Source organism: Spirochaetota bacterium, assembly GCA_017999915.1.
Lineage (GTDB): Bacteria > Spirochaetota > UBA4802 > UBA4802 > UBA5550 > RBG-16-49-21.
On sequence record JAGNKX010000001.1, the window covers coordinates 634,387 to 692,057 of the forward strand.

Annotated in this window: 46 protein-coding genes and 1 riboswitch (2 of these 47 only partly in view); of the genes, 28 read left to right on the top strand and 18 right to left on the bottom strand. The window is 45.4% G+C overall.

What is annotated here, in order from left to right:
* The 6 genes from surE to KA369_02695 form a co-directional block, all read left to right on the top strand.
* Positions 1-286, top strand: partial view of a 5'/3'-nucleotidase SurE gene (gene surE / locus KA369_02670; GenBank protein ID MBP7734855.1) — the end only. 503 nt of this gene lie to the left of the window's left edge; 286 of the gene's 789 nt are visible here — the last part of the coding sequence; its start codon lies off the left edge, out of view; it ends in the stop codon at positions 284-286.
* On the top strand, positions 279-980 hold the full coding sequence (locus KA369_02675; GenBank protein ID MBP7734856.1) for a tetratricopeptide repeat protein: 702 nt from the start codon (positions 279-281) through the stop codon (positions 978-980). The genes surE and KA369_02675 overlap by 8 nt, the downstream gene beginning before the upstream one ends.
* A gap of 153 nt (positions 981-1,133) precedes the next feature.
* On the top strand, positions 1,134-1,481 hold the full coding sequence (locus tag KA369_02680; protein MBP7734857.1) for an STAS domain-containing protein: 348 nt from the start codon (positions 1,134-1,136) through the stop codon (positions 1,479-1,481).
* A gap of 105 nt (positions 1,482-1,586) precedes the next feature.
* The gene (locus KA369_02685; GenBank protein ID MBP7734858.1) at positions 1,587-3,170 is read left to right on the top strand and encodes an FGGY-family carbohydrate kinase; all 1,584 of its coding nucleotides are present in this window, start codon (positions 1,587-1,589) and stop codon (positions 3,168-3,170) included.
* A gap of 74 nt (positions 3,171-3,244) precedes the next feature.
* Positions 3,245-3,586 (top strand): STAS domain-containing protein, encoded by a 342-nt coding sequence (locus KA369_02690; GenBank protein ID MBP7734859.1) that lies wholly within the window; start codon positions 3,245-3,247, stop codon positions 3,584-3,586.
* A gap of 28 nt (positions 3,587-3,614) precedes the next feature.
* Complete coding sequence (locus KA369_02695) at positions 3,615-4,037, top strand: ATP-binding protein (protein MBP7734860.1); 423 nt, start codon at positions 3,615-3,617, stop codon at positions 4,035-4,037.
* A 23-nt stretch (positions 4,038-4,060) separates the two neighbouring features.
* On the opposite strand, the gene KA369_02700 is transcribed toward KA369_02695, so the two are convergent.
* The 4 genes from KA369_02700 to KA369_02715 all read right to left on the bottom strand — a co-directional run bounded on the left by KA369_02700 (position 4,061) and on the right by KA369_02715 (position 8,424).
* Positions 4,061-5,251, bottom strand: a complete 1,191-nt coding sequence (locus tag KA369_02700; GenBank protein MBP7734861.1) for a VWA containing CoxE family protein — start codon at positions 5,249-5,251, stop codon at positions 4,061-4,063.
* Positions 5,241-6,095, bottom strand: coding sequence for a MoxR family ATPase (locus KA369_02705; protein MBP7734862.1), 855 nt, complete (start codon positions 6,093-6,095; stop codon positions 5,241-5,243). Before KA369_02705 ends, KA369_02700 begins: the two co-directional genes overlap by 11 nt.
* A 636-nt stretch (positions 6,096-6,731) precedes the next feature.
* Entirely contained in the window at positions 6,732-7,241 is a 510-nt protein-coding gene (locus KA369_02710) for a peptidylprolyl isomerase (protein MBP7734863.1), read from the bottom strand.
* Positions 7,242-7,386: 145 nt separating this feature from the next.
* Positions 7,387-8,424 carry a hypothetical protein gene (locus KA369_02715; GenBank protein ID MBP7734864.1) on the bottom strand — a complete coding sequence of 346 codons (1,038 nt, stop codon included), beginning with the start codon at positions 8,422-8,424 and terminating at the stop codon, positions 7,387-7,389.
* 315 nt (positions 8,425-8,739) lie between these two features.
* Here KA369_02715 and KA369_02720 point away from each other — a divergent pair, with 315 nt between their 5' ends.
* Entirely contained in the window at positions 8,740-9,054 is a 315-nt protein-coding gene (locus KA369_02720; GenBank protein ID MBP7734865.1) for a DUF4234 domain-containing protein, read from the top strand.
* 18 nt (positions 9,055-9,072) lie between these two features.
* The gene (locus tag KA369_02725; GenBank protein ID MBP7734866.1) at positions 9,073-11,796 is read left to right on the top strand and encodes a zinc-ribbon domain-containing protein; all 2,724 of its coding nucleotides are present in this window, start codon (positions 9,073-9,075) and stop codon (positions 11,794-11,796) included.
* Here the strand turns inward: KA369_02725 and KA369_02730 are convergent.
* Positions 11,783-12,184: a secondary thiamine-phosphate synthase enzyme YjbQ gene (locus KA369_02730; protein ID MBP7734867.1), complete on the bottom strand. Its 402-nt coding sequence runs from the start codon at positions 12,182-12,184 to the stop codon at positions 11,783-11,785. The two genes, KA369_02725 and KA369_02730, sit on opposite strands and share 14 nt — an antisense overlap.
* The gene (locus KA369_02735; GenBank protein ID MBP7734868.1) at positions 12,177-13,136 is read right to left on the bottom strand and encodes a histone deacetylase; all 960 of its coding nucleotides are present in this window, start codon (positions 13,134-13,136) and stop codon (positions 12,177-12,179) included. The genes KA369_02730 and KA369_02735 overlap by 8 nt, the downstream gene beginning before the upstream one ends.
* A gap of 541 nt (positions 13,137-13,677) precedes the next feature.
* On the opposite strand from KA369_02735, the gene KA369_02740 reads away from it, so the two are divergent.
* From KA369_02740 to KA369_02755, 4 genes are all read left to right on the top strand, one after another.
* Complete coding sequence (locus KA369_02740; protein MBP7734869.1) at positions 13,678-15,573, top strand: propionyl-CoA synthetase; 1,896 nt, start codon at positions 13,678-13,680, stop codon at positions 15,571-15,573.
* Between the two features lie 316 nt (positions 15,574-15,889).
* A complete protein-coding gene (locus KA369_02745; GenBank protein ID MBP7734870.1) occupies positions 15,890-17,476 on the top strand; it encodes a serine/threonine-protein phosphatase in 1,587 nt (528 codons plus the stop codon).
* Positions 17,477-17,631: 155 nt separating this feature from the next.
* The gene (locus tag KA369_02750) at positions 17,632-19,533 is read left to right on the top strand and encodes a hypothetical protein (protein ID MBP7734871.1); all 1,902 of its coding nucleotides are present in this window, start codon (positions 17,632-17,634) and stop codon (positions 19,531-19,533) included.
* 37 nt (positions 19,534-19,570) lie between these two features.
* Positions 19,571-20,443 carry a patatin family protein gene (locus KA369_02755; GenBank protein ID MBP7734872.1) on the top strand — a complete coding sequence of 291 codons (873 nt, stop codon included), beginning with the start codon at positions 19,571-19,573 and terminating at the stop codon, positions 20,441-20,443.
* Here KA369_02755 and metW read toward each other — a convergent pair.
* Positions 20,430-21,062, bottom strand: a complete 633-nt coding sequence (gene metW, locus KA369_02760; protein ID MBP7734873.1) for a methionine biosynthesis protein MetW — start codon at positions 21,060-21,062, stop codon at positions 20,430-20,432. The two genes, KA369_02755 and metW, sit on opposite strands and share 14 nt — an antisense overlap.
* A complete protein-coding gene (locus KA369_02765; GenBank protein ID MBP7734874.1) occupies positions 21,062-22,207 on the bottom strand; it encodes a homoserine O-acetyltransferase in 1,146 nt (381 codons plus the stop codon). Before KA369_02765 ends, metW begins: the two co-directional genes overlap by 1 nt.
* Positions 22,208-22,317: 110 nt before the next feature.
* A riboswitch (SAM riboswitch) is annotated at positions 22,318-22,421 on the bottom strand.
* A gap of 356 nt (positions 22,422-22,777) precedes the next feature.
* On the opposite strand from KA369_02765, the gene KA369_02770 reads away from it, so the two are divergent.
* Both KA369_02770 and KA369_02775 read left to right on the top strand, forming a co-directional pair.
* Positions 22,778-24,811, top strand: coding sequence for a 4Fe-4S dicluster domain-containing protein (locus KA369_02770; protein MBP7734875.1), 2,034 nt, complete (start codon positions 22,778-22,780; stop codon positions 24,809-24,811).
* Positions 24,812-25,037: 226 nt separating this feature from the next.
* Complete coding sequence (locus KA369_02775) at positions 25,038-26,219, top strand: CoA transferase (GenBank protein ID MBP7734876.1); 1,182 nt, start codon at positions 25,038-25,040, stop codon at positions 26,217-26,219.
* Between the two features lie 64 nt (positions 26,220-26,283).
* Here KA369_02775 and KA369_02780 read toward each other — a convergent pair whose 3' ends face one another.
* The 3 genes from KA369_02780 to KA369_02790 form a co-directional block, all read right to left on the bottom strand.
* Positions 26,284-27,822 carry an NCS2 family permease gene (locus KA369_02780; protein MBP7734877.1) on the bottom strand — a complete coding sequence of 513 codons (1,539 nt, stop codon included), beginning with the start codon at positions 27,820-27,822 and terminating at the stop codon, positions 26,284-26,286.
* A gap of 69 nt (positions 27,823-27,891) precedes the next feature.
* Positions 27,892-28,743, bottom strand: coding sequence for a deoxyribonuclease IV (locus tag KA369_02785; GenBank protein ID MBP7734878.1), 852 nt, complete (start codon positions 28,741-28,743; stop codon positions 27,892-27,894).
* 41 nt (positions 28,744-28,784) lie between these two features.
* The gene (locus KA369_02790; GenBank protein MBP7734879.1) at positions 28,785-29,057 is read right to left on the bottom strand and encodes a YggU family protein; all 273 of its coding nucleotides are present in this window, start codon (positions 29,055-29,057) and stop codon (positions 28,785-28,787) included.
* 312 nt (positions 29,058-29,369) lie between these two features.
* Between KA369_02790 and KA369_02795 the strand changes: the two genes are divergently transcribed.
* From KA369_02795 to KA369_02805, 3 genes are read left to right on the top strand one after another with little or no spacing between them, the layout of a single operon-like run.
* The gene (locus KA369_02795) at positions 29,370-30,599 is read left to right on the top strand and encodes an aspartate aminotransferase family protein (GenBank protein MBP7734880.1); all 1,230 of its coding nucleotides are present in this window, start codon (positions 29,370-29,372) and stop codon (positions 30,597-30,599) included.
* Positions 30,600-30,602: 3 nt separating this feature from the next.
* On the top strand, positions 30,603-32,126 hold the full coding sequence (locus KA369_02800; protein MBP7734881.1) for a hypothetical protein: 1,524 nt from the start codon (positions 30,603-30,605) through the stop codon (positions 32,124-32,126).
* A 24-nt stretch (positions 32,127-32,150) separates the two neighbouring features.
* Entirely contained in the window at positions 32,151-33,548 is a 1,398-nt protein-coding gene (locus KA369_02805; protein ID MBP7734882.1) for a C69 family dipeptidase, read from the top strand.
* A gap of 69 nt (positions 33,549-33,617) precedes the next feature.
* On the opposite strand, the gene KA369_02810 is transcribed toward KA369_02805, so the two are convergent.
* Positions 33,618-33,950 (bottom strand): STAS domain-containing protein, encoded by a 333-nt coding sequence (locus KA369_02810; GenBank protein ID MBP7734883.1) that lies wholly within the window; start codon positions 33,948-33,950, stop codon positions 33,618-33,620.
* A 278-nt stretch (positions 33,951-34,228) separates the two neighbouring features.
* Between KA369_02810 and KA369_02815 the strand changes: the two genes are divergently transcribed.
* From KA369_02815 to KA369_02825, 3 genes are all read left to right on the top strand, one after another.
* On the top strand, positions 34,229-34,702 hold the full coding sequence (locus KA369_02815; protein MBP7734884.1) for a PTS sugar transporter subunit IIA: 474 nt from the start codon (positions 34,229-34,231) through the stop codon (positions 34,700-34,702).
* Between the two features lie 4 nt (positions 34,703-34,706).
* Positions 34,707-35,753: a Holliday junction branch migration DNA helicase RuvB gene (ruvB, locus tag KA369_02820; GenBank protein ID MBP7734885.1), complete on the top strand. Its 1,047-nt coding sequence runs from the start codon at positions 34,707-34,709 to the stop codon at positions 35,751-35,753.
* 127 nt (positions 35,754-35,880) lie between these two features.
* On the top strand, positions 35,881-36,555 hold the full coding sequence (locus tag KA369_02825) for a hypothetical protein (protein MBP7734886.1): 675 nt from the start codon (positions 35,881-35,883) through the stop codon (positions 36,553-36,555).
* Between the two features lie 93 nt (positions 36,556-36,648).
* Here the strand turns inward: KA369_02825 and KA369_02830 are convergent, their stop codons facing one another.
* From KA369_02830 to KA369_02840, 3 genes are read right to left on the bottom strand one after another with little or no spacing between them, the layout of a single operon-like run.
* Entirely contained in the window at positions 36,649-37,812 is a 1,164-nt protein-coding gene (locus KA369_02830) for a 3-phosphoglycerate dehydrogenase (protein MBP7734887.1), read from the bottom strand.
* Positions 37,813-37,819: 7 nt separating this feature from the next.
* On the bottom strand, positions 37,820-38,902 hold the full coding sequence (serC, locus tag KA369_02835; protein MBP7734888.1) for a 3-phosphoserine/phosphohydroxythreonine transaminase: 1,083 nt from the start codon (positions 38,900-38,902) through the stop codon (positions 37,820-37,822).
* Between the two features lie 19 nt (positions 38,903-38,921).
* Positions 38,922-39,584, bottom strand: a complete 663-nt coding sequence (locus KA369_02840) for a redox-sensing transcriptional repressor Rex (GenBank protein MBP7734889.1) — start codon at positions 39,582-39,584, stop codon at positions 38,922-38,924.
* A 162-nt stretch (positions 39,585-39,746) separates the two neighbouring features.
* On the opposite strand from KA369_02840, the gene KA369_02845 reads away from it, so the two are divergent.
* Positions 39,747-40,973 carry a DUF1015 domain-containing protein gene (locus KA369_02845; protein MBP7734890.1) on the top strand — a complete coding sequence of 409 codons (1,227 nt, stop codon included), beginning with the start codon at positions 39,747-39,749 and terminating at the stop codon, positions 40,971-40,973.
* Between the two features lie 1,166 nt (positions 40,974-42,139).
* On the top strand, positions 42,140-43,198 hold the full coding sequence (locus tag KA369_02850; GenBank protein ID MBP7734891.1) for a hypothetical protein: 1,059 nt from the start codon (positions 42,140-42,142) through the stop codon (positions 43,196-43,198).
* A gap of 4 nt (positions 43,199-43,202) precedes the next feature.
* Here the strand turns inward: KA369_02850 and KA369_02855 are convergent, their stop codons facing one another.
* The 3 genes from KA369_02855 to KA369_02865 form a co-directional block, all read right to left on the bottom strand.
* Positions 43,203-44,294: a hypothetical protein gene (locus KA369_02855; protein MBP7734892.1), complete on the bottom strand. Its 1,092-nt coding sequence runs from the start codon at positions 44,292-44,294 to the stop codon at positions 43,203-43,205.
* A 21-nt stretch (positions 44,295-44,315) separates the two neighbouring features.
* Complete coding sequence (locus tag KA369_02860) at positions 44,316-45,011, bottom strand: hypothetical protein (protein ID MBP7734893.1); 696 nt, start codon at positions 45,009-45,011, stop codon at positions 44,316-44,318.
* Positions 45,012-45,132: 121 nt separating this feature from the next.
* A complete protein-coding gene (locus tag KA369_02865) occupies positions 45,133-45,996 on the bottom strand; it encodes a PhnD/SsuA/transferrin family substrate-binding protein (GenBank protein ID MBP7734894.1) in 864 nt (287 codons plus the stop codon).
* 744 nt (positions 45,997-46,740) lie between these two features.
* Between KA369_02865 and KA369_02870 the strand changes: the two genes are divergently transcribed.
* From KA369_02870 to KA369_02895, 6 genes are all read left to right on the top strand, one after another.
* Positions 46,741-49,584 (top strand): MMPL family transporter, encoded by a 2,844-nt coding sequence (locus KA369_02870; protein MBP7734895.1) that lies wholly within the window; start codon positions 46,741-46,743, stop codon positions 49,582-49,584.
* Between the two features lie 229 nt (positions 49,585-49,813).
* Complete coding sequence (locus tag KA369_02875) at positions 49,814-51,616, top strand: DUF4139 domain-containing protein (GenBank protein ID MBP7734896.1); 1,803 nt, start codon at positions 49,814-49,816, stop codon at positions 51,614-51,616.
* 2 nt (positions 51,617-51,618) lie between these two features.
* The gene (gene pyk, locus KA369_02880; protein ID MBP7734897.1) at positions 51,619-53,382 is read left to right on the top strand and encodes a pyruvate kinase; all 1,764 of its coding nucleotides are present in this window, start codon (positions 51,619-51,621) and stop codon (positions 53,380-53,382) included.
* Between the two features lie 99 nt (positions 53,383-53,481).
* A complete protein-coding gene (locus KA369_02885) occupies positions 53,482-54,198 on the top strand; it encodes a VanW family protein (protein MBP7734898.1) in 717 nt (238 codons plus the stop codon).
* A gap of 267 nt (positions 54,199-54,465) precedes the next feature.
* Positions 54,466-54,849 carry an AMMECR1 domain-containing protein gene (locus tag KA369_02890; protein MBP7734899.1) on the top strand — a complete coding sequence of 128 codons (384 nt, stop codon included), beginning with the start codon at positions 54,466-54,468 and terminating at the stop codon, positions 54,847-54,849.
* A 72-nt stretch (positions 54,850-54,921) separates the two neighbouring features.
* Positions 54,922-57,671 carry the 5' portion of a carboxypeptidase regulatory-like domain-containing protein gene (locus KA369_02895; GenBank protein ID MBP7734900.1) on the top strand. The gene runs 2,626 nt beyond the window's last position, so the window shows 2,750 of its 5,376 coding nt (coding positions 1-2,750); its start codon is at positions 54,922-54,924; the stop codon falls past the right edge of the window.

Consider the following 57,671-nt stretch of genomic DNA (forward strand, 5'->3'; position numbering starts at 1 on the left):
TGGAAAACATTTTTTTAATATTAATTATCCCGATCTTCCCATTGAGAAAATTCAAGGGTGCAAAATGACCTATGTGGGAAGAAGAATCTACAGAGATTCCTTTACAACAACAGATTTCAATTCTGACGAAGCGGTGGTTCAGATGGGTGGATATATAGAATCGATCCGGGCCGATGGATCAGATACCACTGAGCTTGAAAAAGGCTTTATATCCATTACGCCATTGATGACGGATTGTACCGATTACGGTTCTTTGAAAAAAATATCAGGAAGAAGTCATGGCTGATATTACAATCCAGGATAAAATAGATGGTTTTCTCAATTCAGCCATGAAAAAGTTCGTAATCCGGGATTATGAAAAGGCAATCCGGGATCTGAAATCCGCTGAAATGCTGGACAGGGAGAACCCGGAAATACTTTACAATATTGGCGTGAGTTATTGCCGCATGGGTCTGGATAGGTCGGCCATAGAGTACTTTAAGAAGATATTGAAGCTCAAGCAAACCTTTATCGATTCCCTGGTTGTCAAGAAACTGCTTGCCTATGCCCTGATCCGATTGAAACAATATGACGAATCACTGGATCTCTTGCAACAGGTCATGCAGTTACTTCCGTCAGATGCGGCAGCATTAAACATGAAGGGATACTGCCTGGAGGCCCTGGGCAGACTTGATGATGCATTGCAGGTGTATACAACTATCATTGAGCATGAAAAAGGTAATTACAACGCCTATAATTCAATTGCTTATATACTGTCAAAATCCGGGGGGGATCTTGCGAAGGCATTGAAATACGCTCGTATCGCCTATGATGCAAATAATAATAATCCGGCATATCTTGACACTATGGGGTATGTGTATTTAAAAATGGGTAACATTGATCTTGCCAGGCAATATTTAGCCTTAGCATTGGAAAAAGCGCCCCTTTCAGATGAGATAAAAAATCATATTCTGGAATGTGAAAAAAAGGGTGCTTTATGATATATATGCGCTCATGGTGCAAATCAATTGTTTTGTCTTTAGAATCAGGTGCCGATAAATTTATATATATGTTTTATACCAAAATAACGAATTAATATCTTGACAATTCTGCTATTTTGAAAACTATTTGAATATAATAGAAAGGATTAGACGATGAAATATCAGCATAAAATAACATCGGATATGATCAGCAGCATCCCCGTAATAATTATCGAGGGAGATTTAACATCTGATGCGGATAGTGATGCAAAGGGTGTTTATTCTGATGTGAAGGAAAAATATTCTTCGCAAAAAATCATTGTTAATTTTGAAAATACCAAGTATATCAATTCTTCCGGTATTGCAACGCTGATCCACATCATACAGGATGTTAATGAAAAGGGCGGAACCATAGCCTTTGTTGGCATGTCGGACCATCTAAAGAAAGTAATGAACATAGTCGGTATATCAGATTTCGTCCAGATTTATAACTCAAACAATGATGCGATAAAAGCCATGTAATTTTCGGCATGCGGTCAATTCGTATTCCTTATTTCCATCATGCCGGATCATTCACAATAGGTTTTATTTTTTAAAATTTTAAAACTTGATCGTGGGCGGAATATCATGGCTGAAAAGACAAAAATAATTGAAGATTTAATTTTCGTTATAGATGCCGGCACCCAATCCATTCGAGCAGCACTGATTGACCTCCAGGGAACTATTCGCGATATCGTTAAGACACCCATAGAGCCGTATTTCTCCGAACAACCTGGCTGGGCTGAACAGGATCCGGAATACTACTGGAAAGTCCTTTGCCTCACCTGCAAAAAACTCATGAAAAAAAATTCCACCCGCGTCAGTGCAATTCGGGGCGTGACTATTACAACACAGCGGGGAACGGTCGTAAACCTTGACAAACTGGGGAATCCTCTCCGGCCGGCCATTACCTGGCTGGACCAGCGAAAGGCGGAAAAAAAGGAATGGCCGCCGCTCCATCTGGCTGCGGCGTTAAAAGCGGTAAAGATGTATGAATCGGCTGTGCATACATACCGTGAAACAGAATCGAATTGGATTCGGCAGTACCAGCCGAAGCTCTGGGAGCAAACTCACAAGTTTCTTCTTATTTCCGGTTTTTTCTCATACCGACTCACCGGAGAGTACGTCGATTCAATCGGCAGCACCGTGGGATATGTTCCCTTCGATTATAAGGCTCATACTTGGATGAAGAAGAGCGACATCAAGTGGGGCATTTTTGATTATGACCTCTCCCTTATGCCGTCACTGGTCAAACCGACAGAGATAATGGGTCAGATAACCAAAAAGGCTGCCCGTGAGACCGGCATCCCGGCTGGCCTGCCGGTCATTGCCGCTGCGGCGGATAAGGCTTGCGAGGTCCTCGGATCAGGCTGTCTTACACCGAAAATCGCCTGCCTGAGCTATGGGACCACTGCGACCATCGAGACCACCAATGATAAATACACGGAAGTGGTTCCATTTTTCCCTCCCTATCCGAGCGCGGTGCCCGGCGCATATAATACCGAAGTCATGATCTTCCGCGGCTACTGGATGGTTAGCTGGTTTAAGAAAGAATTCGGCCTTCGTGAAGTAGAGATCGCACAAAAGAAGAAGATCCCGCCGGAAGCTCTTTTCGACGAACTGGTGAGGAATATTCCGCCTGGTTCCATGGGGCTCACCCTTCAACCATACTGGTCGCCGGGTGTGAAAATACCGGGACCGGAGGCGAAGGGGGCCATTATCGGGTTCGGCGATGTGCACACCAGGGCCCATATCTACCGCGCGATTTTGGAAGGTCTTGCCTATGCACTGAAGGAAGGCGCGGCACGGACTGAAAAGAGGAATAAAATAAAAATCGAGCGGCTTCGCGTGTCCGGTGGAGGATCACAGAGTTCCGTGGCCATGCAGATTACCGCTGATATTTTCAACTTGCCGGCTGAAAGGCCTCACACCTATGAAACATCAGCCCTGGGCGCTGCCATTGACGCGGCAGTAGGGCTTTCACTCTATCCTGATTTTACCAGTGCCGTTAAGGCCATGACTCGGACTCGGGACACCTTTGAGCCGATTCCTGAAAACAGGGATATATATGAAAAACTGTATGAAAAGATATACTTAAAAATGTATGACCGGTTAAAAACGTTCTATGATGATATCAGGGATATCACCGGGTATCCGCAAAAAATACATTAAGGGGCACAGGTCGCCTGTGTCATTTGAATTATGATGTTTTTGTATGAATATTATTATTTTGAAAGGGAGTAGTTATGGCGGTATTTCAGTATTCATCATCAAAACAAGGACCAGTGACCCTTATTACAATAGGCGGGAGTTTGGACGCTGAGACCTCACCGAAATTTCATTCGAAAATCAAGGGTGAGATTGAAAAGGGAGCAAGGAAAGTCGTATGCAACATGGAACGACTGGACTATATTGCCAGTGCGGGGCTCGGTGTCCTCATCAGCGCCAATGATGAATTAAGCAAGCATGGCGGAGAGATAAGGATCGCCGCAATGAATGAAAAAATTAGGAAAATTTTCAAGCTACTCGGCTTTCTCACCCTGTTTAAAATTTTCGAAAATGATCAACAAGCCATTGACTCATTCTGATGAAGCGGAAATGAAGCAGGATTGCTCTATGGCGGAAATCCCTGATAAAATAACCATCGATGTGCCGAGGATAATCAGCAAATTGGATCATGTGCGGGATTCCGTGGTTGAATTCCTCAAACAGCATGATATCAGCGAGGCATCCGCATCTCGTATCGAATTGTCGGTATATGAAGCAGTGGTCAACATAGTCGAGCACTCTTCACATTATAAAAAAAATGACACGATCCATGTGGAATGCATGCTCCATGGCGATGAAGTGATCATTACCATAAATCATTTCGGGGATAAATTCGATATTACCAAGGCCGAACTGCCGGACATTGAAAAGCATTATAAATCCGGGAAGATGAGGGGCCTGGGTATATATTTCATCATGACCTTGATGGATAAGGTGGAATATTCCCATGAAGCCATGCAGAATACCCTGACCATGACAAAAAAAGTATAAAGGTGACACGGCGCACTGCCGGGTCAGTTGTGATATAATTCGCACTTTCCCGACATGAGGTATTTAACGCTTTCATCGAGCCCGTCGAGGGTGAGCTCAAACATGGGGAAAATGCCCCGGATCATCCTGATGGTCTGGACATAGTTCCACGAGCGGGCGGGAATGGGATTGAGCCATATGATATTCTTGAATTTATCCTTGAACCGCTGAAGCCATACGATGCCGGGCGTATCGTTGTGATACCAGTAGTCTATGGCGCCGTTCACCCAGGTCAATTCGGAAGGAGCCATTTCGCCGTCCCCGACGATAATCACCTTATAGTCATTGTCCTCGCTCCGTATCAGGTCCTGCGATGATATGGTCTTATTTCTTTCAATATCTGTCCATAATTCCTGGTATATGCAGTTGTGGAAATAATAATGCTTGAATTTGCTGATCTGGGAGGAGGCGGCAGAGAAGAGCCTGCTTGCCAGCTCAGCGTAGGGAGTCATGGAGCCGCCCACGTCCATAAGGAGCATGACTTTTGATGCCTTCTTTTCCTTGTTCTCCCATATGAGCTCGATCTCCCCGGCGTTTTTGCAGGTCGCATCGATTGTTTCTTCAACATTGAGCTTTTCGCCCATGCCGATGGGCAGGAGCGAACGGAGGTGAGAGAGGGCGACCTTCATCTGTCGCGTGTCCAGGGTGATGTCGCTGGAATAGTTGCGGAAGGTCCTTTTTTCCGCGATCTGGACAGCCCTGTGATGACGCGATTCTCCCTGGCCGATGCGGATGCCAGCCGGATTATACCCCCATGCCCCCTGGGTCGAACGCCCTCCGGTGCCGATTGCCTTGTTTCCTCCCACGTGATCTTTATAGTGACCGGCCTTTAACTGTTCCTCGAAATTCTTGAGGATTTCATCGAGATTGAGCTGCTCGATCTCTTTTTTCTCTTCTTCGGTAAGATGTAACTCTTTGACTTTTTTCAGGCCGGCAAGTATCTCCTCCAGCATTTCATCGGTGGTCTCGATATCCTTGAAGGTGTCAAGAAAGGCCATGTCGTATTTATCGAAATGGATTTCATGTTTTACCAGGATCGATTTTGCGATATAATAGAAATCCGTCAGGCTGCAGTTGTTCAGATTCAATGACAGGGCGTGATGGAGGGTCATCCATTCATGGATGGAAACAGGGACGCCGTGCGATTTGAGAGAAAAAAAGAAATTAATAAACATCCCTGGTCCTCATGCTGGTATTGTAAGCATAATGGGACTTCCCAGATTTTTCAACCAGATCGACATCCTCCTTCTTCTTGAGAAGGGTTCCGACAAAGGGGAGCTCTTTTTCTATGGCCTTCGCAGAAATGCCGCCTACCTGAAGTGCCTGGAGCCAGTCAATAAGCTCGCTCGTGGAGGGCTTTTTCCTGAGCATGTCGAATTCACGGATCCAGTAAAAGCGCTTCAGCGCCTCCCTGAGAAGGGTTTTCTCGATTTTTGGATAATGCACTTTGATGATGTCTTCCATGAGCTCAGTATCAGGGAACTCGATGTAATGGAATATGCAGCGGCGTAGGAACGGATCAGGCAGCTCCTTTTCGCTGTTGGAGGTTATGATCATGATGGGACGGTGCTTCGCCTTGATGATCTCGCCCGTTTCAGGGATATAGAAACTCATCTCGTCAAGCTCGTTCAGGAGATCGTTGGGGAATTCCAATTCAGCCTTGTCAATCTCATCGATGAGGAGAACGACCTGCTCTTCCGATTTAAAGGCCTCTCCCAGCTTGCCAAGCTTGATATACTGCTTTATATCAGATACGTTCCCGTCACCGAATCGGGCATCATTAAGCCTCTGTACGGTGTCATAAACATAGAGACCTTCTTTCGCCTTGGTCGTGGATTTTATATTCCATATGATGAGCTCCTTTCCAAGACCCTTTGCGATTGAATGGGCGAGCAGTGTCTTTCCGGTCCCGGGTTCTCCCTTAACAATGAGAGGACGCTCAAGGGCTATGGAAACATTGACATTGTCCCTAAGAGCCTGTGACAATACATAATCATCGGATCCCTTGAAATGATTCATTGCAATTCACCTTTTTTTATTTTTAATATACTATATAAAATTCCTTTTAATTGTACCACATTGACTAAATTACACCATATCGTAAACTGTTAACTATCCAATATTACAATACAAAATAATACATTATTGATGGCAAGTATTTTTACCAATCTCATTTATTAATTCAAGGGTTCGATTATCGTTCGATTCTTGGTTTTACCCTGGAACATCGGTGTATTTCACGGAGCTGAGAGGGCGGGATATATCATTCACCCCACTGGTCGGAAATGCCATCGGAAAAAATAAAAGGTCCCGTTAGTCGTCACAGCAGGTTTTTTCTATACGGCCAGGTGATAGAAATAGTCATATTACCTTGTTGCCGGGGGTATCCTGTCCAGGTTCTTCACGTAAGGGTTCTACATGGCCTTGAGTTGCTATACCATGAATATGCTAAAATTCAATGGTTGGTTTTATTTCAAAAACATCCGGACTTATACTTGGCTTCTGGCCGGAAAAGATACGTCATACCTGCATTCTATATGTTTCATTCTTTCAGCAGGTTTTGCATTATCGAATGAATGACCCCGGGCGGAGTTTTCACGCCCGGTGACACAACAGCGGCTATGATATCGAATAGCGGAGTATCCGCTCATGCCGTCAGCAGGAGCACCCTCCTTCACCGCAGGATCCGCTGCTGCATGAATCGTCATCACAGCAGCTGCAGCCGCTCTCCAGCTGTGCTTCGTTGTTGATGGCGAGAATTTTCACTGCGAAGTGAAGGGTCTTCCCGGCAAGGGGATGATTGAGGTCGAGTATAACCGTTTCCCCATTGACCTCGGTTATCCTCGCCGGAATGAGACTGCCGTTTTCCATCTGGATGGATATGATCATTCCCGGCTCGGGGTTGAAATTGGACTGCATCTCGGCCAGAGGTATGTTCATGACAAAATCATTGTTGTATTCGCCGTAGCCGTCTTCCGGGCTGATCGATATTTTTTTTTCGTCATCGATGTTCATGCCGATCACCGCACGGTCGAGCCCGACGATAATCGAACCTGAACCGACCTGGAATTCAAGAGGGTCTCCGTCCACATTGGAATCGAAAATTTCTCCATTGTCAAAGGTCCCGGTATATTGGATCTGTACGAATTTTCCTTCTTCAACCATTGTATTCTCCTTGGTGTGTGTGAGTTTGCTTTCTGATGGGCCAGGGTGCAGGATATCAGAATTATGACATTATCTTATAGATAAGATAAATTGTAAATTCAAATTTATCAAATATAAAAGTGAGGAAAATTAATAATTAAGGATATCATCTCGCTATATCTGATCCTTGCTGTTTTTTACGATTTTTTTCATAAAGCGCGAGGAGGCGCACCGCCTGGAGTGTAACCCATTTGCTTTTATTCCCTATGTGTTTTCTCGGTTCATTGCCGAACATCATACCGGTTTGAGCGTTTTCCATGTTCCAGGACCCGTCACTGTTTTGTTTTGATATGATGAGGTTAAATGCTTCCCCTGCCCTCCTGTCACCGAGAAAGCCCGCTTTTGCAATGAAAAGTGTTCCCAGGAGTATATCGTATTGAGACATAACCGGGTATCCGAGCAGGCGGAAATCATGGTTCCATGAAGGCCTGGGCCGTATCGGATCACCCTGGCTGGTTTTGTACAATGAGCGCCGGAGAAAATATTCTGCCGCAATGGATATTGCGGCGTCATACTGTTTTGTGCCGGTGATCTGCTTGTAATCCACAAGGGCCATTGAGCAGGCTATGGTAGCATAGATGCAGCTGGTGACGGAATGATCGTGTTCCCTTTTCAGTCCTGATCCGGGTTTATTAAGCAGGATCAGCTTTAACTGATCACAGGTGCCGGCGAGGGGACAATGGAGCCATCCGCCGTCATGGCGCTGATGCGTCGCAATCCACTCAATGCCGCGGCAAATGTTTTCGTCTTTGAAGCCGGCTTTGAGGAGGAGCCGTATCAAGTCACCGGTTCTGCAGGCTAATTCTGTCAGAGGCTTCCATTGCAATGAGAACCCGCCTGATCGAGTTTGATAATGGGAAATAATGAACTCTGCGGAATTCTGAATGATCAACGATCGCTTGTCAAGACCTCGTTCGATTGCTTCGGCAAAGCACCATACAATGCCGTGATAAAAGACATCATCATTGTTGATGTTTCCAAGGAGAATCCTTTTTTTACTGACCATTTTTTCTATGGAAGGTGTTTCCAGAATGGCTCCATAGAGGCTATCGCAGGCGGGATCTTCTAATATTTCCTTGCTCGCCAGGTATCGTATTGAAGGATCCGAATCCTCAAGAAGCCAAACAAGGGGGCTGTTGCTCAAATATTTACTGTTTATATACATTGACATAATACAATAGAACAGGATGGAATTATGTCAAATTATTTACCCAAGAAAATAAGAATTGGTTTTAATACAATAATAAGCGGACGGCCTTTTTTCAATTGAAAATGTTAATTCCAGACTGTATTATTAAATAGGATAAAGGCTATCGGACGCTGTTCAATATATATGATATTTATCTTGTAAAATTGACAAATTGATGAAAAAAATTTAAAAAAATGAATATTTTATACCGTTAATGAAATGTAGGCACAGGTATCAAGTTTTTGATAAACAATGCCAGGGTGGATGCATATGGATGAATATATACCTGAAAATAATCTCGTTGTCTTGTTTCTGTTGATGATCATAACCTGCGGTTTCTATTATTTCTGGTGGCTTGCACGGGTCAGCAGGGCCTTCGAGGATGATCCCATCATCAATATCCTGTTGACCATATTTACCATTGGAATATGGGGATTATATCTGAATTTGAAATATCTGCAAAAATCGGAACTAATGAATGGCCGGGATGCAAAATGGTACATGATCCTGTTTTTACCGTGTGTGTTTATATTCCCGATCATTATTCAGCATAATTTAAATGAAAAATTTTTCCCGGGTCGTTAAGCTGAACAGGAGCCAGCAATGATAGTCAGATGTACGAGCTGTAAATCTGCTTTTGCCGTTGATGACGATAAGGTCATGGGTAAAAAATTCGCATTTACCTGTCCGAAATGCGACCATGAAAATATAATCGACAACAGGAAAGAAGCGGTGGCTTCAATGACGGGACCGACTGTCATAGATGAAGCGCACAACGAAACACCGGCGCGTTCTTCCCGGGATAAAGCCGCGATCGGCACCGGACCGGAAAGCATGTTCGATGAAGTCCCGGCGCCCCATGTTCCGGAGCGTGCGGCTAAGAGAGATCTTCTCGCCGATGACGAAATGCTTCTTGATGATTCGGTGATGGTCGATACCGATGATCTATCGGGACTTGCAGAACCGGAAAAAATTGAAGGTATGGATACGTCAATCGATCACAGCGACCTCCCTCCTGCTGATGATATGCGTTCCGACGTTCCATTGGACGATTTGAACATTGATGATGATTTAAAAGATCTCGGTATAACTGATATTGATCTGGAAACAGAGGAGACCCATCCTAAGAAAAAGGGAAAAACAGCCGGAAAGGAAGAAGATTCAATAACCTTCGATGACCTGGATCTGGATATCGACACGGGTGCATCAGACTCAAGCTTAATCCTTGATGAAATGGAGCCTAAAAGTGTCGCCGAAGAACCGATTGAACTGGATGAAATTGATGATATTGAAAAACTTCTTGCGGAAGATGAAAAGAAAAAGGAAATTATAGACGATTTTGAGCCACTTGAAGTAGAATCGGAACACATAGCTTCCAAACGCCTGGAGCCGGATATGGTTCTTGACGAGGAGATACAAACAGAAGAGGTCTACCGGGCTAAGGATTCAATGGAAGATGAGAGCATAACCATAGACCTTGATAATCTTGACATCGACCTGGAAGAGGGGGGCGATGTGACGGATAAGCCGAAAGGGAAGGCGACCGCCGCTCCCGGAGGCGCGGAGAAAGAGGGCGTGCTCCATGACGATGAAGATGAGAGCATAACCATAGATATTGATAATCTTGACATCGACCTGGAAGAGGGGGGCGATGTGACAGATAAGCCGAAAGGGAAGGCGACCGCCGCTTCCGGAGGTGCGGAGAAAGAGGGCGTGCTCCATGATGATGAAGATGAGAGCATAACCATAGACCTTGATAATCTTGACATCGACCTTGAAGAGGGGGGCGATGTGACGGATAAGCCGAAAGGGAAGGCGACCGCCGCTCCCGGAGGTGCGGAGAAAGAGGGCATGCTCCATGAAGATGAAGATGAGAGCATAACCATAGATATTGATAATCTTGACATCGACCTGGAAGAGGGGGGCGATGTGACGGATAAGCCGAAAGGGAAGGCGACTGCCGCTCCCGGAGGTGCGGAGAAAGAGGGCATGCTCCATGAAGATGAAGATGAGAGTATAACCATAGATATTGACACCCTTGATATAGACCTGGAGGAATCGAAAGAGATTTCTAAAGGGGAAAGCCACGAGGAGCTCGATCTCGATCTTTCAGATTTCTCAGAAGAGACAATTCAGGAACTGGAGGAAGTCGGAAAGGCCCCGAAGGACAAGGATGATGAGGATATTACGCTGGACCTGAATACGCTCGATATATCCCTCGAGGAAAGTAACGAGATAAAGAAGGGGGAGGACCTTGACGAAGACGAGAAACTGACCCTTGAGGATGCGGGCCTGACAATTGAAGAGTTGACCAATGATGAGTTAATAACGGTATCGTCTAAGGGAGAGGAAAAACAAGACGAAGATGATTTTGCATTGAGCGTTGATGATATGGGCCCAGACATCGACATGAATCAAATCGAGAAGGAATTGAAAGAAGCGGAATCAATCCTGGTGGAGCAACCACGAAAAAAGAAAGACCTTCTTGTTGTTGATGAATTGTCCGATCTTCCGGAAATAGATTTTGACAAGGATTTGGAGCTGATCGGTGTCGAATCCGGAGCGAGTAAAGCGGCTGGAGCAGGGATAGCAATCGGAGCAGGGATGGCGGCTGGAGCTGGCATTTCGGCTATCTCAAAAAATGAAGACGAATTGTTCAAGCTTGACGATAGAGAAAAAGGCATACCGGGGCAGGGTGGGCTTCAGAAGAAAATTCCCGACATGGTCACGCGCGGGGCCGTTAACTTTTCCATCGATTATTCCATAAAGTATTCACGGTTTGGCGCAGTCCTGAGGCTTTTTGGGCTCTTTTTTCTGGCCCTCATCCCGCACTATATAGTCTTCTTCGTGTATAATGTACTGTCAATCATTCTCGGATTTATCAATCATATTGTGGTAATTTTTACAGAGAAGAACATCGAGGATTTTTCGGAAATCCATGAAAATACCCTTCGATATCTTCTGTCAATAAGCGCTTCATCGATCGGTATCGTGGAGGAGATGCCTATCTACGCAGGTCGTGATAACATCGATTATCCGCTGCAGATGCGTATCGTCTTTCCTCTCCGCTCATCGAGACTGCTGGCGTTTCTCCGGTTGTCAGGGATCGGCATAATCCTGCTGACATTGCCGCACCTGGTTATCATGGGGCTTATGAGCATTGTCATACCCATAGTATTTATCGTAGGGATTCTCTCGGTCCTCATAACCGGCGGCTGGCCCCATGTGCTCTTTGATTTTATGACCAGGTATTACCAGTACGTCGCTCGGGTGCTGGCATTCAGCATCGGCATAATCGACGTGTATCCAAAGTTCAAGTTTGATTGACAAACTTCACCAGAACCGACCTGGTTCTGGGTCCGTCAAACTCGCAGAAATAGATCCCCTGCCATGTACCCAGGCACAGGCGGCCGTTTTCGATGATGACCATCTCCGAGCATCCGATGAGGGACGATTTTAGATGGGCCGGTGAATTACCCTCGGCATGGCTGAAAATGACCTCGTCGAATTTCAGGTGGCGCAATCCTTTGATCATATCTTTTCGCACGGCAGGGTCGGCGTTTTCATTGATAGTGATGGCGGCCGTTGTGTGGGGCGTGTATACGAGGCAGACCCCGTCGGTGATTCCGCTTCGTTCAATAATGGAACGGATCTGGCCGGTGATATCGATTAGTTCCTCTGAAGCCCTGCTTTGAACGGTGATTGATTCAGCCATTGGCACCTCCCTGACTCGATACAAAGGCATCCATCATAAACCTGACGCTTTCGCCCAGGGCCTGGAGATTATATCCCCCTTCCAGAAAAGAGATGACTCTGCCGCTGCAATGGACATCAGCCACAGCCATAATCATTCTTGTAAAGTTCCCGAAAGTTTCAGAGCTGAGTCTGATAGAAGAAAGGGGGTCGTTCCGGTGGGCGTCGAATCCCGCGGATATGAGGACGATTTCCGGCTTAAATGAATCAAGGGCCGGGATCACTTTGTTCTGGAACGCAGGCATGTATTCATGCTCCGAGCTCCCGGCGCGCATCGGGATGTTGATGGTGTAGCCTTTGCCGGAACCTGTTCCGCATTCAGAGGCGGAGCCGGTGCCGGGATAGTGGGGATGCTCATGGAGGCTGATATACAGGATGGTGTTGTCTTGCTCAAAGGAATGCTGCGTTCCATTCCCATGGTGCACATCCCAATCCACAATGGCGATTTTGCCAACGCCGTGGCGGTTTTGAAGATAGCGTGAGGCAATGGCAATATTGTTGAAAATGCAAAAGCCGGCGGCGCAGTCACGTTCCGCGTGGTGGCCCGGCGGACGAAGGGCGCAAAAGCCATTAATTGCCCGTTGTTCCATGACGGCGTCGCACATGGCAAGGGAGCCTCCCACAGCCTTCAGGGCCACGTCAAAGGAGTAGGGGCATACGGCCGTATCCATTGAATCAAGATATTGCTGACCGCCTTTTATCTTCTTTTCAACGCGCTTGATATAGGCACGCGAGTGTATGGCCTCAATATGCTTCATCTCCGGCAAGGCAGAGGTCAGTTTCAGGAGATTGTCATAATACGGGGCTTCGGACATGGCAATGCTGATATGCATGAGCCGCTCAGGTTTTTCCGGGTGTCCCCAGCCGGTATCATGCTGCAGGTAAACCGAATCAAATAAATATGCAGTGGTCATAGATTAGTGCTTAACTCTTACAGATTGATTGTTTTGTCCTTTGGTAATATACAATTTCCCTGGGTTGTGTCAAATTAATATTTAAACAGAGCTGATTGGTTGTCAAATACCGACTCGCATTAAGGGATGAGTTGGACTGTGACCAATTTTTGTATTGACACATGAAATATGTGCGCATAATGTCTTATTGATAATACAATTAAATTATGCATTATGTGCCTATGAAATCGGTCATTCTCGAGAATACCCATGTACTGCTACATTATCAGATTGACGATTATCTCGTAGATATACTGAAACGGGATGAATTGAATCAGGACATGCAAATTCTTTGATATGCTGGATTATTCAGTAATGACCGTTTTCAGACGCATTCGGTCTGCCGTGGGCGAGCCGATGAGTTATACGATTAACTATCTGCCGAAACACAATGACCACCCAATTGAAAAGAATTAACTGCAGCGGATGACCATTTCAAAGTCGAACTTGATTAACCCGTTCATTTATTATCTATGAGGTTAAATATTTAAGGAGGATACCTATGGGCGAATATCAGAAAGCGTATGATGTATCAATTCAGGATCCGGCAAGTTTCTGGGGGTCAGCGGCCCAAAATGTCGTCTGGTACAAGAAATACAGCAAGGTGCTGGATGACTCCCGAAAGCCATTCTACCGGTGGTTCATTGACGGTGAAATGAACACATGCTACAATGCCCTGGATTATCATATCGAACAGGGGCGAGGGGATCAGGTTGCCATCATTTACGATAGCCCCGTTACGGGGATAAAACAAAAAATCACCTACAAGGATTTCCGTGATGAAGTGGCCTTGTTTGCCGGCGCACTGAAAAAGCATGGCATTGAAAAGGGAGACCGCGTCATCGTTTACATGCCGATGATCCCCCAGGCCGCGGTCGCCATGCTGGCCTGCGCGCGGATCGGGGCGATCCATTCGGTCGTCTTCGGCGGCTTCGCGCCCAACGAACTGGCCGTCAGAATCGACGATGCCAAGCCGAAGCTCATCGTATCTGCGTCGTGCGGCATCGAAGGAAAAAAAACGATTGAATACAAGCCGTTACTCGATAAGGCCATAGAGCTGGCAGCCAATAAGCCTTCACATTGCATCATTTACCAGAGAGAGCAGGCGGCTGCTCCACTGGCGCCCGTAAGGGATGTTGACTGGAATGAAGCCATAAAAAGCGCGGTTCCGGCGGATTGTGTCGCGGTCAAGGCGACTGACCCCCTGTATATCTTGTACACGTCGGGAACAACGGGACTGCCGAAGGGAGTGGTGCGAGACAATGGCGGACACGCAGTCGCATTGAAGTGGAGCATGAAACACATATACGGCATGAACCCCGGCGAGGTGTTCTGGGCTGCGTCGGACGTGGGCTGGGTCGTGGGGCATTCGTATATCATCTACGCACCGCTCCTGTACGGGTGCACAACGATCATGTATGAAGGGAAGCCGGTGGGCACCCCTGATCCCGGAGCCTTCTGGCGCGTCATCAACGAGCATGACGTGAAGGTGCTCTTTACGGCGCCGACGGCCTTCAGGGCGATTAAAAAGGAAGATCCCAACGGAGAGCATCTGAAAAAATACGATCTCTCGAAATTCAGATATCTGTTCCTTGCCGGGGAGCGCCTGGACCCGGACACCTATCATTGGGCTTCCAACATGCTCAAGAAACCCGTGGTGGATCACTGGTGGCAGACTGAAACCGGCTGGGCCATTGCGGCTAATTGCATGGGCCTGGAGCAGTTCCCGATAAAAGCCGGGTCACCTACCAAGGCAGTGCCCGGATACCAGGTGGAGATAATCGACGGCGAGGGGAAGAATGTTCCTGCCGAAACAGAAGGGTTGGTGGCGATCAAACTGCCGCTCCCCCCGGGAACATTGCCGACCCTCTGGCAGAATGACATAAAGTACAAGGAATCGTACACTGATCCGTTCCCGGGCTATTATTTCACTGGCGATGGCGGATATGTCGATAGGGACGGGTACCTTTACATCATGGGAAGGGTCGATGACGTGATCAATGTGGCGGGTCACCGCCTGTCCACAGGGTCCATGGAAGAGGTCATTGCCCAGCATCCTGACGTGGCGGAATGCGCCGTTATCGGCGCGGCCGATGATTTTAAAGGGCAGCTTCCCCTCGGGTTCGTGGTGCTCAAGGAAGGGGTCAAGAAGGGGAATGAGGACATCATCAAGGACCTGGTGAACATGGTGCGGGACCAGATCGGGGCAGTGGCGGTCTTCAAGCAGGCGGTTATCGTGAAAAGGCTTCCCAAGACCCGGTCAGGAAAAATACTCCGGTCCACCATGAGAAAAATAGCCGATGGACAGGATTATTCCATCCCCTCAACCATAGATGATCCGGGGATACTGGGTGAAATAGAAGAGTCGATGAAAACTCTCGGTTACGGAAAAAAGTAACGATCAGTTCTCGCGATACATTGTCTGTATTGTATACAACATGATTGTTACATGCCCTCCCGGTCATTGCCGGGAGGGTTTTTATTTTTATTAATCGGAAAACATCATTGACATGCCCTGTAAACCTGTTCAATAATTGCAAAACACCTCTTGTTGAAGCAGCATGATAGCGAGATTATTCATCTACATATATGACAGAACCTCCTTTGGTTTTACCATAGCATTGTTTACAACAACATGGTCCTGGGTCACATCATTTTATGGCTTCTTTTTTGTCCATGCCACGGTCAATTTTCAAAGGGATGAGATGCTGTATATGATCGTCGCCCTGATTACCTGCACCGGCATCGCGGTCATGTTCCATCTCAGTCATTACGGTATGCTCTACCGGTGGGGATTCCCGGGGTTTTCCAAGACGGTGCGGCTTATCAATAAGTACTTTGATAAAAAACATATATTCGTTAATTTCAAGGATATCAGCAGCAGAGAAATTAAAGAGGTGTATTCAGCTATATTAGCTCTTCCCAGGAACAATTTTTTTACCGGCATATTCTACACTACTCTCGTTGTACTTTCTCTTATTGGCCTCATTTATCATTACAGCGGGGATTTTGACAGGGTTGTCTTCATTCTGCTGGGCGGAATATTTTCATCGGTCATCATCAGTTACTGCACCTTTCTCCTGACGGAATATTTTTCAGGGCCGTACAAGATGAGGCTGGAACAGATGCTTTTTGAGCGGTCACTCAAGATAAAACAGAGGGTATTGCTGAGCTTTAAATATAAAGCGATATTCATGCTGATGGTGGTCCTCTTCTCCATGATGAACCTGACGATATTAATACGGCGAAGTGAAAAATCGATCCTGGTCATAATCGGTTTCATCACATTGAGCCTCATCACCGCAGGCCTCCTGCTCTCCCTGATGCTCAATATTCTCAGGATATCTCTGGAGACTATCAACCGATCTACGAAAAAGCTTGCCTCAGGGGGAAGCGGCATGTTTTTTCCTCCCTTTTCCGACAAGGAGTTTTCCATATTTTCAGAAAACTATAATCGCGCGGCTGTGGAAATAAATGAAATCAGGACAGATTTGGAAACAAAAATCAAGGAGCGCACCGAGGAATTAAGCAATGCCTACGACAATCTGAACAAGGCCTACAGCCAGATCCAGGCTGACCTGACACTGGCTAAAAGAATCCAGAAGAGGATCATGCCGGAGAATTTTGATTCCTTCGAGGGATTGAAACTCATCGTTCATTATTACCCCATGGCGGATATCGGCGGGGATATTTATGACGTTTTCCAGATGTCGCCGGGATACAGCAGGTTTTTCCTCGCCGATGCCATCGGTCATGGCATCCAGGCGGCGCTCATAACCATGATAATAAAAAGCGAATATGAAAAAGTCAAAACGATAGAAGATACCCGGGAGCTTCTGGAATGGCTTAATAAATCTTTCACCGACCTCTACATTTCATTAAATGCTTTTTTTTCCTGTGTCATCGTCGATATTGATACGAAAAATAACAAACTGCGCTATGCGTCAGCTGGCCATCCTAACCAGATTATCGTGTCCAATAATAGCATTGAGCTTATAAAGCATACGGGAAAATTGATCGGGATCAAGCGCGATACCGAGTATGAATTTGTTGAAAGAGAAATACATCTCCATGACAAGGTTATTCTCTTTACAGACGGTTTGTTTGAACAATTCAATGACCGTGACGAAGGATTGACAGAACAGGATATCGCTGATATTGTTGATCAGAACAAGCATTTATCCGTCAGCATAATCGACGACGTCCTTATTAAGAGATTGCGGGATTATATCGGCATAAAGGAAAATCTCCAGCTCAGGGATGATATTACATTGATCAGTATTGAGATCATAGGTGCATAAATGAATCGTCATCAGGTCCCGTAATCGGTGCCCCGGATGGGAAAATCCTTCGAAGAACAGCATATCACACCATCATCATGAATGAGATCTTTAATGAGCACGGCTTCCTTTCTACAATGATACCGTCATATGAATACAGATGCGAACAACTCCATATGGCTGAGTTTATTTTAGAACGCCTCATCAATTGCGAAAACGGAATCATAGAAGCGGGAACCGGCACGGGTAAAACACTGGCCTATCTCCTTCCATTGGTCCTCCATGCGGTGGAGCATGATAAAAAAATCGCGGTGTCAACCGAAACTAAGGCGCTGCAAAAACAGCTTGTCGAAAAGGACCTCCCCATCGTGCAGGAAGTCGTTCGAAGATTCTTCAATATGGACTTTTCCTATTCTCTCTGCCTGGGCAGTTCTAACTATCCATGCCGGAACCGCTTTGAGGCAGCATTGAAAGCCGGGAGGTTCCATCCGGGTGATTTGAGAAAACTTGAGAAGGTCCACGATTTATTCGACAGTAAGAAAATCTTCACTTTTTTCGATCTCACTCTGCCGGGTCACCTATGGAATGAGATAAATCGTGAAGGCGATTCCTGTTATTCATACAAGTGTCTTTTCGCGCCCGTGTGCCCATACCAGAGGGCGCGAAAAGAATGGAACCAGTCAAATCTCCTGGTCATGAACCATTACCTTTTCTTTACCAACATTTCCTCAGGTAAAACCTATCTTCCACAGTGCGAGATCGCGGTGTTCGACGAGGCTCATTCCCTGGAAGAGATTGCTGCTTCCCAACTGGGGTTCAACCTCGGATACGAGGAGATCATGGAAATCATCGATCTGTTCCGCGAAGACAAGAAAGGGAATGTGATCAGGGGGCTAAACAATGATGGAGCAAGGAAAAAGCTGAGCGATTGTGCGGCAACGATCAGGCCGGAGATATCAACCTTTTTTGAGGCCATACGATCAGTGGTGCCTGCGGAAAAGGGCTATGTCAGGATCCGTGAAGTCCAGCCGTCGGGCAATGTACTGGTTGAAAGACTGCAGGAAATAATGATGATCCTGGCCGATTCGGAAAAATCATTTGATGAAGATCACCCCCAGCGCCTCGACTTTGATATAGCGCGGGGAAAACTCTTCACCTACCTGGAGAGCCTTTCGTCGTTTGTCTATAAGAAAAGTGAGAATTATGTTTACTGGATTGAAAAGGAACCGGAAGCGGCCCTGGGCGATCTCTTTCTGAGGGGTCAGCCGGTGGACATATCGGAATTATTCCAGCGGGAGGTCCTGTCCTGCTACGATTCGTCCATCTTCATATCGGCAACCCTTTCGATAGGAGGTGATTTCTCATATTGCGCCGGCCGTCTGGGCATTGAGAATTATCGGGGTCTCTCCCTGCCGTCATCCTTTGACTACAAGAACCAGGTATTGCTTTACATCGAGAAGGATATCCCGGATCCGGGAAACAGTGTGTTTAACGAGCAGGCATCGGTCAATGCTGCGGAAATCATCAATCATCTCCAGGGCAACTGCCTTATGCTCTTCACGTCGTATAAAATGATGAGGGAGGTTAGAAGCATCCTGAGCGGCATCATCAGATATCCCATTTATTCACAGGATACGATGAAACCGACGGAGGCCTTCGACCGGTACGTTAATGACACCAATTCCGTTCTCATGGGGTCTAATTCCTTCTGGCAGGGGATCGATCTGCCCGGCGACCTGGTCCGGGGGGTGATCGTTATGAAGCTCCCCTTTGCGGTGCCGGATTCTCCGCCGATGGAGGCCAGGATGGAACGATTGAAGCTGCTCGGCAAAAATCCCTTTTCAGCCCTCCAGGTGCCGGAAGCGGTAATACGATTCAAACAGGGTTTCGGCAGACTCATACGGAGTAGCAGCGACCGGGGCATTGTCGCTGTCCTGGACCCACGCATCGCCAGCAAGTCATACGGGAAGCTTTTTTTAAAGGCCATTCCGGAGTGCAGAATCGTGCACTCCCTGGATGAATTGAAGGAAGCCTACTCGTCAATGATGGTTCACAAGAATTCCGGTGAATCGTCATAGCAATGGCGGTCGGCAGATTTTGCAATGAGGTAATTCCATGACCGTAAAAAAGAATACAACGTTAAAATGCGCACTTGTGGTCGAGGGAGGGGGAATGCGCGGTATTTTTCCCGCCGGCGTTCTTGATGTTTTCCTGGAAAAGAAATTTGATCCTTTTGGCCTTTATGTCGGCGTGTCAGCCGGCGCCTGCAACCTGGCATCCCACCTGGCCGGGCAGCATGAGAGGAATTTTCGCATCTATACGCAGTTGATGACCAGGCCCGGCTTTATCAGCCTGAGGAAATTCTTGCAGGGCGGCCACCTGATGGACCTGGATTACCTCTGGGATCTCATCGATGATCAGGAACCTCTTTCCTTGGAAGAAATTTTCAAGCATAAGGGAAAAGAGTACGTAGTCGTTGGAACGAATGCGAATCTTGGGATTCCGGTATACATGAGAACAAATGAGCGTAATTGCAATGAATGCCTGAAGGCATCGAGCGCGGTTCCCCTCCTGTACCGGGGGATCGTTGAAATTGATTCAACCCATTATGTTGACGGCGGAGTCACCGATCCGATACCGGCTATGGAAGCGTACCGGAGGGGGGCACGAATAATAACGGTGATACGGACGAGGCCGGCGCATTTTAGGAAGAAAAAAGGAATCGAGAACTATATCTCTTCCTTTGCCACAAGAGCATGGCCGAAGCTTTCGGATGCTGTGAAAGCACAGGCCGAAACCTATTCCCGCTGTGTCGATTTTATTCTAAACCCGCCGAACGATGCCACCATAATACAGATCGCGCCGGAGACGCAGTTGCGCACCGGCAGGACAACACAGGACATAGGATCATTGCTGGCTGATTACAAAACAGGGAGAAAAATCGGGGAAGAATTTGTATTCCGGTGGGAACAGGTCATTGGGTGTTAGGCCGGGTATAACGCTCGCCATCCAGCACGAAAAACCCATACTGTGCACAAAGATTGGGAAAGGCCCCGACCCTGTGTGATGTGACGGAGGTAGTCACTGAAAAGTGATTTTCTTTTTTTATGGGATATCCGTGCATAATGCAGAAAATCTGAAAATCCCGAATTGTCAACAAGTGAATATTGGGCGTCTCATACCATTCGTAAGGAAGAAGCATGTTTTTCGGCATGATTCCCTTCAGCAGCAGTTGTAACCTGGTTTTATAATAGCCGAAATTGGGAAAGCTCACAATGGCGTTCTTGCTGATGCGCATCATCTCATTGAGAACGTACGACGGCCTTTTTGTGATCTGCAGGGTCTGGTTCAGTATAACGTAATCGAAGGAATTATCTTTGTAATCCGCAAGGCCCTCGTCTATGTCCCCCTGATAGCAGTACAGCCCCTTTTCCACGCACTGGCATACACCGTCTTCCGATATCTCAACGCCGTAGGGCACGGCCTCCTTGAGCTCCTGCAGCCTCTGCAGAAGAATCCCGTCGCCGCAGCCAAGATCTAGCACTTTCGAATGAGGCGCGACTTCATCAATGATAAGATCGTAGGCAATATGATCAAGAAGGCTCATCAGTCGTTCACCCGTTCAAATTCCCTTTTTAAAAAATTCGTTATATTCCTTTTCAGCGGCTCGTAATCGATAAGAAAGGTATCATGGCCCATATCGGTCTCAATGTCCGTATACATTACATTTTTACCGTTGGCGCGGAGGGCCTGCACGATTTCCTTTGACTGTGTGCTCGGGTAGAGCCAGTCCGAGGTGAAGCTTATGATCAGAAAATTGGAGCCTACCGAGGAGAAGGCGTTATGAAGGGATCCGTAATCTTTTTTAAGGTCGAAATAATCGATGGCTTTCGTTATATACAGATACGAGTTGGCGTCAAAGCGATCCACGAACTTGGTCCCCTGGTAATGAAGGTATGACTCGACCATGAAGACGTTGTCGAATTTCGTTATGGCCGGGTCATCATCTTTGTACTGCCGGCCGAATTTTTCATGCATATGCTTTTCGCTCAAGTAGGTGATGTGGCCGATCATACGCGCCAGGGAGAGGCCCGCGTCTGGTCCCTTCGTGTCATAGTAGTTGCCGCCGTTCCAGTTGGGATCATTCATGATAGCCTGACGGCCCACTTCGTTCAGGGCTATCCCCTGCGCTGAAAGTGACGCGGACGTGGCTATGGAAATGACCGAGTTGACCATATCCGGATACATGATGGCCCACTTGAGGGATTGCATCCCCCCCATTGATCCGCCCGCAATGGACAGAAGTTTTTCTATTCCGAGATGCCTGATAAGGTGCCACTGGCTGTTCACCATGTCGTGGATAGTGACCATGGGGAAGTCTAGGCCGAAGGGCTTGCCTGTATCTGGATTGATAGACGAGGGACCGGTAGACCCGCTGCAGCCGCCTATGACATTGGAGCATATGATGAAGTATTTATCGGTATCGAAGGGCTTCCCCGGCCCAATGTACAGGTCCCACCAGCCCGGGTGCTTGTCCTGCTCGCCGTGAAAACCGGCGGCATGGGCGCTGCCGGACAGGGCGTGGGTGATGAGGATGGCATTGTTCTTTTTATCGTTGAGGGTGCCGTATGTTTCATAGGCCAGAATAACAGGACTCAATATTCTGCCAGACCTGAAGGTGAACCGCTCACAAGAGAAGTATTTTGTTTCAACAATTCCCACTGATCGGCTGGATGTATCATTATTATCCATGGCTCATATTAATGAACGTAATTAATGTCGGTCATATAAAAAGCGGTTGGGGTATCAGCGGCATGAGATAAAAAAAACCGCGATATGAGATAGCGGTTGTGAACTCTACCATCTCATCTTCCGGATTCATCTCCGCTGGAATTGGCACCTCTTTCATTGCTGAACGGTTGCCGTGGCTTCACAGGGCCAGTCCCTCGACCACTCTCGATAAGATAAACAATGCTTTTAGTGGCATTAAATTGTGATGTCAATAATAAAAAATTGTAATAAGTAAAAATATTGTATTAATAGACGGGAATGTTCTGTTACTGATCCCGGGGTGTATTTGAGTATTCCCTTGATTTGGTGATTTGAATGGTCATCCGATAATTTTTGTTGACATTAATTATTATGAAAAAGATAAAGGTAGACAATTGAAATTTATTTATACAAATCGGACAATTCAGATAACAAACCGTCTTTATATTTAAACCAGGAGGGATTTGTATGAAGTTTGCTGGATCGTATGGCGTCCCGTTGGAAGAAATTTCGAGAGAATCTTTCTTCAACATCGGCGGACCGCATGGATTTATGAGGTGGGGAATATACATCTTCATGTTCATCGCCTTCTTCTACCTTGTTTATAGTGTTGTTCAGCGGGTTCTTATCTGGAGAAAAGGACAACCTGAGTTGCGTACCGACTACCCGGAAAAAAGAATACTGGCAGTCATTAAATATGTAATATTACAGGCCAAAATCCTGCGTGAGTCCTTCGCCGGCATTATGCACGCATCATTGTTCTTCGGTTTTGCCGCTCTGTTCATAGTGACGTTGATCATTATGGCCCAGGACGACTTCTTCGAGTTGTTCTTCCATATGCGCTTTATAACGGGCAATTTTTACCTCTTCTGGTCATTAGCCGCGGATCTGGCCGGTGCGGTAGTATTCATCGGAGTCTGCATGGGCATCTATCGCCGGTATATCACCAAGCCGACCAGGCTAGACACCAAACCGATTGACACCTTTGCGCTGGTTCTTATCCTTATAATCGTCATAACAGGATTCACCAGCGAAGCAATGCGTATTGCGATGTCTGATTTCCCGGCCTGGGAAGTCTGGTCGCCCTTCGGCTATGTCCTGGCATTTTTCTTCTCGATATTCAGCGATTCTACTCTCAGGGTCATGCACCAGTTCAGCTGGTGGATCCATATGCTGGGAGCCTTTGTGTTTATAGGTCTTGCCGGTTCCGACAAGCTGGGACATATCGTGATTTCATCGCTGAACGTATACTACGGTAATATCAATAATGAGAATTCCCAGACCAAGTATGGTCTGGCCATCATAGACCCGGCCGTGTTCGAAGTCGCCGAAAGTTTCGGGGTCTCCAAGGTTGAAGATTACACCTGGAAACAGCTTATGGACAGCGACGCCTGCACCCGGTGCGGCCGCTGCCAGGACAACTGCCCGGCGTGGCTCACCGAGAAGCCACTATCGCCGAAAAAGCTGGTCAACGACATCAAGGCCAATATGGAAGAGCGGATTCCCAAGCTGAAACTTGCTGAAGATCCCTCCACTGTCGAAACAACTCCGCTTATAGACGGTGCCGTTCAGTCAGACGAATTCTGGTCCTGTACCAACTGCTCCGCCTGCCAGGAAGCCTGCCCTGTCAATATCGAGCACATACAGAAGATGATCGATATGCGTCGGTATAAAGTTCTCATGGAAGGCGACATGGCTCCGGAATTGCAGACAACCTTTATGAACCTTGAGAACAATTTCAATCCCTATGGTTTTGCTTTCGGCGAAAGGGGAGCGTGGCTCCCTGCTGACCTCGGCGTCAAGACAATGGCGGAAGACGCCGAAGTCGAATACCTCTACTTTGTCGGCTCTCCCGCTTCCTACGACAAGCGGAATCAAAAGGTCGCCATAGCGTTCCTGAATATCATGAAAAAAGCTGGAGTTAAAGTCGGAATTCTCGGGGCAGAAGAAGCAGATTCCGGCGACGCGGCATTGAGAGGCGGCAACGAGTATCTCTTCCACGCGCTGGCAACCCAGAACCTTGAAAACTTCAAGGCCTATGGCGTGAAGAAGATCGTTTGCACCTGTCCGCATGATTACAATGTCATAAAGAAAGAATACAAGAAATTCGCAAAAGTGGGCAAAAACGCCGAGGGCGGCCCCCTTGAGGCAAATTATGAGGTATATCATCATACCGAGATTATCAATGACTTGATCAAGAGCGGGAAGATAAAGCTGGTGAATGCTCTCAACGAAACCATCACCTATCATGATTCCTGCTTCCTGGGCCGGTACAATGAGATCTACGAGGCACCAAGGGAAATACTCAAGGCGATACCGGGAGTGAATTTCGTGGAAATGAGCAGAAATCACCGGACCAGCTTCTGCTGCGGCGCCGGAGGCGCGCGTATGTTCATCGAAGAGCACCTGGGGACACGGATAAACCAGTTCAGGACCAAGGATGCCCAGTCAACTGGCGCGACGAAGGTCTGCACTGCCTGCCCGTTCTGCATGACCATGCTTTCCGATGGTATCACCGAGTTGGATATTCAGAATATGCAAAATTTTGACATAGCCGAATACGTATTTAACGCTATGGAAAAGTAAAAAACCAATCTAACTTCTAGATATTTTCAAAGGGGCTTTTCTTATTAAGGAAAAGCCCCTTTTTTATTATTCAGCCATTCATAATTAGAATTAAAAAAATTTCGATTTTCAGAAAAAAACACTTGCAATATGCAATTATTTTTGATTGGTTGGATAATCAACCAAATCTAACCATCTGGTTGGTTTTTTTTTGTACGGTATTTTTTGGAGGTTATATATGAGGTCTATGCTTGAAGGTATACGAATTATTGACTTTACCGCCAATATCGCCGGGCCGGCAACGACGGCATTGCTCACCGACATGGGAGCGGAAGTCATCAAAGTTGAAAAACCCGGTATTGGTGATGATGCACGCCTGTTCCCGCCTTATGTTAATGGTTTTTCAGCTCCTTTTATTGTCATGAACAGGGCTAAGAAGAGCGTTGTCATCGACATGAAGAAACCCGAGGGAGTGCAGGTATTCAAGGAACTGGTGGCAACTGCCGACGTTCTGGTTGAAAATTATAAGCCAGGCGTTATGGCCAAGCTCGGAATAGATTACGAGTCATTGAAAAAAATTAATCCTAGGCTAATTATGCTGTCATTGTCCGGGTACGGCCAATTCGGTCCGCTATCGAAACGCCCGGCCTATGATTCCATCATACAGGCCTGTTCAGGGATTATGGATGTTACCGGTTTTCCCGATGGACCTCCGGTAAAGGCCGGTCCCATTATCATTGACCTCGCTACGGCAATGCACGCCGGCTTTGCCATATGCGCTGCCCTCTTCGCGAGGGAGAAATGCGGCGAAGGCGAATACATCGATCTGTCGATGTATGAAACGGCTATCAATCTTCTGGCAGGGGTCTGGACCGATTATACTGTTACAAAAAATGTTCCTAAAAGAACCGGAAATCGGTATCCCTATGTCAGTCCCTTTGATACATTCCATGCCAAAAACGGCTACTTCATGATATGCAGCGCCGGGGATTCAACATTCCACAAGCTGTGCGACGCAATGGGAAAGCCGGAGCTCAAAACCGATGAGCGTTTTAAAAACCTGTTTGTCCGCAATGCAAATGAACCTGAATTGAAGAAGATCATTCAGGAATGGGTCGGGGATAAGACGACCGATGAATTGATGGAAGTATTGATTAAGTTCGAGGTTCCCGCCTCTCCCATTCTCAATGTAAAAGATGTTGTGGAGCATCCCCATACGGTGGCACGGGGGATCCCCGTAGAATTGGAGCAGCCGGGCCGTGGAAATGTGGTCATATACGGGCCGGCGATAAAAACAAAAAACAGCGAAACAAAGGTACGGGGTGCAGCTCCGGAGCACGGACAGCATACGACGTGGATGCTCACTGAATTACTTAAAAAATCAGCGGATGAGATTGAAAAGCTTAAAGCATCCGGAGTAGTAAAATAAATTGCGCCATTGGCGGGGCGAAAGCCCCGCTTTTTTTATTGAAAACAACCAAAAATTGATCATGCTACTTATTCCGTCGCGATAAATAATATTTGTTATACATATAAATTGAGATGAGTATTAACGCGAAAAGAATATATCCCAGCGTAATGTCTCCCGCAAGGCCGAATCCAATTTCATGTGAATGAATCAGACCGACATACGAGAAAAGGATCAGGGGCAGCGTCCAGAAAAATGCCCTTAAAAAATCTTTTTCAATTAGATAAACAGCCACGGCAGAAAGAAACATTGCGGAAAACAGCGCACCTTCGGAAAAAACCAGAATTCCTTTCAAATGTGGCAGCTTCTGCGATATGATTTCATTTATCTGCCGGGTCGTATGGTTGCCTTCAATGTTGATGAACTGTCGGAGTAATGACAAGCCCCAGGCGGCAATGGAGGGCATGAGTCCCAGGGCCACTGCCGGCGCATGATTCGACGGAGTGGTCTGGAAAGCCTGGGCTGTGATAATTACGCCAATCCAGAGCAGGATGGGAAAACCCGCTTCAAGGGGCACGGCTGAGACAATTACACTCATGAGACCGGTGAAACAGATTATGGTCATGACTGCGCCATTGATGATGGAATATCCGGACCGGGCGCCAAGGCCTTTCCACCCGGGGTGGCCTATATATACCGTGGTCGGAAAAGGCGAGCCGAAAAAGGACCCGATTATGGTGCCTATTCCATTCATCAACAGAGTCGGCATGGCGGGGTAAGTGTCGCCGGCAGCCGAGGCGGATTCGATATTCTGCAATGTACCAAAAAAAGCCATAACACCCATGGGTATTGAAATTGAAAGATATGGAAGAATATCCTGTATGCTAATGCCGTAGAGAATTTCGAAAAGAAAAAAACCGGGAAGATATAGTGATACTTCTTTTGTGGATTGACAGAGCTTGGCCCCGTCCATGGCCCCGGTGGACCAGGCAATGGCAGATCCAACAATAAGGGCGTAAAAACCAGCGGGTATGCGGAACGGAAGCTTGACGTGTGAAAAGTATTCAGCCATGATCAGGGCCAGAGGGATAAAGGCGATCAGTGGCTTGTCCCATATCTTGATGGTCTGATCCAGGGCGATGAATGAAATGGCGATACCCGCCAAGGTTGAAAGAAGAGCGGCACGGGGAGTGATTTTTCTCAATTTGTCTCCGACAAAAGCGCCGATGCCTTCAAAGAATCCGCTGATGAAACAGCTTATGACCCCGACCTTCCAGGCAAAATCGGCGTTTTTTGTCTGGATGAAGACCGGTGCGATAATGAGCGTGAAAAAGGCGAAAAGGCTTACGGTATTTATCCCATAGGGAAGCGCAGTGACATCTGAACGCCCTTCCCGTTTTGCCAGGCGATGGGCCTGCCAGGAATAAAAAATATTTCCGGCAAGAACGGCGGTTGCCGTGCCCGGAAGCATTCTGCCGAAGACCAGCGATGCCGGCATCCCAATGGAAAGGCACAGGCCGGTAATGATGAGGAGATTGACAAGGTTGTCAATGAAGAGGCCGATAAAACCGTCAAGGTCACTTTTAACAAAAATGGGATATCCGATGGCGCTTTTTTCAATCATCGCAGATTCCTTATCTTATATTATTTTCCTGTCATCCAAGTTCAATTATTGTGGGTGAAGCATTGGATTCTATTGTTTTATTATTAGTCGCTTCAATACTTTTAAATTATTTTTATCAGCTTCATCATCGTTGAATTTCGGGGTTTCAAGTATCATGGGAATGTTTTTAAGCATCGCGTCATTTAGCAACAAGCGGAATCCTTCGATACCGATGCATCCCTTTCCAATATGCTCATGGCGATCCACCATGGAGCCGCATCCTTTTTTTGAATCATTGATATGAATCAATTTAAGCTTTTTCAGTCCTATGATGGCATCAAAATCGGAAAGAACGGCCCTGTATGTTTCTTTTTTTGATATATCATAGCCAGCTGCAAAAATATGGCAGGTATCCAGGCAAATGCCGAGCCTGTCGGGATAGGATGTTTTATCGATAATTTCGCGGAGATGCTCAAATCGATGGCCGATGGAGGATCCCTGACCGGCGGTTGTTTCAAGCAGGATGCCGGTATTTTTATTGGCCTTGAAAACAGAATCCAGACTTTTTGCGACAGCATCTATGCCGGATTCGAGTCCCCTGCCGCCGTGGCTCCCGGGATGAAGAACCAGATAGTTGATATGCATCTGGTGCGCTCGATTGAGTTCGTCAGCAAGAGCCGTTAATGATTTAGCAAGGACATCGCCGGTCCCGGCAAGGTTGATCAGATAGCCGGAATGTGCAAAGACCGCAAGGCCCGGAAGATTTTTCCATATGCTGATAAAAGTATCAATATCATCGGCATTGTAGGGCTTTGCTTCCCAGCGATTGGAATTTTTTAAAAATAACTGCACTGCCCCGATGTTCAACTCATCAGCTTTGATGAGGGCCTTGTGAAGGCCACCAGATATAGATAGGTGTACGCCGATTTTTCTCATTCTTATTCCCGCTTATATTATAAAAAGTACGTCAGTTTTTTTCAATGTCATGGATTTGATAATTTTTCCAGTATGGCTTCTCGTGACAGTCCTTCAATGGCGATTCGCTTTTTTTTGCCTTTTTGGCCTGAAACAATTGTTATGTTTGATTTGGGAATCTTCAATTTTTTCGAAAAAAGAGAAACAAGCTCTGAATTGGCTTTTCCATCGACAGGGGGGGCATTGAGAAATACTTTAATGGAATTGCCGGGACCGAGGGTTATTATGCTCCGGGAGGATTTGGGGGATACGGCAATATCAAACACTACTTTTTCATTCATAGGTTTTGTGCTATATTTTTTTGATTATTATGCAAGTTATTTTTATCATAACGAGTCAAATCTCTGAAACTCAATATCAAAGATTTGATTGAGGGCAATTTTTGAAAGAAAATATAAAGTGAGAGTTTTCTGGAAGAGTTTTTACTAACAATTAATAAAGTATTAATAAAACTGTTTTTCGGATCAGCCAGCTTGAATTAAAAATTAGTAATTGAAAATTTTGGATATCAGTGTTATTATAACTTTAAGGTTTTGATTGTTAATGATACAGTACCGTTGTGAATCTCATTGTATGGCTTCATGGATTGAATAATGAGCACAAAGAAACAAATCACCAAACTATATGCCAACCATGTTTCACCGGGGAAAGCGGATATCTATACAAAATATGATATGGTGCTTATCCCGGGGAAAAGAATCGGGCCTTTCCTGTATGATATTGACGGCAAGCAATATATCAATTGCCACAGCAACGGCGGTGTTTTCAACCTCGGCCATCGCAATCCTGAAATAATTCGCGTCATAGAGCGGGCAATGAAAACCTATGATATAGGTAATCATCATCTCATAAGCGAACCGAAGGCTCTCCTGGGAAAATTGATTTCGTCGATTATGCCGAAGGGATTGAACCAGGTCGTGTACGGGGTGAGCGGCGGTGAGGCTGTCGATTTCGCAATAAAATTTGCCCGAGGCGTAACAGGCAGGCCCGACATTATTTCGGCACAGGGAGGATATCATGGCCACACGGGCCTGGCCATGGCTGCCGGAGACGGTAAATTCAGAGACAAATTCGGGCCAACTACTCCAGGATTCCAACAGGTTCCGTTCAATGATGTGGAGAGTATTGAAAAAGCGCTGTCGGATAAAACCGCGGCAGTAATATTCGAAACAATTCCCGCAACATTAGGCATAGTCGTTCCGGACAAGAAATTCTATAGCCGGGTGAGATCACTGTGCGATGTCTGCGGGGCGCTGCTCATTCTGGATGAAATCCAAACCGGCTTTGGGAGAACCGGAACCATGTGGGGGTTTGAGCATTTTAAGGTGGTGCCGGATATCGTTACTCTGGGGAAGGGTATGAGCGGAGGTCTATACCCTATCAGCGCCACAGTGTATCAGGAGAAATATGCCGGATTTCTTCGCACGGATCCATTTGTCCATATTTCAACATTCGGAGGAAGCGAAATAGGGTGCTGCGCCGCCATGGAGGTAATCCGCATTAGCAGGCGTAAGGCCTTCCTCAATCATGTGTCCAGAATGGCGGAATTTTTCAATGAAGGTCTGAAGGGATTATCGATAAAATATCCTTCATTGAAGCTCAGAATCAGGGGAATGGGACTCATGATGGGCCTGGAATTCAAGGATGAAGGAACAGCCTTGTTGATGATGAAGCTATTATTTGATCAAGGGATATATCTGGTTTACTCCGGAAATGATCCGAAGGTTCTTCAATTCATGCCGGTGCTGACTATTACAAAGAAGGATGGGGAGGAGGTTCTGAAACGCATGGATCATGCATTTGCCAAAATGGGAGGTCTCTAGGCGATGAAGAGGAATGATAATAAGGGCGATCATCTTATAGAATTACTGAAGAATATCGACCTGGCCTATGCATTCAAGAAAAAAAGGCTGCGCTATATCCAGTATGCATCGAAAAGCAAAGAAATACAATCTCTCCGGGATAATTTTCAGGACCTATGGACAAAAAAGGGGAATCTTAATTTTCTCAAAGATCCGGAATTAACTCAGAACAGCATAGAAATTTTAATGGGTTTATTCGGCGATAGCGATATGGCTGAATATATGCTGAACTGCGACATGGCACTCGTTAACATTGACTGGGGTGAAATCAATGAGTTTTTGAATCTGCATATAGCCAGTGAAACTGCCCGAAAAAACTTGATGTCAATACTAATGGAAGGAATAGACTCTCTGGTTGAACTCGCCCGAAGACAAATACCATACTTTCAACGATACATCCCCACAATGAAGAAATTTATCGGCACCGATATATCTTTGGTGGGACTGACGGAAAACGATCTTGATAATTTGAGGCATTTTATTGAAAGGATCGATGACGTTGCAGGTAATTTGAAAAATGATATTCAATGCTATAAAAAATTTGCAGCTGATTTTTTTACACTGTATCGCGAGAACGCCGAAGTGACCGTTGTCGGTTATGGTGAAATTTCGACCGTTATGCGTTTAAATAAAAAAAACCATCTTCGCAGCGATATTATTGACAGTGAATCGAGATGGATATGGAAAAAAATGCCGCCGTTTCCGACGATGAGCGAGGTTGATCGTTACATGCGACTGTATGAAATGTACAGGCATATTTTAATAGAAGATCTAGGCATTGCTGTTCCTGAACAAACAGCTCGGTATTTTAAGCATAATACATATTTTCTGGTCTATGCAGGCCAGGAGCGGGTCGATGAGAAATGCATTGGTAATGCGCTGATCAGAAGATTAGATGAAGTGAATGCCGTTCATTTGTTGGAAAAAGTGCTGAAAAAACTGGTAGATGTCCATGTGTTTAACAAAAAAAATACAGAGATAAACATAGGTATAGATGCCCAATTTTCAAACTGGGTGCTGGTCTCGCAAACCGGCTCATTGCATGGTATTGCTGATAGTGATACGGTGACATACATTGACACAAGCTCTCCCATGATTCGGATACGGGGAATAGAACAGGTAAACACCGAGATTTTTATAAAGAGCGCAGCTTCATTTCTTCGACCGTTTATTCGTGCCTTTTTTTTGCAGCAGGTCCTCGACAGGTATTATGATCTTCGATCGGTGGTCATCGATATTATCGCAAATCTCTACAAGGAAAAAAGGGCGGATCTTATCGATAGTTTTATCCAATCAACAAATTCATTTTTCAAGAACGCGGGGGTTGTCGTTAAGGATATAAACAGGAAGGAGATTGATGCGTATTATTCCAATGATGCGTTCATCTGGAGATTCTATCAGGCCTCCCGAAAGATCGATCGCTTTGTGACTGAGAAAATCTTGAGAAAACAATACATGTTTAGGATCCCTGAAGCAATAGAACGATAATGCAGCGCATAATCGGAGGTGCCTATGTGCGACACCATGGTGTCCACGCCGGTTTCATCGGCTGATAAAGCAATGATAGTGGGAAAGAACTCGGACAGGGAGCCGAACGAGGCTCAGAATATTACATTCATTCCTGCCATGGATCATCCTGGTGGAGCCAGGGTGCAGTGCACCTATATCACTATCCCGCAGGTAAAACATACCTGCGCTGCCCTTCTCTCAAGACCGTTCTGGATGTATGGCGCTGAAATGGGTGTGAACGAGTATGGCGTTGCCATCGGCAATGAAGCTGTGTTTACTAAAGAGAAATATCACAAAAAAAATGACGCCCTGCTGGGCATGGACATGTTACGGCTGGCGCTGGAAAGATCTCGAAACGCGAAGGGAGCCATTGATGTCATTATTGATTTGCTTGATAGATATGGTCAGGGCGGCGTTCATACAATGGGTGGGACCAAGTATTATCACAATTCATTTATCGTTGCTGATCCTATGGAAGCTTACGTTTTTGAATCCGCGGGAACACAATGGGTTTACAAAAAAGTTACAGATGTCGCCTCAATATCCAACTGCCTTACCATAGAAAGTGATTTTGACAGAACATCATACAATGTTGGCGCGGGGCACAATAATCGGAACGTGACAAATCATGGGCAGCTTTTTAATTTCAAGGAAATTTTCAGTGATAGACTATACACTTACTTTGCTCGGGGAAAAGTGAGAAAGTCCTGCAGTTTTGACATGCTGGCTTCGAAGAAGGGCTCAATTACCAGCAGCGATATGATGAAAGTTCTCAGGAGTCATAACATGATAGAGCCGTATCAACCCGGGAAAAGACCTATGCAAGGGATATGTTTGCATGCCGGTGGGCTCATTTCGTCGCAGACGGTGGGGTCCATGGTGGCGGTTTTGAAAAAGGGACGGCCCCCTCTGGTATATTTTACCGGGACATCGGCTCCATGTATGGGCATATTCAAGCCCCATACGATTGAGAAAAATCAAAAAAAAATGCATTTTGGGTGTCAATCCCGTCCATCGCCTTTCGGGGGATTTGACATATATGGCTCAGCATCGTCATCTTTTGACGAATCAACTCTCTGGTGGACCGGTGAGGTAATACATCGCCATGTACTGATGAACTATTCTTCCCTGATGCCGTTAATTCAATCAAGGAGGAATGAGATTGAAAGCCGTATTATAAGTTCTGTAGAAAAGAAATGGAATACCAGCAGCAGTAAGGATTTCTCGAAAATCTGCAATGGTTATGCTGAAGAATTATTAAAGTTGAATAATGACATTTCAGAAATTATTAAGAAAGAATCTCCTATTTATGCAAACAAAAAGGAAGTTTCCCGGTGGTTTGCCACTCAATGGAATAGCATTAATTCAAAAGCTGGATTTATCTTCTCGGAAAGAGAGTGATGTCTCTATCGATATCATCCTCTGGTGCGGATAAGTCAAAAAATGGGTGTTGAAACCATTACAGCAGGTCTATTTAAAGCTTGAAAAAGCCTCATTGATACTCGGGAATAATTTAATAACCGAGGTCACTTTCGTCAGATCAAGAACTTTCTTTACTTCCTCATTCGCAGCAGCAAGACGCAATTGAGATTTCAAACTTTGATTTATATTCAGGAAAATTCCGATACCCGAGCTTGTTATCATTTTAACATCGCTTAGATCCACAACTAGCTTTTTAATTCCCTTCTCAATTATCGTTTCCTGTAGTTTTTCTTTTAAATCAGGAACATCAAGGGTATGAACTTCTTTCATCACTATTTTGATGACAAATAGGTTTTCGCCTTTATCAGTTACTTCGATCATAGGTATCTCCAGCTATTATTGCTGATAATAGTTTAATTAATATAAAAACAAAAAGTCAACAAATTTTTTATTCACGTATAGGGGAATATTTAAAATAGAATAATCAGGATAATGAGATATCGCATGCCATAGGCGTGATAAAGAGCTAAACATTATAAGCTTGACTAAAATATCGTGATTAATATATAAGATTCAAATTAAATTTAAGCGATTAACAATATCACAATTTTTTGTATTTTTTGCCTGGAATGCAATGTTTCCTTGGGTCAATGTTATTCATGGAATTTTCAGATAATCTTAAAAAAAGCAATATACTGTTAAGGCCGAAATCGACCACTCGGTGGGACTTGCTTTCAGAAATGGTGGATCTTGCCGTCAAGAACAAGGAACTTGATTCCTGTGATTGTGATGAATTGACAAAATCGCTCGTCGAAAGAGAAAAATCGATGAGCACGGGAATCGGCAATGGCGTTGCCATCCCTCATTGCACTACGACGCGAGTGCAGGACATAGTATATATAGTCGCCATCGTTCCGCAGGGCGTCGATTTTGATTCCATCGATAATCAGCCGGTAAAAATCGTTATTCTTCTTCTTGTGCCCAAAAGCAAGCTCACTCAGCACATCAAAACCCTGGCAAATATCGCCAAGCTCATGAGCAATGAAACTCTTCGCAGCACCTTGATAACATTAAAAAATCCCGAAAGCGTCATTAAAACAATTAAAGATTTTGAAAACATCAAAAAGCAGTAACATGATGGACGATGAACGATTGACATGTTCTGATGGCATCCTGAAAGAGGAGGAGCATGAACGGACGCTGAGGCCCTCCCGGTTTGAGGAATTCATAGGCCAGAAAAAGAACACTGAAAATCTTAAGATTTTCATACGGTCCGCCAAAATGAGGAATGTTCCCCTCGACCATGTTCTTCTGGCTGGGCCGCCGGGGCTTGGGAAGACGACTCTGGCTTTCATTATTTCAAGGGAGCTCGGAGTCAACATGAAGGCAACCTCCGCACCGGTCATAGACAAGGCCGGTGATCTCGCATCCATATTGACGGGTCTTGAGGAGCATGATGTTCTCTTCATCGACGAGATTCACAGGCTGTCTCCCGCTATCGAGGAAATACTCTATCCGGCATTGGAAGACCGGTCCCTTGACATAGTCATCGGCCAGGGCATCGGCGCGCGCAGCATTAAGCTGAACCTCGCACCGTTCACCCTCATAGGCGCAACGACAAGAACCGGGCTCCTCACATCGGCGCTGCGCGACCGTTTCGGCATAAACATGCGCCTCGATTATTACTCTATCGAGGAATTGCGGGATATTGCCCTCAGGTCTTCGTCGATCATTCATTGCGATATAGATGAAGAAGCTGCCCTTGAGATAGCCAAGAGATCGCGGAGAACACCCCGCATCGTGAACCGTATATTGAAACGGGTTTCGGATTTTGCCACGGTGGAGGGCCTGAAAAAAATAGATCTAGCCATTACGCGCTTCGCCCTGAAAAAGCTTGAAATAGACGAACTGGGCCTTGACGATATGGACCGGAAATTTCTTTCGGCCATCATACAGAAATACAACGGCGGGCCGGTCGGCATAAAGACCATAGCCATATCGATCGGGGAAGAAATTGACACTCTCGAAGATTATTATGAGCCTTTTCTTGTGCAGGTAGGCTTGCTGAAAAGGACCCCCCGGGGCAGAGTGGCCACCCCAATGGCCTATCAGCACATGGGAATCCCCTATAACGGCTTGAGCGTTGATGCCGGGCAGGAGAATCTTTTTGAAAGTGATGAATAATGTCGAGATTCCGTCAAATTGCCTGATGATGGCGACACCATGGCATTTTGCCTGCCAATTAGTGCTTATTATTTAAACCAACCAGTCCGATATAATAGCAGAGTATTTTATATTCATGGGGATTGTTATGAAAAAGTATAGTATCGTTCTGCTGGCACTATTGGTCCCGGCAATGCTGTTTTCCCAGGATGCAAAAAAAGAGGAAGCCCCCAAGAAAGAGGAAACCCCGAAAAATCAAGGGAATGTTCTAACAAACATTCCTGTGCAGGCGCAATACAGCAATAATTTTGAAATTAAAAACCTCTTCTTCAATAAACGGACCGATGTGGGGGGAAAAGGGGAGATCCTCGAGGTTGAATTTTCCCTGGAAAACCTGACCGATGATCCGATGGATGTATATGTGTTCACCATTGCCACATTTGAAAAAGTTGAAAAGACAAAATCCAGTTTGGAGAGACCGATCCCGCAGCGCGAACGAATAAGAACCTTTGTCACCTATCCGGATGATATTTCAAATTTTACCTATCAGGATACCGATGAAAAGGGCAATGTAAAAAAGGACAAAAACGGGCTGGAAATAGTTAAGCTGGTAAAGTTTCCAAAGAATACTAAAGCCGGGGTTGATCCGAAAACGGGAAAGCCGTATCACCTTGTAGATAAACTGCAGATATATACAACACATCTCAGCAAATACAGAAGAAATTATTATTTCTTCAATAACCTTGCCGTATTGGTTTTTGACAGTGAAGGAAAACCGGCCTTTAGAAAATTATTTGAGATAAAAGGGAAGAGAAATAGATAATTCTATTATCGATCAACGTATTGAATCATAACAAAGGCCTCCATGAGCAATTCTGGGGGCTTTTTCATGCTGCTATGATTTGAATTCGTCAGATCAGATTACTCTCACCATCAAAATATCTTTAACGTTTTTGATCTGTTTGATGACCGCATCATCAATGGCGCTGTCGACATCAATGATATTATAGGCGTATTTGCCTTTGCTCATGTTCAGCATGTTGGCGATATTGATCTTTTTATCCGCCAGGGTCCTGGTTATATGGCCGATAATGGCCGGGATATTGTTGTTGGCGATCAATATGCGCTTCGGCGATTTTTGAATTAATGAACAATCGGGGTAGTTCACTGAATTGATGATGTTCCCTTTTTCAAGAAATTCGCGCAATTGATCGGCTGCCATGCGAGCGCAGTTTTCCTCGGATTCAGGCGTGGATGCTCCGAGATGAGGAATCGGTATGACGCCATCCAGATTGATCAGCTCTTCATCGGGAAAATCAGTTACGTAGCGTGCAACGGTACCATTTTTCAAAGCCTCCTTGAGATCCTTGTTGTTTACCAGGCCGCCGCGGGCGAAATTCAGAATCCGCACGCCCTTTTTCATGATATTGAATTTCTCGCGATTGATCATTCCCCTGGTTGTTTCATCAAGAGGCGCGTGAAGGGTGATAAAATCAGAATCCGAAAGCAGCGAATCGAGGCTTATGGCCCTTCTGACTGAACGGGAGAGCCTCCAGGCAGCCTCGATTGAAATATAGGGATCATAACCCGTCACATCCATGTCCAGAGAAAGCGAATCATTGGCGACGAGAAGACCCACAGCGCCGAGCCCGATTACGCCCAGCTTTTTGCCCTTGATTTCCGGTCCGACAAAATTCGATTTACCCTGCTCAATCAGCTGGGGTATTTCTTCACCCTTGCCGGCCAGGCTCCTCGTCCAGGCTATCCCATCGAATACTTTTCTGGACGACAGGAGCATCCCAAGGATGACCAGCTCCTTCACCGCGTTGGCGTTGGCCCCGGGAGTATTGAAAACGACAATTCCTCTTTGTGAGCATGCATCAACAGGTATGTTGTTGACCCCGGCTCCGGCCCTGGCGATGGCCAGAAGCGATGAGGGAAGCACCATGGATAACATGTCGGCGCTCCTGACCATTATAGCATCAGGATCGGTCATCTCTGAGGCGTGTTCATACAGATCAGCTGGAAAGCGCTTTAATCCCTCGGGGGATATTTTATCAAGTTTATGAATTTTAAACATAGGACCTTTACTTATTGGCGGATTCGAATTTCTTCATGAAATTTACGAGTGTTTTAACGCCTTCAACAGGCATGGCGTTGTAGATACTGGCCCTCATGCCTCCCACGGAGCGGTGACCTTCCAACTGTACGAGACCGTTGTTTCTTGCTTCCTTGATGAATTGAGCTTCGAGTTCCTTGGTTGTGGCTATGAAAGGAATATTCATCAGGGACCGGTCTTCCCTGGTTATGGGACTCTTGAACATGGATGAGCTGTCGAGGAAATCGTATAACAAAGAAGCTTTTTCCTCATTGATTTTTTGCATCTCCGGTACTCCGCCGAGGTCCTTGAGCCATTCAAACACGAGCTTGGCCATATAGATTCCATAGGTGGGAGGCGTGTTATAAAGGGATTTGCTATCGGCATGGGTCTTGAAATTCATCATGGTCGGTGTAATGTCCATGGCATGGCCGATAAGATCGTCGCGGATGATGACAATGGTAAGGCCGGCAGGACCGATGTTTTTCTGTGCGCCGGCAAAGATTATTCCAAATAAAGTAACATCGACAACTTCGGATAAAATATTGGAAGACATGTCAGCAACCAGCGGCACGGAACCAGTATCCGGGTAAGATGTAAAACGCGTGCCCTCTATGGTATTGTTGGTGCAGATGTGAAAATAATCGGCATCGGCCGAAAAAGATGTTTTATTCAGTTTGGGAATATATGAAAATTTTTTATCCTCAGATGAAGCAATAATGTTGCAGGTGCCATACCGCTTTATTTCATCTATTGCTCTCTGGGTCCATGTACCAGTATGGACTATGTCGACTTTCTTGCTTTTGGTAAGGAGGTTCATCGGGATCATGGCGAATTGCGTCGAAGCGCCTCCCTGGAGAAAAAGCACATGATAGTTTTTGGGAATGTTCATGAGATCACGCAGCAAGGACTCGGTGCCTGCAATGATGTCGTCATAGGCCTTTGAGCGGTGGCTCATTTCCATGACAGACATGCCGGTGTCTTTATATTCCACTAATTCGCTAGAGGCTTTTTGCAAAACCGCTTCGGGAAGGACTGCGGGACCTGCTGAAAAATTGTATACTCGTGCCATGGTATGCTCCTGGAAAAAGTTATAGTTCCTTTGGATTAAGGGTAAAAAGGGCTGATAGAAATCTGAATTCCGTGAATATATCAAGGTTACGTATATAGATCGATTTATCGGAAGAACTGATAATCATCGGCGTCATGTTGATGATTCCCCTGATGCCGCCTTCAATCAAGCGGTCCATGATTGTTTCCATGTTACGATCCGGCTCAGTGATGATAGCCATTTCAATATTTTCTTTTTTCAGAACCTGTGGAATTTCATAGGTCGGATAAAGAGGGATTGAAGTTTGCACTGTCTCCAAAATATTTGTATTTGAATCGAACCCGGCTATAATTGAAAAACAAGGCAATGTCGGGGCATGGCCATTGATCAAAATCGAACCGAGGCTGCCAAGGCCAATGATACAGGCATTGCGTTGATTATTGAACCCAAAGGCTTCCTGGATTCTTTTCTGTAATCTATTTATTTTATATCCCGAACCGCTGGTTCCTGATTCGTTGAGATATCCCACATCCTTGCGAATACTATGGGAACCTTCGCCAAGTCTTTTACCGATTTCCTGAGAAGATATGGTTGTTTCACCTTTCTGTCGAAACTCTTCAAGAAGAGAATAGATTTTGCACAATCGTGAAAGTGTGGGTTGGGGTATCTTCGTATTTTTTAATAATTTATTAGAAATAATCATTTATAAATCGTGAAATTATTCACAATATATGTCAAGAAATTATTTTATTCGTGAAATATTTCACTATGTATTATTCTTGAAAGAATGGGATAGTATTTTAGCTTTGCCTTGCAAGAGAAATAATGAATATGATATCGAATGATGTTTTTATAAGGTGAATCAATGGCTACCATTACTGAATTTAAAGGACTCAGGCCTAAAAAAGAATTTGTCGCAAAAGTATCAGCCCTTCCCTATGATGTTGTCAGCAGCGATGAAGCACGGATCCTCGCCGGCGATAATAAGCTGAGCTTTTATCATGTATCAAAACCTGAAATTGATTTTTCCAAGGGCGCTGATCTTCGTAATGATAAAATTTTCATCCATGGCCGGGATTACCTGAAAAAGATGGTGAACGATGGCATATATGTACAGGACGAAACTCCATATCTATATCTCTATACGCAGATCATGGATGGCCGGGAGCAAACGGGCCTGATAGCCTGTGTCAGCATCGATGATTATAATAATAAAATAATCAAAAAACATGAGTTAACCAGGGAAGATAAGGAGATTGAACGGACCAGGCATACTGATATTATAAACGCCAATACGGGCCAGGTTTTCTTGTTTTACCGCGATAACGAAAACAAGCAGTCTCTCATGAAAAAAGCGATGGAGATCGAGCCGGAATATGACTATGTCAGCGGTGATGGCGTACGCCAGATCATCAGGGTAATCAGGGATTCCTCGGTTATTGAAAAATTCAAGGCCGCCTTCAGAGATGATGTGCTTTATATTGCGGACGGGCATCACCGGGCAGCATCGGCCGTAAGGGTAGGCCTGCAGCGTCGTAACAATAATCCTGGCTATACGGGAGTGGAGGAATTTAACCGCTTCATGGCTGTGATATTTCCTCACCGTCAACTGAAAATTATAGCGTATAACCGGATTGTGCATGATTTGAACGGACATACACCGGAAGAACTCATCGCGAAGATATCTGAAAGGTTTTCAGTGGAAAAAACGAAGAATAAGGAATCGGATGCTATTCATGATATCTTCATGTACCTGGGCGGCACATGGCATAAATTGAATCCTCGCTTCGATCCGGGGAATGACCCCATTAACAGCCTTGATGTAAATATACTCCAGGAATATATTCTCGGACCTATTCTCGGCATAGAGGATCCCCGTACGGATAAGCGGATAGATTTCATCGGTGGGAAAAACAGTGTTGAGAAAATTCAAAAAAGAGTGGATAGCGGATCTTCCATGATCGGGTTTTCACTATGCCCGACAAAAATCGAGCAATTGATGAGTGTTTCCGATGGGGATGGCATAATGCCGCCGAAATCGACCTGGTTCGAACCAAAACTCCAAAGCGGCATCGTGCTGCATCTTCTGTAGACAACGGTCCCGTAAATAGCAGCGAAAACTATATTACTTGTTTTTTGGACAGGCGACCACAGTCCCCTTGTCCACAACGCGATGCTCCAGTTCATCGCCAAATTTGCACAAAACGCAATCAGCTCTATTGTCGAGGAAGAAGGAACATTTAACGCATTCCTCAAGTTTCATGGGTTTTTTCATAGTACTTCAATACTCCATCCGGAAGCCTGCTCATATTCTCTATGTTTCCTTTTATAATCAAACATGATACAAAATATTAAGAACCACATCAAGTGAGTAAAGAAATTTTTAAAGGTTAGCGGATTTAATGATGGTATTTATCATATAGCGGGCGAGCTGTTTTCTGGTTTGGTTATCAGGGAGCTTTTTGATATATGCATCTACTATATAGAGCATGCGATTGTCCAGATCCGATATAACCGGCTTAATCGTGTTAACAGTCTGGGGTTGGTCAGAGGAATTCCGCTGTACTACTCCACTGCCTTTGGTTTTCGGATTATCTTTTTGAAAAAGCTTTTCTTCTGAGGGCTCCTTATTCATTGCAAACCGTCCCTATTGATTTAGTGGCAATACTATATGAAAGGAAATCGTGGGATGAAGCATGGTTTTTATAGTATTTACATCCATAGGCAGACTAATTTTTCAGAAAAACTATCCATCCATATTGTCGAAAAAAAGTTACTAGTAAATTATCCAATTTTATTGGGAAACCTGGAAAAATAAATCCGGATGCTCTCTTCTATATATTTTCGATGCATAAATCGGTGTTTTTCGATGCGTTTGTGAAAATTCTTATTAGAGAAGCCCATAATTTATCATGGAATTAGCGTTATCAGTAATTACTGGTAAAATATAACATGATTAAAATAGAGTATTGGAAACGAAATTTTTAAGGCTAAAGATCAGATTTATGTATTAATTCAGCTTGGATCGAAACAGCTATTGTAAATGGCTGATTTTATGATTTTTTGATAAATTAATTGACAATGATTTAAAAATCACAATAATTTCAAAATCATAGTTTTTTATATACAACGACAATTCTTGCTGGTTACTTTTACCAATAAGAATTTGCCCCGGAAACATGATATAAATATACGCCCGGTCATTTAATGAAACTCAATATGTTATATAAGCCCCCGGTGATATGTGTGAGAATGATATTGATTCTGATCACTTTTATATGGATCAATACCGGTCATGCGCAGTTATATGACGGCAGTTACGGTGGCTATAATTATTATGCAGAATCGGTTAATATTAAAAGCATTAATGGGAAATTTTATGCATATATAGTGTTGTTGTTTAATGAAAACCCTCATTTTGTAAACATGATTCAAAAGGATAGCATTCCTTTGAAAATAATGGGAAGCGAGGGGTTTCATATTAAAGAGTATAAGAATTACCTTAATACCCTTCGCGATAAAAAGCTGAAAAACCTGGCAAATCTTTTATTGATGATTTATCTGGAACCGAGGAAGTATGATGTCAAGACGTTGCATTACGTTGAGGAGATTCTTATTGCACGGAACATTATTATAAAATTCTCAAAAGATAAAAATTCATGGGCCGATAAGATTTCTCTTGATTATTGCATATTTGGGAAAAAACAGCTCGTTGATATCAAGCATCCTTTTTTCGAAATAAAGGAGAATATATATAATATTCAACCATTCATCTATTATGATGAATTTTCGACCAGCAATTCCACATTCTATTTTGATATGATTTACATCAATACCGTTGAGGTTGATAATGATTATATCATCGCAAAGAAAATACTTAACGGTGAGAATGTCAGCTCGATGTTTTTTGTTGGGTCCCAGATAACGGATGATATTAAATATTGCCTATCCCAGGCGTTTAAAGATAGAAAGAATATCAAAAACGAAATATGGAAAATGTTCATCATCCATGAGCTGACACATAAAGTTCTCAATAACAAATATAATAATTTTGATCAAGTACAGGGCGAAGAGCTTTCTCTGGGGAGCACCATGTATTATAATCCCCTGCTTGGATTGTCGGTATTATACAGCTATCTCAATTACAATGCCATCAATCCCCATCGTGTGGCGGCGATGAATTACGTTCGGTTTATTTCTAAAAGCATGGGCAAGTCGGAAATAATTGATAATCCGGGGATGATAAAATTTCTGCCCCACGGGGAATTGCAGAATCTTTCAAAAAAGCATTTTTCCGCTAATTTAAAAAAACAATAGCCAATCATGAACTAAGGCGTATCGGGTTCTTTATCTTCAGATCACGAAAAGCGAGTTTTTTGTCGCCTGTAAATGTATTGATATCCACAATGTCGCTCAGATCAGGCATTTTCCTTGTGTATAGAGAGGACTCGATTTTTTCCCATGCCTCTATGGTTTTTTCACAGGATAAAGCCAGTAAATTATGTATGGATTCATAGTGTAATCCAGGCTTGCCAGCGGGGTTTTCCCAGCGTTCCCGGTGAAGGTTCAAAATATTCTTGTTGTAACGTTTATTCATCGGATAACGGATAATAAAATTCGAATAAAGAAGATTGTTTCTCCGGAGGTACCTTAAAAAATCTGCAAGGCGGACGCTGTTTGTCCGTTTCAGCCGATAAGCGATTCTGATGCAGGAGGGGAGAATTGCCAGAGAGCTTATTGAGGGGAGAGTCTCGGAGCCGGATTTGTTTTTGTAGGGAAGGATCATTTTTCGATAGATATCCGGGTAGGTGATTTTGATAGATTCCAGAATAAATGTTTGCAAGGAATGATCAAGGATTGTTTTTGAAAAATATTTTTGCCGCGGAAGCATGTCATCCAGCTTGAATAAAAATTCTTTGCTGCGCTCATCATGGTACTGAAAATAGTTATCAAGATTGTATTTAAACAGAAGGTTCTGCTCGCGATAATAATTGATTTCTTTTTTTGATGTGCTGTTGGGAAAACCCGAATAATAAAAGATGAAAGGATTAAAAATCGAATCAGTCATGATGTGGGAGATAAATCCGTACAGATATGAACGCTGTGCAGCCGCCCATTCGTTATTTTTATCAGGATACACATGAATCTTATTCACCATCGTTTGTAAAAGTCTGGTAAAACCCCCATCGTGAAGAAAGAATGATATGGTTGTACCGTTAAGCACAGGGTTTCCCCATGGAGGGATGTAGTCAAAAATGTTTGGGCCTATTGACCCGTAGAGGCCGGCAGCATAATGGTCAGGAGAAAGGAAGAGTGCTTCGATCGATCTGAGAAGATAGCTTTTTTTTTCTCTCCTGGATAATAGCGATATGGATTCCTTGAGAACCCTGCTGTGAGTTACAATTCCCGGCATAGTGATGTTGTTTTCAGGATGCTATTTACCCGCCTTTTTTTTCAAAAGCTCAATCTCGGCGAGCCATCTCTTCGAGTAGTAAGATCCCCATATCTCAGGAACAGCGAGCCGTTCGGCAATATCCAGATTTTGCAGGGCCTTTTCCTTGTTGTCATCCTGTATAAGAGCCTCGGCATAGAACATGAAGTTCTGCGGGTTCTCCGGATGATTGGCCGTTGCTTTTTCCAGTAGTTCCAGGGACTTGTCAAGATCGCCTATGCCGGTGGGCCACGCAGGGGCCTTGAGATACATCATGCCGAGAACGCGGAGGGGTCCTCCGGCATCAAGGGCTTCGACTTTTTGAGCGGTTTTCAGAGCCTGATGAATTTCGGGAAGCTGCTTGAGCGCGAAAAGGCCTCTCATCTGGACAATTAATCCCTGGTTAAGGGCAAAATAGTAACATGCCTCAGGATTATCGTCGTTAATGCCAACAGACCGTGCGGCTTTAACGCCGATTTCAGCGCTTTTCTTTATCTTGTCCTCATCGCCATCGATGGAATCAGCCACCAGGAAAGCGAGCCGCGAAAGGACCAGAGCGGTATTCTTGCTTTTCTTGTCGATGAAATTAGCCTGTACGGCCAGGCGCAGGGCATAAACCTTTTGCCCGAAGGACGCGGATCGTGTTCCGAGCGTATCTGCCAGGTCGGTAAGGGCCCTGGGGTTGTTAACAATCGGCAATGAATGTATGTCCGCGTTTAAGTAATCCGGTTCCGTACGTTCACCGGCCTGCATTACCTGGTTGGTCCTGACCAGTTCCTGATGAATTCCGCATCCGGTACATACTATCGTGATTAATAAACTACTTATTGCCTTCGTATTTAGTAATCTCATTTTTCAGAGTCTCCGCTTCAAGTTTGTCAAAACCGTCAATTCCAAAGTTCTTGCACGCATCTTTGGTGTCTGCCTGGTTGCACATTCTGGTCACGGCATTGACGATTTTATTCTTGGCGGCGTTGTTGGTTTTTGTATTCGTCATCATCAATCCCAGGGCGGGCATTTTTGAGGATTGAAAGATCACTTCAATTTTATTGAACACATCCAGATTTTTAAGGCTGTTATACTGCATATTATTGAGAAGAACGGCATCGAACTGACCTGATGTGAGCTTGCGGACCGCCGAGAGGGGCCGGTTGGAAGGCTTCAGTTGAAAATGCTTCGTTACATCAATTTTATTATCGAATATCACTTTATTGATGAATTTCGTATCTTCATACAGAATGTTCCCGGCAAGAACCTTTCCTTTCAGCTGTTTCAATGATTTGTAAGCACCTTTTTTTACGATCAGATAATACTGTTCCTTGTCATCTCCGCCTATTTTAACCACTGCAAGCGGCGACAGGTTCATTGATTTTTTATTGGCCAGATAAAATCCGAGGGATCCCATGATATAGGAGTTTTTATTCTGTTTTATGTAAGATTTTGCATCAGATATATTATTGAAATATTTCCCCTGAAGGGAATCCTTTTTCATGGATGTCAGCTTTGTCAATGATGTCATGAACTGGGATATAATTTTCTCGCCTTCCTCTCCGGTATCGGGACCACCGAGAAATATTACGGCAAAATTGATTTTTTCAGCACAGTACCCTTTTGAATGAAAAGGAAAGAAAAAAACGGCGCACACAATCACTGTTATTAAAGCTAAGAATTTCTTGCTATTCATCAGGAAAATCTCCTTTGTCTTATATAATTTAAATACAAATTAAACGTCACTGAAAAATAAATTGGAGGATTACATATTTGTTAGTATTGAATCATTCCTGAATTATTTGAAAGAGGTTTATTTAATATGTACATTTTCTTCATTATTATCATCAATGTCAACGAATTTTTAGAATGACAGAAGCGCAGGCATTTTGGACTAAAAAACGTTAACATAAATATTACGAGATTTAGATACATAAATATGTGATAAAGTTTTACGATTAATAATATCATTAAAAATTTTTTATAGCAATGATGCATTGTATTCATTTTTGTAAGCAATAGATTCAAATAATGTGATTTGAATAGTATTGAGCAGTAATTATAAAAAAGATATCCAATCTAACACTATATTTTTATTAAGTAATATATGTAGGTCGTATCTATTGTGCATATGTGCGTTATAACATTTTTTTTGTATTACAAAAAAAAAGTTGTTTTATTATGTAACTAATAATTATTAGATATGGTTTTAAATAATTAAAGTTATGTAATTTGCGAATAAATCTAAGTCAATGCTACTATTAAACTTAATCCTATCTTATATCCATGGTCGCTGTTGATCGTATATGTTTGCAAAATTAATGCATATTTGTATGTAGGGAAGGAGCAGGGAATAGCACGAGATTGATAATGCATATTGGCTGGATGCATTACTGATTGTAACAACTATCAAGAATAATTATTCATTGTAGAGAGTATTATGCAAAAGAAAATCCTGAATTATATTTATAATCTATCTTTGAAGCGGGGAAAACTGCTCCTGATTGTCATGTCGCTTATAACCGTCATTCTCGGCGCATTTATTCCTCGACTCATCATTTCCTCATCACAGCAAAATCTTATCCCCAAAGACGATCCTGAACAGGCCAAGTATATTCAATTCAACAAGGAATTCGGTTCTTCAGACAATCTTATCCTTGTTCTTGAAGGGGATAGCGATGCATGCAAGGAATATGCCGATGATTTCGCCCGTGAAATCGGCAAAGAACAAAAATGGGTCAAATCGATATTTTATAAAGTTGACGCGAGCGTATTGCTGAAAAGGGCCCCTCTTTATGTTCCGGTTGAAGATTTAAACAAGGGCTTCGAGCTGATACAGAAAAAAAAGGGGATGATAGCAAGGATCCAGAATGTGTCAAATCTTCATGCCCTTCTCAATGAGATCAATAAGAGCTTCAAGGATCCGAACAGCGATATCAATGTCGAATCCGCGACAAAAATCATATCTTTTCTGAATGTGCTTTTCCGCGAATGGAACGAGTGGATCGACAACCCGAATCAGAATAAATTGAAATTAGCTGAAAAGCTTTCCCAGTCAGGGTTTCCCCAGCTGGCAATACTGCAGAGCGAGGGTTACCTGTTTTCCCGCGATTTTAAAATGATGTACCTCTTCATTCAACCCCGGAATTATAACGATGAAATTACTTATTTAAAGCCTTTTATGGAAGATATCCGTGCAGCGTGCGACAGGGCGAAAAAGACACATCCGGAATTGCAGAATAAAATCAAGGTGGCTTTTACCGGGATGCCCGCACACGTGCTCACTCAGACTGAGGTGATTTATTCTGATGTCGGCCATGCGGCTATTTTGTCGGTTATTATTGTTGCGCTCGTTCTCCTGATCGGTTTTCGCTCAATTAAAAAAATGATAATCGGTATTATTCCGACGGTAGCGGGTCTTGCCATATCGTTGGGAATTATAACAATAGTGCTGGGCAAGCTGAATCTTATCAGCTCATCCTTTATGGCCGTTCTTTTCGGTATAGGAATCGATTTCGGTATTTACCTGCTGCAGCGCACGGAAGAGGAACTGGGGAACGGGCTGTCGCAGAATGAAGCGATATATAAATCGGTCGTTCTCACCAGCCGCTCAATCATATCGGGCGGACTCACGACCAGCCTTGCTTTTTTTGCCCTGTCCCTTTCCAGGTTCCAGGGATACTCGGAACTTGGATTCGCGGCCGGCGTGGGCCTCATTGTCGTCTTGTTTACAACGTTCCTCATGATGCCGGCGCTGCTTATGAATATCCCGGTCGAGCCCAGGGATTATCATGTAAAGGAGACCATTAACGAGACAGTTAAGCTGGAAAGAAAAAAGATCCATTTAGTGCTGATTAGCGCCTGTGTCATAATCTCAATTGTAAGCATAATTGCGGCAACTAGGATCAAGATGGATTTTAATGTGATCAAAATGCTGCCAAGCAACACTGAATCGACCATCTACCAGAATAGGATGGAAGATGAAAGCGATTACAAGATGTCTTTTGCGATGATAACCGACAAGGACCTCAATCACCTGAAAAGCATTACCGACAAGGTTGAAAAATTGTCAACGGTCAGCAAAGTTGACTCCCTGGCAGGGCTAATTCCGCCGGAGCAGGAAGAGAAGCTGAAAATTATTAAAAAATTTAAACCACTATTGGGGAACTTCCGTATCGAGCTGAAGGATAATAATCAAAGCGGGGCGGATTTTATTGCCGTCCTTGACCGGATGAACTCCTATTTCGAGGATGCCCAGGAAAAGGCCTTTGCCGGAAACCAGAAGAATCTGGTGGAGCAGCTCGATAACATCGCCAACAATATTGAAAGTATAAAGACCAAATTGGCCGCAGATAAGGACGGCATGGCATTGGCCAGGACTAAAAAATTCGAGAAGGAGCTTTTCGTCAATTTAGCCAAAGCCACACAGATTATCCGCGATAGCTTCAATCCGTCGATCGTCACTGAAGCCACGTTCCCCAAAGAGATTATAAACCGATTTAAGAGCGACCAGGGGACCTACGTGGCAATGGTGTCTCCAAAAGGATCGATGTGGGACGTCGACTTTCTTGACAAATTTGTCACCGAGCTTAAGAGCGTTACACCCAATGTGACTGGTTTTCCCGTGACTCACCGCGTTTATGTCCGCCAGGCTGTTACCGCCGTGTTTCAATCTATGCTTTACTCATTCTTTGTTATTCTGGTGCTTCTGATCATTGATTTTCGAAGTATTCGCGGGGTGCTTCTTTCATTGATGCCGTTGTTAATTGGAATGTTGTGGCTTCAACTGTTTCTGTATATATTCGGCGTTGATTATAATGTTGCCAATGTCGCGGGGCTGCCGTTGTTGCTTGGCCTCGGTATCGTATATGGTCTCCGGATTGTTCACAGATGGAGGGAAGATACGACAATCACGGCCTTTGCCGCTACAAGGACAACAGGAAAGGGTCTGGCCTTTGCAGCGCTTGCAATCATCGCGGGATTAGTCAGTATTGTATTTGCGCGTCATACAGGAGTATCCGCCTTCGGTAAAATACTTCTTATCGGCATTATCTTGTGCATGTTTACCGCGCTTATTATCCTGCCGGCATTCATCGACTATATGTATGTGATGAAGAACAAGGAAGGAGCGCCGGAGGTAAAGGGTACCGGCATGGATGCTGTTGTTGATCCACAGAAGGACAGTCCTGTAAAAAAGAAAGCGCCATCTAAGGCGAATAGCAGATCCAAAAAAACCGTTGCTGTTAAAAAGACAGTCAAAAAGTCGACCAGAAAAAAGAAATAAAAAGATTCATCTCTAGTTCGATATAAGTAAAATACAATTGAAATTAAAAGGCATCTAGATAGATGCCTTTTTTATTTGAGATTGAAATTCAATGAATTCAATTATTTTTTATCATTGCCTTGACTAAATGATAATTATCCCCTATTGTATTATTATATGAAAAAGCGCCATTCAATGTTACAAGCGAATAGAATAAAGCGCTGCATAAGCGAATTACTACGAGGGTAATATGAAAAAACATTCAGTGATAGTGGCAGTGGCGCTTATCTGTGGCATATGGTATGGATCACTGGCCGAGGAAACAGTTGAAACAAGTAAGATCATATCGGTGAAGCTCTACCAGAACCAGGCGACGATAGTGCGGCAGGCGCGGCTAAAGCTCGAAAAGGGACTCAACACGGTCGTCATCAGCAATCTTTCGCCGCTGTTATACGACTGGTCGGTCAGGGGAAGTCTGCCTGCCGGGTTCGGCGGTAAGATCAATTCCATCGAAGTGGAGCAAAAGGCCCTCGTTCAGAAAAGGCAGCGGAACATTGTAACGATTGAGGAGAAGCTGGAAGGACTGCGTGAAAAGGACCAGGTTTGCATCGATGAGCTGAAAAATATAAATTCCCAGGAAAAGTTCCTTAATTCGATTCTGGAATTTACCAACGCCACGGTATCAAAGGAACTGGCGACCCGCATTCCCCAGATAAGCCTCTGGGACAATACCCTCGAATATGTATCCACCAAGATGAACAATCTGCTTCGTGAAAAACGAAAGATCGAAAAGGAGAGAGAAAAAATCGGCAAAGAGATCCAGAAATGGGAATTTGAACTGTCCCAGATAGCGGGTACTACCTATTTCAGAAATTATCAGACGTTGAACAAGGCAATTCTGGATAACAGGTCTGCTTTGAATATACAGCAATATGCCGGCAATACCGGCGAGTACGGTGAAAAAAAGAGGCTATTCAAAAATCCCACGGAGAAAGTGGATATTGAAAAAAGACTGAATGTCAGCATCTACTCGCCGGAAAATACCGAGATTGATTTGAATGTCAGCTATGTCATTCCGGAAACCAGGTGGCAGATGAAATATGACATAAGGGCCAGCGGTAAAAAAAAGAATGCCATGATGGTGATATACGGCGATATCTACCAAAAGACCGGAGAGAACTGGGAAAATATCAGCCTCTCCCTGTCCACGGGAGCGCCGATAAACACTATCAGCCCCCCGGAGCTCCGGCCATGGTATCTCGATCTGGAGCCGACATACAGGGAAGAGAGCACCGGCAGAAAGGATAAAAAATATGCGTCCGAAATGACTAAAAGAGTAATGCCTGTGGAAGATGAAAAGCAGAAGGAAGAGGAATATCAGACCACCATACGGGAAGAAGGATCGTATTTTGCGATCACAATTCCGTCAAAGCAGAATATAGCGTCATCAACGAAGTATCAAAAAAAATATGTAAAGGAATATGAACTGGAAGGGGAAAACAAGGTCAGATTCTATTATGAATTGACCCCCGAGAAGACGAACAACGCCTTTTTAAAGGCGACCCTAAAAAATTCGACGGAACTGCCGTGGCTTGACGGTGAGGCCCAGATTTTTTTGGAAAATGAGTTTATGGGAAAGGTTGCAATTCCCTTTACGCCGCCGGGAAAGGATCGGGAGCTTGTGCTGGGGACAGAATCAAGGATCACCGCATTGAAGGAGCTGGTTAAAAAATATGAGGAAACAGCCGGCGCACTGGGCGGAAAGCGTAGAATCAAATACTCGTATAAAGTGACAATTGAGAATCAGCTGCCTCGAAGCGAGGACCTGGTCATCACCGACGCGTTCCCGGTCTCAAGAAATGAAAAGATAAAGCTGGAAATCGAGAATATATCGGTGCCCTTTATGAAGGATGAGGAATTTGAAAAATCCACCCCCTATTCCCAGGGTATAAGGAAATGGAAACTGGCCATGGAGCCCCACGCGAAAAAAGTGATCACCTACGATATCATTATTACTTTCGATAAAGAAAACAGGGTATGGGGTATCAGGTAATTATGGAAAATAGACGTTTGGAAACGAGAAAGACAAAAATCATTTGTACATTGGGACCGGCAACGGATGAGGGCGACATCTTGCGCACGCTATTGATCAATGGAATGAATGTTGGCCGGTTGAATTTTTCCCACGGTTCCCATGAAGAGCACCAAAAGAGGGTCGATCATATTAAAAGCCTTCGCGATGAAATGGGGCTGCCGGTGGGACTCATGCTCGACACCAGGGGTCCGGAAATAAGGATCAAGCAGTTCGCCAATAAAGAGGTTGAACTGGCCGATGGATCTACCTTTACCTTCACGAACCGGGACGTGGCGGGGACGGATACCATTGTGTCAGTGGCCTATGGAGGATTCCCCCTGGTTGTGCATAAGGGCCAGATGCTGCTGCTGGATGACGGCCTGATAGGCATGAAGGTCACCGATATTAAAGAAACGGAAGTGATCTGCGAGGTCGTCTACGGCGGCACCCTCAGCAATAATAAAAAAATCAATATTCCCGGTGCCGCCAATAAGCTTCCCTTTATTACCGACAAGGACAGCGATGATCTTCTGTTCGGAATACGGAACAAATTCGATTTCATAGCAGCTTCATTTGTCAGGAATGCCAACGACATCAAGGAGCTTCGGGAATTGCTGAAAAAAAACGGCGGCGATGGGATAAAAATAATATCCAAGATAGAGATACGTGAAGGTGTTGATGCCATCGACGAGATCATACGGGTGAGCGACGGCGTAATGGTTGCCAGGGGTGACATGGGCGTTGAGATACCCTTTGAGGAACTTCCCTCAATACAGAAGAGCATCATCAGAAAATGCTACAGAGCGGGAAAAACCGTCATCACCGCTACGCAGATGCTCGATTCGATGATCCGCAATCCGAGACCCACCAGGGCTGAGATCACCGATGTGGCAAACGCCATTTACGACGGCACGAGCGCCATCATGCTTTCCGGCGAAACGTCTGTCGGGAAATATCCCATCGATTCCCTTCTTACAATGTCAAAGATTGCCATTGAAACAGAAAAAGATATCGATTATGTGAAGCGGTTCAATGACATGGACGTCACCGTGTCAAGAAATGTTACCAACGCAGTGAGCCGCGCGGCCTGCGACACGGCCCATACCCTGGGCGCATCGGCTGTCGTCTGCGTGACAAAATCAGGACATACGGCGGCCATGGTATCCAAGTATCATCCCGCATGTCCGATCCTGGCTGTTACAACTTCGAAAGATGTCTACAACCAGCTTTCACTGGCATGGGGAGTGGTTCCCGATATGACAGAGAAAAAGGATTCCACTGATGAAGTGTTTCAGCAGGCGGTAACCAGGGCGTCATTATCGAAACTAGTCGTCAACGGAGATTGCATGGTCATCACCGGGGGGATGATAGCCGATGTGAGTGGTACGACCAATACGATAAAGGTCCATATTGTCGGTGACGTCCTTGTGGAGGGAACTGGCATGACCGCAGGAACAGCCAGCGGCCAGGTATGCGTAATAAATAATCCGGATGATCTGAGGGACCTCAATGCCGGCCAGGTAATGGTGATACGGAAGAGTACCGATGAGATTCTTGCGGTCATGAAAAATGCCGCTGCCATTGTCACTGAAGAGGAGAGCGAGTCGCAGACCGTCACGGTCGGGAAAGCACTGGGGCTGCCTGTCATAGCGAACGCCCGGTCCGCAACGGAAATACTTAAGAGCGGCACAGTGATCACGGTGGAAGGATCTACAGGAAGGGTCTACAGCGGCCTGAAGAAATGAATCCCCTGATTCAGTTGAATTGACTTGACTAACTGTTATCAGGATTTATGATATAGAAAGGATCCATATAATCACTGAGGGAAATAGTTGGACCGGCCATTGAGAGTATTCATTATTCTATCTCTATTGCTGCTGATGCAGGGAATCCATGATGCCCAGCATAATCCGGCAGATGCTGCTGAAAAATACAGGGCGGCCACATTCTCCACCTCAATCGAAGGCCAGGACACGAACGTCAAACGCAATATCACCATAGCCTGCCAGAAATTGAACGGAACCGTGATACCGCCCAATTCAGTTTTTTCTTTTAATACCGTGGTCGGTGAGGGATCGGCGCAGAACGGCTTTGTCCCTGGGAGGGTCCTCTACCGGGACCGTATCGCCTTCGAGCCTGGGGGCGGTCTCTGCCAGGTATCTTCAACGCTCTTCAATGCGCTCCTGATGGCGGGATGCATTATAATAGAGCGTCATCGTCATTCCCAGCCGGTTTCCTATGTGCCGCTGGGTTTGGACGCGACCATAAAATACGGTAAAAAAGACCTCAGGATCAGGAATCCCTATCAGTATCCGTTGAAACTGGAAATGACGGCCGGAGATTCAAGCATAACAGTAAAGGTATTGGCGGATCGGAATATACCATTCAGGTATGAGATATATACTGAAGAAGATGAACAGGCTGTCCCGCTCGCGGATGATATGGAACGGATCAGGCCGGGAATGTCGGTGCTGGTGTACCGCAAACGATATCAGGGAGACAAGCTGGTTGAAAACATGCTTCTCTACAAAGATTATTATCAGCCCGTGTATGAACGTTAATTACCTGGATTTTATCTGATGATCCTGGGCAGTATTAACCGAATTGCGGCGGCATTATGCATTATTCTGTTTGCCGTAGTGTTGTATCCCGGGGAAGTGCGGTCGGTCGAGGACCCTCTCCTTTCGGAATGGAGGGATTTTTCCGGCACGCCTGAATGCCTCAAACTGCTGGATTGGCTCCGATGCCGGGCCAGGGCGCAACTAACCGGGACACCATGCAGCGATCGGTTTCATGGGTCAATACCGCGCTTTTTTGGACAACTGGGTTTGTTCGTTACTCTTTCAAAGGGGAAAAAAGTGAGGGGATGTTACGGGGCTTTCTCCCACAGTATCACCGATGGGGAAAGCCTTCTCTCCGATTACCTTACCGGGGCACTCACCAGAGACCCGCGGTACAGGCCCCTTGATATCTCTGAACTGAGGAATACCAGGATCATTATAACGATCACATCCCAGCCTTTTCCAGTCAATGATATTGGCTCAATTGATCTTCAGTATTATGGAGTAATGCTGCAGTGTGGGAACAGTGCCGCCATATATGTGCCGGCTGAGATAAAAAGCATGCAATATATAGAAAAAATTATGCGGGGGAGTTCCTGCCAGGTTTACGGGTTCAGGGCGGTAACACTGCAGCAGGATAACCATGAGTGATGTTGCGAACATTCTCCTGGTATCCTGTACCATATATCCGTGACAGCGGATATTCATGTTTGGGAGGATCCGATGCTACAACGAATCGCACTTGCTATTGTCATTCTTACGGTGGGGGTTTCTTATATTAGCTGTGACACCGCCGGCGTCAAGCGTCTGTCCGATGGGCGGAGCCAGTATGGAGAAACAAAAAAGCTGTCTGGCAAATCAACAATTGAAGGATATGTGCAGGATGCCGCTACCAAAAAGAGGATAAAAGGCGCACGGGTGGAAATTAAGAACGCCAACATGGGCGTCGGCTACTATCTGCGCGAAACGGGTGCGGATGGATACTTTAAAATCGATGATTTCATCCCCTATATCAAGTACATGGTCGAAGTCTCAGCCGATGGCTATGTGACCTATACATCAACAGGGGCCATTTCAGAGGGGACCCATACCATAGAGCTCAAGCCGGAATCGGTCCTTACCGGAATTGTAACGAACAGCCGCGGCGAGCCCCTGAGGGGCGTTGAAGTTAAGCTTAACACCAACATCCAAGAGGAGGGCGAAGAGGGCGAATATGCGGCGCCGAAGCCGAAAATATCCGCCACTGGCGCAAAAGGGGAGTACCGCTTCGACAAGCTTCCAGCAGGCTCGTACATGGCCACCTTTTCGGGCCCTAACTTCATCACTGAAACGGCCAGGCTGCAAAATATAAAAGAGGGGGAAACCTTCACCCTCCCCATGGTCATGATCAGGCCGGCGACCGTTTCCGGCAAGGTGGCCATCGAGGGGATCAACACCGGCGCCATCAATGTTGACGTGACCATCAGCGGCACTGTCACCTATTCCGCCACAACCTACCAGGACGGATCGTTCCGGTTTGAAGACGTGAAGCCGGGCAATTACAAAATGACCGTGTCCCACCAGGGCTTTTACGACCTTCAGCCCAGGGAAATTCGGATTGCCGAGGGAGAGAAGAAGGAACAGGTCAATTTCGTGGTAAAGGCCAAGGAGCCCCAGGTCCAGGTCTATGCCTACCGGTACACTTTTTCGCCGGGCGATACCATTGAATTCAATATCAGGTCCCTGCGTCTTGAGAGCCTGAGGGTCACCATTTACAAAGTGCCAGTGGACCTGCTCGTGCGGGGCGGCGTTGACCCGGACAAGCTCAATCCGGAGGAATCGGGATTGAAAGCGGTTACGTCCTGGGACGAGCCGATCAAGGAGTTCGAGCCCTATGAATGGCGCTACCAGTCGCTGCAGGTGAAAACGGCCATGGCCACCGGGGGGTACTGCGTGGAGGTCAAGGGAGCGGGACGGGTCGTGAGCAGGAAGTTCTTCTCTCTAACAACGGTCGGGGTGGTGATGAAGCGGTCGCAGGATTCGATCTTTTCCTATGTCACCAATCTCGTGGACAACACTCCCATTGCTGACGCGAAAATAGCCATCTTTGACACAACACCGGTACAGAAAAAGGGAAAAAAGAAGACTACATACAAGGCGCCTGAAAAGATTGAGGATCTGCCCGTGGCGGTGGTTCTCAAGGGAGTCACCGATGAGAAAGGCATCTATCATAAAAAATTACAATCCGGGAAATACCTGTCGGCCATAGTCATTGGCAAGGACGGGAGCTATGCCCTGTGCAACACTGGAGCGCCGTCATCCTTTGAAAAGGAGCAGAAGAAGTATTTCATCTATACCGACCGGCCTGTGTACCGCGCCGGTGACACGGTCCATTACAAGATAATCGGCAAGAACCGGGAGAGCCGCTTTGTGCCGATACAGGGACATAAAATCCATTACAAAATCAGAAACTGGGATATGGATAAGATCATCGATGAAGGGGAGGCGTCGCTGGATGAATGGGGTGCCGCGGATAGCAAAGTGGTCCTGTCGCGGGAGGGCAACCTGGGCGTACATGAGATCATGGTGGGGCCCTCGGAGAAGAACCTGTACAGCCGCGGAAAATTTTATGTCGAACAGTACCGGAAACCGGAGTTCACGATCAATGTGACCCCGTCAAAGGAATATTTTATAAACGGCGATACGGCTGAATTCAAGGTGGAGGCGAAGTATTTCTTCGGGGCTCCCCTGAAAGGGGCACTCGTGAAATACCGGTTTTATGAGACAAAGCTCCGGGATACCGATACCAGCTACTGGTGGGAGCAGGATTACGGAACGGGCGGATCCTATAACAGGATAATCCTTGAGGGAGAGAAATACGCTGATAATAACGGCATAGCGGTGCTGCGGCTCCATGCCGGCAACTATCCCTATGACAGGGAGATCACCTGCGAGGCCACGGTGGTGGACCGCTCCAATGTCAGCATCAGCTCCAGCAACAAGGTGCGGGTGGGTCGCGGGGAATACTACATCAAGATCGAGCCTTCCCAGCATTTCTTCTCCAGCGGCGAGAAGAAGCCGGTCATTATCAGGACCCTCACCCATACCGGCAGGCCCCACGGCGCCAAGGTCAAGGTGGAGCTCTTCCGCTACATCTGGAAGCCGTGGGAGAGGGTTTATGTCCATGATGCGAAACCACTTTTCTCTGAACAGGTTTCAACTGACAGCCAGGGCATTGCCACGGTGAACCTCCCGAAGGAGTTCAGCTTCTACGGCGAATTCGACCTTGTGGTCAACGGTGTTGACCGGAAGGATAATGTCATAACCGCGTCCCGGGTCATATGGATCTACAGCCTTGAAGGGGCCAGGGTGGCGTCGCGGTTCAAAAACCTGGAGCTGTCCGTCAACGCCACGGAGCTGGCCAAACCGGGAGAGATCACCTGCCTCATAAAGAGCTGCTTCACCGATGCCTATGTGTGCGTCACCCTTGAGGG

Excerpts from the sequence above, each read along its gene's own strand:
- KA369_02810 (MBP7734883.1), bottom strand. The coding sequence starts at position 33,950 with ATGATCGAAGTAACTGATAAAGGCGAAAACCTATTTGTCATCAAAATA.
- KA369_02770 (MBP7734875.1), top strand. The coding sequence starts at position 22,778 with ATGAGGTGGGGAATATACATCTTCATGTTCATCGCCTTCTTCTACCTT.
- KA369_02675 (MBP7734856.1), top strand. The coding sequence starts at position 279 with ATGGCTGATATTACAATCCAGGATAAAATAGATGGTTTTCTCAATTCA.
- KA369_02680 (MBP7734857.1), top strand. The coding sequence starts at position 1,134 with ATGAAATATCAGCATAAAATAACATCGGATATGATCAGCAGCATCCCC.
- KA369_02710 (MBP7734863.1), bottom strand. The coding sequence starts at position 7,241 with ATGGTTGAAGAAGGAAAATTCGTACAGATCCAATATACCGGGACCTTT.
- KA369_02725 (MBP7734866.1), top strand. The coding sequence starts at position 9,073 with ATGATAGTCAGATGTACGAGCTGTAAATCTGCTTTTGCCGTTGATGAC.
- KA369_02790 (MBP7734879.1), bottom strand. The coding sequence starts at position 29,057 with ATGAATGAAAAAGTAGTGTTTGATATTGCCGTATCCCCCAAATCCTCC.
- KA369_02755 (MBP7734872.1), top strand. The coding sequence starts at position 19,571 with ATGACCGTAAAAAAGAATACAACGTTAAAATGCGCACTTGTGGTCGAG.
- KA369_02695 (MBP7734860.1), top strand. The coding sequence starts at position 3,615 with ATGGCGGAAATCCCTGATAAAATAACCATCGATGTGCCGAGGATAATC.
- serC (MBP7734888.1), bottom strand. The coding sequence starts at position 38,902 with ATGGCACGAGTATACAATTTTTCAGCAGGTCCCGCAGTCCTTCCCGAA.
- KA369_02740 (MBP7734869.1), top strand. The coding sequence starts at position 13,678 with ATGGGCGAATATCAGAAAGCGTATGATGTATCAATTCAGGATCCGGCA.
- pyk (MBP7734897.1), top strand. The coding sequence starts at position 51,619 with ATGGAAAATAGACGTTTGGAAACGAGAAAGACAAAAATCATTTGTACA.
- KA369_02815 (MBP7734884.1), top strand. The coding sequence starts at position 34,229 with ATGGAATTTTCAGATAATCTTAAAAAAAGCAATATACTGTTAAGGCCG.
- KA369_02700 (MBP7734861.1), bottom strand. The coding sequence starts at position 5,251 with ATGTTTATTAATTTCTTTTTTTCTCTCAAATCGCACGGCGTCCCTGTT.
- KA369_02745 (MBP7734870.1), top strand. The coding sequence starts at position 15,890 with ATGATCGTCGCCCTGATTACCTGCACCGGCATCGCGGTCATGTTCCAT.
- KA369_02795 (MBP7734880.1), top strand. The coding sequence starts at position 29,370 with ATGAGCACAAAGAAACAAATCACCAAACTATATGCCAACCATGTTTCA.
- KA369_02825 (MBP7734886.1), top strand. The coding sequence starts at position 35,881 with ATGAAAAAGTATAGTATCGTTCTGCTGGCACTATTGGTCCCGGCAATG.
- KA369_02690 (MBP7734859.1), top strand. The coding sequence starts at position 3,245 with ATGGCGGTATTTCAGTATTCATCATCAAAACAAGGACCAGTGACCCTT.
- KA369_02735 (MBP7734868.1), bottom strand. The coding sequence starts at position 13,136 with ATGACCACTGCATATTTATTTGATTCGGTTTACCTGCAGCATGATACC.
- KA369_02730 (MBP7734867.1), bottom strand. The coding sequence starts at position 12,184 with ATGGCTGAATCAATCACCGTTCAAAGCAGGGCTTCAGAGGAACTAATC.
- ruvB (MBP7734885.1), top strand. The coding sequence starts at position 34,707 with ATGGACGATGAACGATTGACATGTTCTGATGGCATCCTGAAAGAGGAG.
- KA369_02840 (MBP7734889.1), bottom strand. The coding sequence starts at position 39,584 with ATGATTATTTCTAATAAATTATTAAAAAATACGAAGATACCCCAACCC.
- metW (MBP7734873.1), bottom strand. The coding sequence starts at position 21,062 with ATGAGCCTTCTTGATCATATTGCCTACGATCTTATCATTGATGAAGTC.
- KA369_02855 (MBP7734892.1), bottom strand. The coding sequence starts at position 44,294 with ATGCCGGGAATTGTAACTCACAGCAGGGTTCTCAAGGAATCCATATCG.
- KA369_02845 (MBP7734890.1), top strand. The coding sequence starts at position 39,747 with ATGGCTACCATTACTGAATTTAAAGGACTCAGGCCTAAAAAAGAATTT.
- KA369_02800 (MBP7734881.1), top strand. The coding sequence starts at position 30,603 with ATGAAGAGGAATGATAATAAGGGCGATCATCTTATAGAATTACTGAAG.
- KA369_02765 (MBP7734874.1), bottom strand. The coding sequence starts at position 22,207 with ATGGATAATAATGATACATCCAGCCGATCAGTGGGAATTGTTGAAACA.
- KA369_02705 (MBP7734862.1), bottom strand. The coding sequence starts at position 6,095 with ATGAATCATTTCAAGGGATCCGATGATTATGTATTGTCACAGGCTCTT.
- KA369_02875 (MBP7734896.1), top strand. The coding sequence starts at position 49,814 with ATGAAAAAACATTCAGTGATAGTGGCAGTGGCGCTTATCTGTGGCATA.
- KA369_02775 (MBP7734876.1), top strand. The coding sequence starts at position 25,038 with ATGCTTGAAGGTATACGAATTATTGACTTTACCGCCAATATCGCCGGG.
- KA369_02685 (MBP7734858.1), top strand. The coding sequence starts at position 1,587 with ATGGCTGAAAAGACAAAAATAATTGAAGATTTAATTTTCGTTATAGAT.
- KA369_02750 (MBP7734871.1), top strand. The coding sequence starts at position 17,632 with ATGGCTGAGTTTATTTTAGAACGCCTCATCAATTGCGAAAACGGAATC.
- KA369_02865 (MBP7734894.1), bottom strand. The coding sequence starts at position 45,996 with ATGAATAGCAAGAAATTCTTAGCTTTAATAACAGTGATTGTGTGCGCC.
- KA369_02870 (MBP7734895.1), top strand. The coding sequence starts at position 46,741 with ATGCAAAAGAAAATCCTGAATTATATTTATAATCTATCTTTGAAGCGG.
- KA369_02780 (MBP7734877.1), bottom strand. The coding sequence starts at position 27,822 with ATGATTGAAAAAAGCGCCATCGGATATCCCATTTTTGTTAAAAGTGAC.
- KA369_02830 (MBP7734887.1), bottom strand. The coding sequence starts at position 37,812 with ATGTTTAAAATTCATAAACTTGATAAAATATCCCCCGAGGGATTAAAG.
- KA369_02720 (MBP7734865.1), top strand. The coding sequence starts at position 8,740 with ATGGATGAATATATACCTGAAAATAATCTCGTTGTCTTGTTTCTGTTG.
- KA369_02805 (MBP7734882.1), top strand. The coding sequence starts at position 32,151 with ATGTGCGACACCATGGTGTCCACGCCGGTTTCATCGGCTGATAAAGCA.